Origin of the sequence: Aeromonas sp. s3, assembly GCF_040907805.1 — a bacterium.
In the GTDB taxonomy this organism is placed as follows: Bacteria; Pseudomonadota; Gammaproteobacteria; order Enterobacterales; family Aeromonadaceae; genus Aeromonas; species Aeromonas dhakensis.
Window position 1 is genome coordinate 1 of sequence record NZ_JBFOCQ010000017.1, and the last position, 57,671, is coordinate 57,671.

General features: G+C 62.7%; 46 protein-coding genes, 1 tRNA gene, 2 pseudogenes and 1 riboswitch (1 of these 50 running past the window's edge). Of the genes and pseudogenes, 30 read left to right on the forward strand and 19 right to left on the reverse strand.

All coding sequences use genetic code 11. The features are described from left to right. The first annotated feature begins 357 nt into the window (after positions 1-357). The 11 genes from AB5Y98_RS08800 to AB5Y98_RS08850 all read left to right on the forward strand — a co-directional run bounded on the left by AB5Y98_RS08800 (position 358) and on the right by AB5Y98_RS08850 (position 12,617). Positions 358-433, forward strand: a tRNA-Asn gene (locus AB5Y98_RS08800). A gap of 226 nt (positions 434-659) precedes the next feature. Continuing rightward, a complete protein-coding gene (locus tag AB5Y98_RS08805; RefSeq protein WP_368231756.1) occupies positions 660-1,766 on the forward strand; it encodes an HlyD family secretion protein in 1,107 nt (368 codons plus the stop codon). Beyond that, a complete protein-coding gene (locus AB5Y98_RS08810) occupies positions 1,766-2,758 on the forward strand; it encodes a DUF2955 domain-containing protein (RefSeq protein WP_017786809.1) in 993 nt (330 codons plus the stop codon). Before AB5Y98_RS08805 ends, AB5Y98_RS08810 begins: the two co-directional genes overlap by 1 nt. An 87-nt stretch (positions 2,759-2,845) precedes the next feature. Then, complete coding sequence (locus tag AB5Y98_RS08815) at positions 2,846-3,331, forward strand: YqhA family protein (RefSeq protein ID WP_005301997.1); 486 nt, start codon at positions 2,846-2,848, stop codon at positions 3,329-3,331. Positions 3,332-3,449: 118 nt separating this feature from the next. Then, positions 3,450-3,899 (forward strand): hypothetical protein, encoded by a 450-nt coding sequence (locus tag AB5Y98_RS08820; RefSeq protein WP_005302000.1) that lies wholly within the window; start codon positions 3,450-3,452, stop codon positions 3,897-3,899. A 4-nt stretch (positions 3,900-3,903) separates the two neighbouring features. Beyond that, positions 3,904-6,873 carry a YncE family protein gene (locus AB5Y98_RS08825; protein WP_368231757.1) on the forward strand — a complete coding sequence of 990 codons (2,970 nt, stop codon included), beginning with the start codon at positions 3,904-3,906 and terminating at the stop codon, positions 6,871-6,873. Continuing rightward, positions 6,873-7,691, forward strand: a complete 819-nt coding sequence (locus tag AB5Y98_RS08830; protein WP_005302005.1) for an FTR1 family protein — start codon at positions 6,873-6,875, stop codon at positions 7,689-7,691. The genes AB5Y98_RS08825 and AB5Y98_RS08830 overlap by 1 nt, the downstream gene beginning before the upstream one ends. 96 nt (positions 7,692-7,787) lie before the next feature. Beyond that, on the forward strand, positions 7,788-9,212 hold the full coding sequence (locus AB5Y98_RS08835; protein WP_368231758.1) for an FAD-dependent oxidoreductase: 1,425 nt from the start codon (positions 7,788-7,790) through the stop codon (positions 9,210-9,212). Between the two features lie 131 nt (positions 9,213-9,343). Further along, entirely contained in the window at positions 9,344-9,904 is a 561-nt protein-coding gene (locus AB5Y98_RS08840; RefSeq protein WP_368231759.1) for a hypothetical protein, read from the forward strand. 187 nt (positions 9,905-10,091) lie between these two features. Continuing rightward, positions 10,092-11,375 (forward strand): hypothetical protein, encoded by a 1,284-nt coding sequence (locus AB5Y98_RS08845; RefSeq protein WP_368231760.1) that lies wholly within the window; start codon positions 10,092-10,094, stop codon positions 11,373-11,375. A gap of 51 nt (positions 11,376-11,426) precedes the next feature. After that, on the forward strand, positions 11,427-12,617 hold the full coding sequence (locus AB5Y98_RS08850) for a Bcr/CflA family multidrug efflux MFS transporter (protein WP_005302014.1): 1,191 nt from the start codon (positions 11,427-11,429) through the stop codon (positions 12,615-12,617). A gap of 73 nt (positions 12,618-12,690) precedes the next feature. Here the strand turns inward: AB5Y98_RS08850 and AB5Y98_RS08855 are convergent, their stop codons facing one another. From AB5Y98_RS08855 to AB5Y98_RS08865, 3 genes are all read right to left on the reverse strand, one after another. Then, on the reverse strand, positions 12,691-13,257 hold the full coding sequence (locus AB5Y98_RS08855; protein ID WP_368231761.1) for a pyridoxamine 5'-phosphate oxidase family protein: 567 nt from the start codon (positions 13,255-13,257) through the stop codon (positions 12,691-12,693). 27 nt (positions 13,258-13,284) lie between these two features. After that, positions 13,285-14,712: a sodium:proton antiporter NhaD gene (gene nhaD / locus AB5Y98_RS08860; RefSeq protein WP_368231762.1), complete on the reverse strand. Its 1,428-nt coding sequence runs from the start codon at positions 14,710-14,712 to the stop codon at positions 13,285-13,287. A 154-nt stretch (positions 14,713-14,866) separates the two neighbouring features. Continuing rightward, the gene (locus tag AB5Y98_RS08865) at positions 14,867-15,334 is read right to left on the reverse strand and encodes a DUF4357 domain-containing protein (protein ID WP_005302024.1); all 468 of its coding nucleotides are present in this window, start codon (positions 15,332-15,334) and stop codon (positions 14,867-14,869) included. A 175-nt stretch (positions 15,335-15,509) separates the two neighbouring features. Here AB5Y98_RS08865 and AB5Y98_RS08870 point away from each other — a divergent pair, with 175 nt between their 5' ends. The 6 genes and pseudogenes from AB5Y98_RS08870 to AB5Y98_RS08895 all read left to right on the forward strand — a co-directional run. After that, the gene (locus AB5Y98_RS08870; RefSeq protein WP_368231763.1) at positions 15,510-16,190 is read left to right on the forward strand and encodes an ABC transporter ATP-binding protein; all 681 of its coding nucleotides are present in this window, start codon (positions 15,510-15,512) and stop codon (positions 16,188-16,190) included. Between the two features lie 21 nt (positions 16,191-16,211). Beyond that, positions 16,212-18,659, forward strand: a complete 2,448-nt coding sequence (locus AB5Y98_RS08875) for an ABC transporter permease (protein ID WP_368231818.1) — start codon at positions 16,212-16,214, stop codon at positions 18,657-18,659. Between the two features lie 185 nt (positions 18,660-18,844). Beyond that, positions 18,845-19,885 (forward strand): lipocalin-like domain-containing protein, encoded by a 1,041-nt coding sequence (locus AB5Y98_RS08880; RefSeq protein ID WP_368231764.1) that lies wholly within the window; start codon positions 18,845-18,847, stop codon positions 19,883-19,885. A gap of 145 nt (positions 19,886-20,030) precedes the next feature. Then, a pseudogene (locus tag AB5Y98_RS08885) lies at positions 20,031-20,214 on the forward strand (IS630 family transposase); the annotation flags it as partial. Positions 20,215-20,560: 346 nt separating this feature from the next. After that, a complete protein-coding gene (locus AB5Y98_RS08890) occupies positions 20,561-22,057 on the forward strand; it encodes a hypothetical protein (RefSeq protein WP_368231765.1) in 1,497 nt (498 codons plus the stop codon). Between the two features lie 158 nt (positions 22,058-22,215). Next, a pseudogene (locus AB5Y98_RS08895) lies at positions 22,216-22,895 on the forward strand (lipocalin family protein); the annotation flags it as partial. Positions 22,896-22,997: 102 nt separating this feature from the next. Here the strand turns inward: AB5Y98_RS08895 and AB5Y98_RS08900 are convergent. Then, on the reverse strand, positions 22,998-23,942 hold the full coding sequence (locus tag AB5Y98_RS08900) for a hypothetical protein (RefSeq protein WP_368231819.1): 945 nt from the start codon (positions 23,940-23,942) through the stop codon (positions 22,998-23,000). 469 nt (positions 23,943-24,411) lie between these two features. Between AB5Y98_RS08900 and kwaA the strand changes: the two genes are divergently transcribed. Both kwaA and kwaB read left to right on the forward strand, forming a co-directional pair. Then, on the forward strand, positions 24,412-24,999 hold the full coding sequence (kwaA, locus tag AB5Y98_RS08905) for an anti-phage protein KwaA (protein ID WP_368231766.1): 588 nt from the start codon (positions 24,412-24,414) through the stop codon (positions 24,997-24,999). Continuing rightward, positions 24,992-25,951: an anti-phage protein KwaB gene (kwaB, locus tag AB5Y98_RS08910; RefSeq protein WP_368231767.1), complete on the forward strand. Its 960-nt coding sequence runs from the start codon at positions 24,992-24,994 to the stop codon at positions 25,949-25,951. The genes kwaA and kwaB overlap by 8 nt, the downstream gene beginning before the upstream one ends. A gap of 112 nt (positions 25,952-26,063) precedes the next feature. On the opposite strand, the gene AB5Y98_RS08915 is transcribed toward kwaB, so the two are convergent. From AB5Y98_RS08915 to AB5Y98_RS08935, 5 genes are read right to left on the reverse strand one after another with little or no spacing between them, the layout of a single operon-like run. After that, on the reverse strand, positions 26,064-28,871 hold the full coding sequence (locus tag AB5Y98_RS08915) for an FAD-binding and (Fe-S)-binding domain-containing protein (RefSeq protein WP_368231768.1): 2,808 nt from the start codon (positions 28,869-28,871) through the stop codon (positions 26,064-26,066). After that, positions 28,871-29,515 carry a lactate utilization protein C gene (locus AB5Y98_RS08920; RefSeq protein WP_368231769.1) on the reverse strand — a complete coding sequence of 215 codons (645 nt, stop codon included), beginning with the start codon at positions 29,513-29,515 and terminating at the stop codon, positions 28,871-28,873. The genes AB5Y98_RS08915 and AB5Y98_RS08920 overlap by 1 nt, the downstream gene beginning before the upstream one ends. 1 nt (position 29,516) lies before the next feature. Further along, entirely contained in the window at positions 29,517-30,953 is a 1,437-nt protein-coding gene (locus AB5Y98_RS08925; protein WP_368231770.1) for a LutB/LldF family L-lactate oxidation iron-sulfur protein, read from the reverse strand. Continuing rightward, positions 30,946-31,737, reverse strand: coding sequence for a (Fe-S)-binding protein (locus tag AB5Y98_RS08930; RefSeq protein WP_368231820.1), 792 nt, complete (start codon positions 31,735-31,737; stop codon positions 30,946-30,948). Before AB5Y98_RS08930 ends, AB5Y98_RS08925 begins: the two co-directional genes overlap by 8 nt. A gap of 13 nt (positions 31,738-31,750) precedes the next feature. After that, a complete protein-coding gene (locus AB5Y98_RS08935; protein ID WP_368231821.1) occupies positions 31,751-33,448 on the reverse strand; it encodes an L-lactate permease in 1,698 nt (565 codons plus the stop codon). A 60-nt stretch (positions 33,449-33,508) separates the two neighbouring features. Here AB5Y98_RS08935 and AB5Y98_RS08940 point away from each other — a divergent pair, with 60 nt between their 5' ends. After that, positions 33,509-34,486, forward strand: a complete 978-nt coding sequence (locus AB5Y98_RS08940; protein ID WP_368231771.1) for a LysR family transcriptional regulator — start codon at positions 33,509-33,511, stop codon at positions 34,484-34,486. A 132-nt stretch (positions 34,487-34,618) separates the two neighbouring features. Here the strand turns inward: AB5Y98_RS08940 and AB5Y98_RS08945 are convergent, their stop codons facing one another. Beyond that, positions 34,619-35,401 carry an alpha/beta fold hydrolase gene (locus AB5Y98_RS08945; RefSeq protein WP_005302068.1) on the reverse strand — a complete coding sequence of 261 codons (783 nt, stop codon included), beginning with the start codon at positions 35,399-35,401 and terminating at the stop codon, positions 34,619-34,621. Between the two features lie 106 nt (positions 35,402-35,507). On the opposite strand from AB5Y98_RS08945, the gene AB5Y98_RS08950 reads away from it, so the two are divergent. The 3 genes from AB5Y98_RS08950 to AB5Y98_RS08960 are packed head-to-tail and all read left to right on the forward strand — an operon-like array spanning position 35,508 to position 36,740. Further along, positions 35,508-35,864 carry an MmcQ/YjbR family DNA-binding protein gene (locus AB5Y98_RS08950; RefSeq protein WP_005302071.1) on the forward strand — a complete coding sequence of 119 codons (357 nt, stop codon included), beginning with the start codon at positions 35,508-35,510 and terminating at the stop codon, positions 35,862-35,864. Continuing rightward, complete coding sequence (locus AB5Y98_RS08955; RefSeq protein WP_124251165.1) at positions 35,861-36,349, forward strand: GNAT family N-acetyltransferase; 489 nt, start codon at positions 35,861-35,863, stop codon at positions 36,347-36,349. The genes AB5Y98_RS08950 and AB5Y98_RS08955 overlap by 4 nt, the downstream gene beginning before the upstream one ends. A 55-nt stretch (positions 36,350-36,404) precedes the next feature. After that, positions 36,405-36,740 (forward strand): DUF3802 family protein, encoded by a 336-nt coding sequence (locus tag AB5Y98_RS08960; RefSeq protein WP_005302076.1) that lies wholly within the window; start codon positions 36,405-36,407, stop codon positions 36,738-36,740. Positions 36,741-37,077: 337 nt separating this feature from the next. On the opposite strand, the gene msrA is transcribed toward AB5Y98_RS08960, so the two are convergent. Further along, a complete protein-coding gene (msrA, locus tag AB5Y98_RS08965) occupies positions 37,078-37,710 on the reverse strand; it encodes a peptide-methionine (S)-S-oxide reductase MsrA (RefSeq protein ID WP_005302079.1) in 633 nt (210 codons plus the stop codon). Between the two features lie 259 nt (positions 37,711-37,969). On the opposite strand from msrA, the gene argA reads away from it, so the two are divergent. Beyond that, entirely contained in the window at positions 37,970-39,298 is a 1,329-nt protein-coding gene (argA, locus tag AB5Y98_RS08970; protein WP_011706389.1) for an amino-acid N-acetyltransferase, read from the forward strand. Positions 39,299-39,405: 107 nt separating this feature from the next. Continuing rightward, positions 39,406-39,630: riboswitch (Lysine riboswitch) on the forward strand. An 89-nt stretch (positions 39,631-39,719) separates the two neighbouring features. Then, on the forward strand, positions 39,720-41,072 hold the full coding sequence (lysC, locus tag AB5Y98_RS08975; RefSeq protein WP_017786787.1) for a lysine-sensitive aspartokinase 3: 1,353 nt from the start codon (positions 39,720-39,722) through the stop codon (positions 41,070-41,072). 89 nt (positions 41,073-41,161) lie between these two features. Here lysC and AB5Y98_RS08980 read toward each other — a convergent pair whose 3' ends face one another. Next, complete coding sequence (locus tag AB5Y98_RS08980; protein ID WP_017786786.1) at positions 41,162-42,250, reverse strand: hypothetical protein; 1,089 nt, start codon at positions 42,248-42,250, stop codon at positions 41,162-41,164. Between the two features lie 254 nt (positions 42,251-42,504). On the opposite strand from AB5Y98_RS08980, the gene AB5Y98_RS08985 reads away from it, so the two are divergent. Continuing rightward, entirely contained in the window at positions 42,505-44,766 is a 2,262-nt protein-coding gene (locus AB5Y98_RS08985; RefSeq protein WP_368231772.1) for an LTA synthase family protein, read from the forward strand. 53 nt (positions 44,767-44,819) lie between these two features. On the opposite strand, the gene AB5Y98_RS08990 is transcribed toward AB5Y98_RS08985, so the two are convergent. From AB5Y98_RS08990 to AB5Y98_RS09000, 3 genes are all read right to left on the reverse strand, one after another. Beyond that, positions 44,820-45,869 carry a S66 peptidase family protein gene (locus AB5Y98_RS08990; RefSeq protein WP_368231773.1) on the reverse strand — a complete coding sequence of 350 codons (1,050 nt, stop codon included), beginning with the start codon at positions 45,867-45,869 and terminating at the stop codon, positions 44,820-44,822. Positions 45,870-46,044: 175 nt separating this feature from the next. Further along, on the reverse strand, positions 46,045-46,806 hold the full coding sequence (locus AB5Y98_RS08995; RefSeq protein ID WP_368231774.1) for a substrate-binding periplasmic protein: 762 nt from the start codon (positions 46,804-46,806) through the stop codon (positions 46,045-46,047). Positions 46,807-46,973: 167 nt separating this feature from the next. Next, the gene (locus AB5Y98_RS09000) at positions 46,974-47,291 is read right to left on the reverse strand and encodes a heavy metal-binding domain-containing protein (RefSeq protein WP_005302101.1); all 318 of its coding nucleotides are present in this window, start codon (positions 47,289-47,291) and stop codon (positions 46,974-46,976) included. A gap of 436 nt (positions 47,292-47,727) precedes the next feature. On the opposite strand from AB5Y98_RS09000, the gene AB5Y98_RS09005 reads away from it, so the two are divergent. From AB5Y98_RS09005 to AB5Y98_RS09015, 3 genes are read left to right on the forward strand one after another with little or no spacing between them, the layout of a single operon-like run. Continuing rightward, positions 47,728-48,846 (forward strand): hypothetical protein, encoded by a 1,119-nt coding sequence (locus AB5Y98_RS09005; protein ID WP_368231775.1) that lies wholly within the window; start codon positions 47,728-47,730, stop codon positions 48,844-48,846. A 24-nt stretch (positions 48,847-48,870) separates the two neighbouring features. Beyond that, positions 48,871-49,950, forward strand: coding sequence for an HBL/NHE enterotoxin family protein (locus AB5Y98_RS09010; RefSeq protein ID WP_005302109.1), 1,080 nt, complete (start codon positions 48,871-48,873; stop codon positions 49,948-49,950). 45 nt (positions 49,951-49,995) lie between these two features. Beyond that, positions 49,996-50,796 (forward strand): hypothetical protein, encoded by an 801-nt coding sequence (locus tag AB5Y98_RS09015; protein WP_117403229.1) that lies wholly within the window; start codon positions 49,996-49,998, stop codon positions 50,794-50,796. Positions 50,797-50,887: 91 nt separating this feature from the next. Here AB5Y98_RS09015 and AB5Y98_RS09020 read toward each other — a convergent pair whose 3' ends face one another. Next, entirely contained in the window at positions 50,888-52,180 is a 1,293-nt protein-coding gene (locus AB5Y98_RS09020; RefSeq protein ID WP_252604520.1) for an NAD(P)/FAD-dependent oxidoreductase, read from the reverse strand. A 78-nt stretch (positions 52,181-52,258) separates the two neighbouring features. Next, positions 52,259-52,798 carry an alpha/beta hydrolase YcfP gene (gene ycfP, locus AB5Y98_RS09025; RefSeq protein ID WP_005302119.1) on the reverse strand — a complete coding sequence of 180 codons (540 nt, stop codon included), beginning with the start codon at positions 52,796-52,798 and terminating at the stop codon, positions 52,259-52,261. 469 nt (positions 52,799-53,267) lie between these two features. Between ycfP and AB5Y98_RS09030 the strand changes: the two genes are divergently transcribed. Next, the gene (locus tag AB5Y98_RS09030) at positions 53,268-54,683 is read left to right on the forward strand and encodes a nucleobase:cation symporter-2 family protein (RefSeq protein ID WP_025201534.1); all 1,416 of its coding nucleotides are present in this window, start codon (positions 53,268-53,270) and stop codon (positions 54,681-54,683) included. A gap of 52 nt (positions 54,684-54,735) precedes the next feature. On the opposite strand, the gene AB5Y98_RS09035 is transcribed toward AB5Y98_RS09030, so the two are convergent. Continuing rightward, the gene (locus AB5Y98_RS09035; RefSeq protein ID WP_017778850.1) at positions 54,736-56,544 is read right to left on the reverse strand and encodes a M3 family oligoendopeptidase; all 1,809 of its coding nucleotides are present in this window, start codon (positions 56,542-56,544) and stop codon (positions 54,736-54,738) included. Between the two features lie 92 nt (positions 56,545-56,636). Continuing rightward, on the reverse strand, positions 56,637-57,671 hold the 3' portion of the coding sequence (locus tag AB5Y98_RS09040) for a M3 family oligoendopeptidase (protein WP_368231776.1). It continues 744 nt past the right edge of the window; 1,035 of the gene's 1,779 nt are visible here — the last part of the coding sequence; its start codon lies off the right edge, out of view — the gene reads right to left on this strand; it ends in the stop codon at positions 56,637-56,639.

The window sequence follows — 57,671 nt, forward strand, 5'->3', positions numbered from 1 at the left end:
AAATGAGCGACGTAATCTTGTCATTGAACACCTCAGGTCTGGGTGGCGACTGTACCACCTAAAATGGTGTCCGGGATGATTAGACCACTACACAAGCCCCAGCCATCGGTTGGGACTTTTTACGTTATGGCATTCACGACATCCCGGCTCAGGTCCCTATCCGGATCACATAGCAGTTCTTGGCATGTTCCCTAAAGCCCATCTGTGCAACAATATCTATCTCTTCAAGCAACAACTCTCCGGGCAATACCCGGTCATGAGGGATGACAGATGGCTACAAAGTCTTGACGGACGCGACGGCTCGGCGGTTATCCCAATCCGTTGCTCAATGAATGAAGTCCAGTAGGAGGAGCCAATTCCCTCGTAGTTCAGTCGGTAGAACGGCGGACTGTTAATCCGTATGTCACAGGTTCAAGTCCTGTCGAGGGAGCCACATTCGAAAGCCCAGCCTTTGGCTGGGCTTTTTCGTATCCAACGTTCGAAGCTGCCATCCAGGCTACAGTGGCTTGTAATTTCACCGAACGGCCTCAGCTCGGGTGTCGGCATCCCCTTCTTCCGTGCCCTTTCATGACACCACCCTTGCTTTTTTGCTTGCCTCTGCCGGATATTCGTTATCACAATTACCGCCCCTGTTCACACCGTTAAAAGGACCCCTTGGCATGTCTGAGGATGCGATGCAAAAAGAAGCTGTGCCTGCTCAAGCCACCAAGCAGCCCAAAGATCCCGTCCGGCGTCTTACGCTGCAATTGGTCATGCTGGCCTTGATCGTCTTGGTCTATGTGCTGTTTGCTCAACGCCTGACCCCGATGGGCAGTCAGGGTACGGTGCAGGCCTTTTTGATTCGCCTGGCCCCCGAGGTGGCCGGACGGGTGACTGCGGTGGAAGTCAGTAACAATCAGCAGGTTTCCGCCGGCATGCCTCTGTTTCAAATCAACCAGGAGCCCTATCTGATTGCCGTCGCCCAGGCAGAAGCCCATGTGGCGGCAGTCGGGCAATCGATCGGGGCTGACACTGCCGCGGTGCAAACCGCACAGGCCAAGGTGGTACAGGCCAAATCGGCCAAGGATAACGCTGCCGACAATGCCGCCAGGGTGGTCGAGCTGGCCAAACGAGGGGTCATGTCGATCGCGCAGCGGGATCAGGCGACGGCAACCTTGCAACAAGCCAGGGCCTCCCTGGCGGCCGCACAGGCAGAGTTGCGCCGTGCAGAGCAGAGCCTGGGGCCCGCCGGCAATGAAAATCCCAAGCTGAAAGAAGCGATGGCCGCCCTGGCCAAAGCCAGACTCGATCTCATTCGCACCACGGTCAAAGCGCCCAACAAGGGGGCCATTACCAACATACAGCTGGCACCAGGCCAGTATGCCGCCGTGGGAAGTCCGGCAATGACCTTCATCGATACCTCGGCGGTCTGGATCAGCTGTATGCTGCCCGAGAACTCGTTGGAATACCTGCGACCGGGCATCAAGGCCGAAGTGGTCTTCGATGTGCTCCCCGGCCGTGTCTTCAAATCTCACCTCGATACCCTGGGGTGGGGCAGTGCTGGCAATACCACCACAGACCAGACCACCGGCCTGCTCACGGCACAACAAAACAGCACCAGTGCGCGCCAGTTTCCAGTGAGCCTGGTACTGGATGAGGCACTCCCCCGCGGGTTGCGCTATGGCTCCCAGGCCACCGTCATTTTCTATCCCAACAAGGTGGGCATGATGGATACGATTGCCGCCGGCTGGATCCGTGTTGTCAGCCTGCTGACCTATATTGCCTGATGATGAACAAAGCGTGGTGGCAATGCAGCCTGCGTCTTGGCGTCATTCCCATGGCGGCACTGGCGGTTACCCTGGCCACGGGTCAGGCCTTGCCCTTTCTGATCCCCATGTTCATCGTCATCATGCTGATGCTGAGTCCGACGCGCCTGCCGCTGATGATGGTAGTGAGAATGCTGACACTGATCGTCGGTTGTACCGCGCTCATCTGTTTTCTTGCACATGTGGTCGGCACCAATCCCGTCGCTTTCTGGCTCGCCATGGCTGCGGTTGTGGTTCTGGCCTTTGCCCGCCTTGGCAAGAACCCTGACGATCTGCCCGGATTGCTGGTGCTGATCGTGTCGTCGATGACGATGGTGCTGGTACAAAGCCAGCCATCGCTGGTCCTGGCACTCCCCGTGTTGATGGGAAAAGCCTTTCTGATCGCCTATTTATGGTGTCTGCTGGCCTTTGCCATCTGGCCCCGGTCTTCGCCTCCGCTAACGCCTCTGACCGCCATGCGCGGTGATGAAAGGGTGATGCTGATCCTGGGAAAGAGCGCCGCTCTGTTGCTGGCCATCGGCATCGCCATCTGGCTGCAAGACAGCAGTGCCATCTTGATTGGGGCCACGATTGCCAACCTGCTGCGCGCCAGCGACCCCCATCTGACACGAATGAACAGCAAACCACTGCTGCAGGCCAACTTGCTGGCGGCGGCCTTGGCCACCCCGGTGATCCTGCTGGCCTATATCAGCCAGTCTCCCCTGATCCTGTCACTGCTGGCGCTCGCCGGCAGCATCTGGCTGGCGGGACGGTTGGCGGCAGCCTGGCCCAAAGTGGTGGTACAAACCGCAATGACGGTTTACATCACTTTGCTGGGAACCGCCTTGCCCCAGTATCAGCAAGGGCTGCACCTGGTATGGGATCGACTCGCGACGCTGTTGCTGGTCGTCCTCTATTGCACCCTGGTTGTGCATCTCTTGACCACATCAACCGATAAGTCATGTCCTGCTTGAACGACATCATCTTGTCCAGACCGTTTATTGTCAGAGGGTAGAGACATGCTTTGCCCTTTGCGACCCCCACTCGATTCAGGAGTTTCTATGCGCCGTTTCAACTTAATGCTCAATGGCAGCCGGTTGATGATGTTTCCCTTCTATGTCTGCATCCTTGTCTGTGTCGCCCTCTTGATGGTGAAGTTCGCCATGCAGCTCTATGAGCTGTGTCGCGACATCATCGACATCCCCTATCTGGATCTCATCACAGGGGTGCTGACCCTGGTGGACTTCGTGCTGGTGGCCCAGATGCTGATCCTGGTGGCCATCTGCGGCTACGTGCAGTTCATCAAGACCCCGGAGCAGCGGGCAGCCCTTGGCGACAACTGGCTCAGCAAGATCAACTTCGCCTCCCTCAAACTCATCGTCATCAACTCCCTGGTCACCATCGCCGGGATCGAGGTGCTCAAGGCCTTCCTGACCGACGGTACCGGCAACGAGATCGAGATGAAGTGGTCGGTCATCGTCTTCCTCGCCTTCTCCACCGCAGCGCTCATCTATGCAGTCACCGAGCGGCTGGCGGACCACAAGTAGCGCCGGTTTTCATTCAGCCTTTATTCATCAAAGGCCGAATTGATAACTCTTTTCATTACCTTTACTGCATTGTAAACTTGCTCCCCCCGGGCTTTACTGCCCGGGCGTTGGAGCACCTATGACAAGCCTTTCCCTCTCACCACGACACTGCTGGCAGTGGCTGGCCTATCACCATCAGGCCGCCGAGGGCTCCCTCTATCTGATGTTCTTCTCCGGCCTGCTGCTGTGGGAACCGCTGACCCCGCTCTGGTCGCTGGCACGCTGGAACCTGTTCCTGCACGTCGCCCTCTCGCTCACCCTGTTTCCCCTGCTGTTTGGCGCGTTCTGGCTCTCCCATCGCAGCCTGCTGCGCAAAAGCCGCAAACCTTTCCTGCGCACCACGGGGCGCATCATCGAAGCCTTGCTGCTGGTCTGTCTGGCCAGCGGACTGCTGCTGGTACTGCACGGCACCCCGGGCGATAGCCTCGGCAACCTTGCCAGCTGGGCTCACTGGCTGAGCGCCCTCGCGTTGACTCCCCTGGTGCTGCGCCACGCCTGGCGCTGGACCATCTTGAAATGGCGCACCTGATCTTATGTTGAAGTTGTTGTTATCCCTGATGTTGGCCGCCCTGCTGCTGGGGACCGCCTCGGCCCAGGAGATGGGCACCGCCATGATTGCCTATGACGAGGGGAGTGCCCCGCGCCTCGTCACCGCCAACCAGAGTGCAGGCTCGGTCACCCTGCTTGAACGCGATAGCGGCAAGCGACTCAAAGAGGCACAACTGGGGGGCGATCTGCGCCAGTTGGCCCGCGCAGACGATGGCACCCTGCTGGTCACCGACTACAGTGGCGATCGGTTGCTGCTGCTGGATGATGATCTCGACCTGGAAAAGGCGATCCCCACCGGCCATCGTCCCTACGGGGTCATTTTCGATGCCAAGCGGCAATGGTTCTGGGTCACGCTGTTCGAAGCAGGCCGCCTGCAGGCCTATGACACCACGGGCAAGCTGCAGCTGGATGCAGAAACCGCCGAGACACCCCGCGGGATGGCCCTGACCGACGACGATCGCCTGCTGCTCACCCACGCCATGACCGGCCAGCTCGCCATCTATGATCTCGCCAAGCTTGAGAAGGACGCTAAGGGGGCTACCCTGCCCAAGCCCAAGCTCATCACCCTGACCGAGACCCACAGCGATACCCCAAGCGACTCGCAGGGCTTGCCGCGCCTGCTGGATGGCATCGCCCTCTCCCCCGATGGCAGCGAAGCCTGGCTGCCCCACGTGCTGTGGAGCTTCGATCACCCCTTCCAGTTTCAGAGCACCGTCTTCCCGGCAGTCTCCATCATCGATCTGGATGAAGAGAAAGAGCGGGTGGACGAGCGCAAGCAGCTCTTCTTGCAGATCAACCTGCCCAGCGTCGGCAACCGCAGCCAGATCGTCTCCAACCCGTTCGCGGCGCGCTTCGCCGCCGATGGCAAGCGGGTCTACCTGACCCTGGCGGGCTCGGAGGATCTGCTGGTGTTCGACCTGTCGCGCAGCGGCAAGCAGAACAGCAACCGCCACAGACGCAAGAAGTTTCAGGGGGGCGCCAAGGCGACCCAGCTCCTTCGCCACCTGCCGGGCCAGAATCCGCGCGACTTGTATGTAGACGGCGACCACATCCTGGTGCACAACGTCATGGGGCAGGATCTCACCCGCCTCAACACCGGCGGCAGCGGCCCGTTTGCCCGGGTCACCGTGGATGTGCCCCACTTCGCCAAACTGGTCGAGACGGATCCGCGCCCCGAACCGCTTCAGCGCGGCGAGCGGCTGTTCAATCTGGGCAACACCGCGGCCAACAGCCGCTTCCCCATGGCGGGGGACAACTGGATGAGCTGCAACTCCTGCCATCTGGACGGTTTCAACTTCACCAACCGCTATCTGATGGCGGCCCATCGCCAGCAGAGCGGCGACAACGCCATCAACGGCCACGCCAACCTCGTCAACATGGTGGCGGGTGACTTTATTGGCGAATACCTGCGCATGACCCAGCAGACCCAGGGCGGCATGGGCCATGACACCCGCGATGGCGCCGAGCCGGTCGACCCCGCCAGGCCTCAGCCCGAGGTGAAGGCGATGATGGAAGACCTGCATGCCTTCGTCACCGCCGATGGCAACCTCCCCTATCTGGCCAACTGGCTCAGGCTCGATGCCCCGCGCAGGGATCCTGCCAAGGCGCCGACCACCCATCCCAGGGAGTGGCTCAACTCCGCCTCCTGCCAGAACTGCCACCAACAGGCGTTCAAGGATTGGAGCGAGAGCAACCACCGGCTGATGGGCAACTCCCACCCCTACTACAAGGTGGTACAGGCGCTGGCCCGCGAAACCGAAGGGGAAGCCTTCGGTCAGTGGTGCCAGGGTTGCCACATGCCCCAGCAGGTGCTGAACGGCCAGACTGATCTGCCCAAGGGCTCCCACATGTTCGAGCAGGGCGGCGCTTCGCTCATTGCCGCCCACCAGAAAGGCGAGCCCGTGGTGGAGGAAGGGACCGGCTGCGTGCTCTGCCATCGCATCACCAAACTCGAGGATGCTGGCGGCAACAGCGCCTTTACCGTGAATCTGAAAGACCGCGAGAGCTATGTGTTCGAAGATGCCACCGGTGGCAGCCTCAAGCACTGGCTGGCGGAGCGGCAGATCAACGCCCGCCCCGCGATGCACAAGGCCTCTTACCAGAAGGATTTCTACCGGGACGCGGCCCTGTGCAAGTCCTGTCACAACGAGTTTGCCCCCGGTACCGGCGCCAATATCGTCAACACCTGGGATGAGTGGGAAAAATCCAGCTTCGCCAAGGCGGAGGATCCCGCCAAGCGGCGCACCTGCATCGACTGTCACATGAACCCAACACCGGGCAACGGCGGCGCGCCGGTGGCCGGCCAGTCCACCGAAAACGGCACAGTGAAAGAGCGGCTCTATCGCCACAACTTTACCGGCGCCCAGCACCAGCTGGTGGGGCTGAGGAGTGCAACGCTCGAGCAGGAGAGCCTGGCGCTCTTGCGCTCAAGCGCCACCCTCTCTGCCCGCATTGAAAACCAGAGCGGCCAGCCTGCGCTGGTGGTGCGGGTCGCCAATACCGGCGCCGGCCACGCCCTGCCCACCGGGGTCGCCGATTTCCGTGAACTCTGGCTGGAGCTGACCGTCACCGACGCCAGCGGCAAGCTAGTGCTTGCCAGCGGCCAGCCGGTGGATGGCGCCGTCCCTGAAGATGCGCGACTGTTCAGAAAAGTGTTCGGCGACGCCGAGGGCAAGCCGGTGGGGCTCAAGTTCTGGCGCTACGCCAAGCTCCTTGAAGATACCCGCATTCCGGCCGATGGCTGGCGCGATGAAGCCTGGCCGCTGCCGGCGGATGCCCAGGGGCCCTTCAAGGCCGATATCAAACTCAATTTCCGCACCTACCCCAAGTGGGTCAATGATGCGGTGCGCGCCGCCGAGCCGAGCTTGCCGGAGCCACCCATAGTGCTACTCAATCGGCTGCAACTCACCCTGCAGCCTCTCCCCGTCACGCCCGCTACGGAGCCTCACACCTGATGTTTGCAAGTTTTCTCATTACCCTGCGCGAGGGGCTGGAAGCCTTCCTGCTGGTTGGCATCTGCCTCTCCTACCTCGCCAAGCTGGGAGCGAGCCGCTACAACAAGTTCGTCTATCTGGGGGTGGGGCTCGGCCTGCTTGCCTCTCTCGTGGTCGCCTTCCTGTTCCAGGTGGTGGTGAGCCAGTTCGAGAGCGAGCGCTACAACCATTTGCTGATGGCGGGGATCCTGATTTTCGCCACCCTGGTGCTCACCTACATGGCGGTCTGGATGCAGAAGCAGGCCAAATCCCAGGTGGGGGCCATGACGGCGCGCATCGATGCCGCCATCGACGGCGGCAACCTGTTCGGTCTGGTGCTGCTCGCCTTCCTGGCGGTGATGCGTGAGGGCTTTGAAACCGTGCTCTTCTTCTCGGCCTTGGTTTACTCCGGGCAAGGGGTGGATCTGCACGAGGGGCTGATGGGGGCGCTGGGCGGCCTGCTGCTGTCGGTGGTGCTGGTGTGGGGGCTGCTGCGCTCCACCCGCAAGGTGGCGCTGGCCCCCTTCTTCCGCTGGACCGGCCTGCTCATCATCATCATCGCCGCCGGCCTGCTGTCGTCCGCCGTCAACATGCTGCAGGCAGCCGGGCTCATCACCTTCTGGACCGAGCCTGTCTTCAACATCAGTCACATTCTCGACGATCAGGGGGTATTTGGTACCTTCCTGCGCGCCCTGTTTGGCTACAATGCCTCACCAGCCGGCCTGCAGTTGCTGACCTGGGCCAGCTACCTGGTGATCTTCGTCACCGTCTGGCATCGCAACTATCGTCCCCAGCGCTGATCGCCCAGCGCGGCGCGGCAGCGGATGACAAGGCGGCTCAGCGGGGCCGCCTTTTCAACGTCTTCTCTTTTGGTCAGCTTTTCGGATAACAGAGTCATGAGCGACAACAACACACAACACATAGCGGTACTGGGCGCCGGCCCGGCCGGTCTGATGGCCGCCTGGCGCCTGCGCCAGGCCGGTTTTGCGGTCACCCTGTTCGAGCAGGAGAGCGTGGTGGGCGGCATGTGCGCCACCCAGACCTTCAAGGGGCGCGACGGTGAATACCGCTTCGACTACGGCGGCCACCGCTTCATCACCAAGAACCCCGAACTGCTCGCCTTTATCGACGAGCTGATGGGCGACGATCTGCTCCACGCCGAGCGCAAGAGCGTGATCCGCTTCGGCGGGCGCACCTATGACTACCCCTTGAACCTGCCCAACCTGCTCAAGACGGCGCCGCTGTCCCTGATGGCCGGGGCGGTGAAGGATCTGCTGCTGTTGCCCTTTGCCAGGAAGCCCACCGATTTTGCCAAGGCGAGCTTTGCCGAGTGGATCCAGAGCCACTTCGGTCGCACCCTCTACCGCCAGTTCTTCGAGGGCTACACCGGCAAACTGTGGGGCATCAACCCGGATAAGCTCTCCGCCGACTGGGCTGGCCAGCGCATCAGCCTCATCGATCTCAAAGACGTGGCGCGCCGCCTGCTGCCAAGACGCAACGGCAGCATCTCGGTGCGCACCTATGCCCGCAAGTACCGCTACCCCAAATACGGCTTCGGCCAGATCTTCACCACCCTGGGGGAGCGGCTGATTGCCGAAGGGGTTGAGCTGAAAACCGGCGCCACCATCACCCGCCTTGAGCAGGCTGATGGCCGCATTGAACGGGTTTATTGGTCACAAGATAACGTGGAGCAGAGCGCACGCTTTGATCAGGTGATCTCCACCCTGCCGCTGCCGCTCACCTGCCAACATCTGGGCTTGCCGTGCGATCTCCAATACCGGTCGCTGCGCTTCGTCAATATGCCGCTCAAACAGGAGAACCTGTCGGACAACACCTGGCAGTACCTCTCCGACCCCCATATCCTGGCCACCCGCTTGCAGGAGCCGCGCCGCCGCAGCCCCTTCATGGCGCCGATGGGGCAAACATCCGTGATGCTGGAGATCCCCTGTAATCCGGGGGACGCCACCTGGCAGGCGCCGCTCTCTGATCTGCGCGGTCGGGTTACCGATGATCTGGCGAGCCTCGGCGTCGATATCGCCAAGCTTGGCGATGAGACCTTCGAGGCGCGCAGCGAGTACGCCTATCCGCTGATGGACCTCGGTTATCAGGCCCGCCGCAACGAGGCCATCAAGGCGCTGATGCCCATCACCAACCTCATCATGACCGGCCGTCAGGGGACATTCCGCTACATCTTCACCGACACCGCCATGGAGATGGGGATGATGGCCGCCGACATGGTGATCGACGGAGTGGACAGACGCCACGCCATCTTCAATCATCGCAACGAAAACACCGTGATCGAGACCCAGAGCGTGGCCTGATGGCCCCTGAATGTGGTAATCGACGGGGTGGACAGACGCCACGCCATCTTCAACCATCGCAACGAAAATACCGTGATTGAGACCCAGAGCGTGGCCTGATGGCCGCGCCATAAACAAACAAGGAGAAGAGGATGACCATCCGCCCGGGTTTACTTGCCCTCACCCTGCTGCTGGCCCTGAGCGGGCAGGCGCAGGCTTACTCCTACGCCGCTGCCGGCAAGGAGCCGCTGATCGATGCTCGCGAGGCGCTGCTGGGCGCCGCCACTGACGGCAAGGATGCCAGCGCCACCTTGAGCGAGATTGCCGAGGAGCTGACCTATCTGGAGGAGCACCACAAGGTCGAGCTGCAAGCGCCGCTCGTGGCCGCCATCAAGGCCAAAGACGCCGCGGCTACCGCGGCCCTGCTCAACCGGGCCTACAAGGCGGAGATCGAGCGCCGCCTCGAGGGGGCCAGCCAGAACCTTGGCGACTACCAGACCGCCAAGGTGCTGGTGGTCAAGAGCAAGCGCTTCCTCGATTTGATCCTCCCCTCCCTGAGTGAAGGGGATCGCAAGGCCGCCGAGCAGGCGCTGGCCAAGGTGCTGGATGCCATCGGCAACCCTGGGGTGTTCGGGGTGGGCGCCAAGCCCGCCGATTCAGCCGCCTTTAGCGATGCCGAAAAAGCGCTGATGGCCGTGCTGGCACCGCTCTGATGGCAATCTGCCAATCATTGCGCCATCTCGCTGTGACAAACGGTGAGTTTCGCTGCGCGCTATCCACCCTACGCACTTTGATGACCTCTCATTGATGACGACGGCCCCCCTCATCCCCGACCCTTCTCCCACAAGGGGAGAAGGGGGGCGTCACCACAGCCGATTACGCTTCGCCAATCGACCCTACTTGCTGATCCTTCTACAACTGGTCTGGCTTGGCTGGCTGCTGGCCTTCCCGGTGGCCCTCGATTCCGACGATGCCCTCAACTTTGCCCACGGGGTGGTGCGTTTCAGCGTGCTGGAGTTCTCCCCCCACTTTCCGGGTTACCCCGCCTTTATCTGGCTGGCGAGGCTGATCAATCTGCTGGTGGACGACCCCGCCCGCGCGGTGCAGTGGGCAAGCCTGTTGGGGAGCAGTTTGCTGGCGCCGCTCGCCGCCTCGCTGGCGGTCAGATTGTGGCAACGGCCCAGCCTGCTGGCGCCGGTCTGGCTGCTGGTGCTGGCCCTGCCGCTCACCCCGACCCTGGCTCTCTCCGGCCTCTCGGACGGGCCTGCACTCGCCGCCTGGCTCGGGTCTCTCCTGGCCTTGCAACAGCGCAAAATCGCGCTGGCGGGTCTGCTGCTGGGTCTGATGCTGGCGCTGCGCCCCTCCTACTTCGTGCTGGCCCTGCTGCCCCTTTGGCTGGGGATGGCACAAAAAGGCCAGCGGCTTAACTTTCTGCTCCCCATCACGCTGGTGGGGCTAGCCTGCCTGCTCTTCGTCTGGCAGGCCGATGGCTGGGCCTATTTTGCCGAGGGGCGGCGCTTTACCGACGGTCACTTTACCCTGTGGGGCAACACGGCGGCGGCCCACGGCGATCGGCTGCTAAGCTGGGCGAATACCTTCAACGATCAGCTCACCCCTCTTTGGCCTTTGGCTGGCGGGGGACTGCTGGCGCAGCCGCTGTGGCAACGATGCAAGGGCCACGCTGCCGCCCTCTCCCCGACCTGGTCCCTCTACTGGCTTGCCCTGCTGCTATGGACCCTGTTTGGTCAGAACCCGGACAATCCCCGCCATCTGGCCCCCATCACCCTGCTCGGCCTGGTGCTGCTGGCAGGCTGGTTGCCGCGCCGGGGCGAGCTGGCGGCCATGCTGGGGGCCCTCGTGCTGCTGCTCTGCACCCTCACCCCGCCGGCGGCACCAGCCATGACCCGGGCTGCCAGACTGGCCGAGCAGGCGTGCCCCGCGCTGGTGACCCAGTGGGGTGTGCGGCTGCTGCGCGAGACCACGGCCCTGCCCGTCACCGACGGCTGGTATCAGGGGGATGCTCGCCTCGCATTGGTGCAAGGGGCCTGCCGGCTCAGCCGACGTCCCCTCGGCCCGGAGGATCTGCCCGCAGGTAGCCGGCGAGTCTGGTTTGCCCCCCGCTTTCACGCCGAGCCCGGCCTCTGGCTCGGCATACAGGATCACCCCCGTCACCAAAACTGGTAGACTGGATGTTTGTCACTCCCTGACTTCGCACTCATCAAGACTGGATAGCCTATGCCCCACGCCCCCCTCTCCCCCCGTTTCCTGTTCATCCTGCTCGGCGCCCTGGCAGGCCTCACGCCGCTCGCGGTCGACATGTACCTGCCCGCCATTCCGGCCATTGCCCGGGATCTGGCCACCAGCATCGACGGCGCCCAGCTCACCATCAGCGCCTTCCTCGGCGGCTTTGCCATCGGCCAGCTGTTCTATGGCCCGCTCGCCGACAGCTATGGCCGCAAGCCGGTGATCCTGGCGGGGCTGGTGATGTTTGCCATCGCCTCGGTGGGCTGCGCCATGGCGGACTCCCTGCCGGAGCTCTTGGCCTATCGGATGTTGCAGGCGGCCGGCGGGGCGGCCGGCTCTGTGGTGGTCAATGCGCTGCTGCGCGACCTGTTCGAGAAGGAGGCCTTCTCCCGCGCCATGTCGTTCGTGATCCTGGTGATGACACTCGCCCCGCTGGTGGCACCCGTGGTGGGCGGCTACATCAGCGCCCACAGCGACTGGCGGGTGATCTTCTGGCTGCTGATGGGCATCAGCCTGCTCATCTGCCTGGTGATGCAGTGGAAAATCCAGGAGACCCTCAAACCCGAGCACAAGCAGCCCCTCAACCTCGGCCAGGTGCTGCGCAACTACTGGGGCGTGCTCTCCCACCGTGGCGCCATGGGTTACGTGCTGTGCGGCGCCCTGTCGAGCTCGGGCATGTTCGCCTTTATCAGCGCCTCCCCCTATGTCTACATCGAGTACTTCAAGGTGCCGACCGAGCACTATGGCTGGCTGTTTGGCCTCAACATCCTGCTGATGATGGTGGTCACCTTCGTCAACAGCCGGCTGGTGAAGGGGGTGGGCGCCGAGCGCATGCTGCAGTACGGCCTGCTGGTGCTGCCGCTGGCCGGCGCCCTGCTCATCTACAACGCCTGGAGCCAGACCGGCGGCCTGTGGGGCATCGTCATTCCGGTGGTGCTGTTTGTCGGCCACATCAGCCTGGTGGGGGCCAACGCCATGACCGGCCTGATGGGCCACTTCCCGCAATCGGCGGGCACCGCCTCGGCGCTGGCGGGCACCTTGCGCTTTGGCATCGGCGCCCTGGTGGGGGTGCTGGTCAACCTCAATCCCCCCGAATCGCCGCTGCCCATGGCCATCGCCATCGCCGGCTGCGGATTCGGCTCGGCGCTCTGCTACTGGCTGCTGACCGGCAAGCGCGCCTGAGGGCCCCAAGAATGACCAAGCCCTGTCCATGGACAGGGCTTTTTTGTGTTCGCTTTCGTGTGCGCGGCGCCCCTCAGGGGGCCGGTGATAGTCCGCTTCGCACCAGGATCTCGCTCTCCAGCCCATCCAGGCTCAGCTGATTCTTCTTGCGCCAGTAGGCTTCAATCCCCTCCCGGCCCTGCCGCTCGGACCAGTTGGCGAGGTCTTCCCTGTCCCCCTGGTACTCATACAGCGGCACCGACATGCCGCAGGAGGCCTGGACGCGCGCTATGTCCAGCAGGAAGATCTGGCGGGCCGCGACGCTTTGGGGGAAGCGTGCCAGGAACGACGACCACTCAGGATCACTTCGGTGCAGCACCCTTGCCCGGCCATAGGCCCGCAGGATAAGCGGCGCCCCCTCGAAGGCGCAGAACATCACCGTCATGCGCGGATGTTGCAGCACATGGGCCGCCGACTCGTTGCCGCTGCCGGTCAGGTTGAGCCAGGCCAGGGTGTGGGGGTCAATGACCCTCAGCGAGTCCCCGCCCTTGGGGGAGAGATTGACCGTCCCCTCTGCGGCCGCCGTGCCGACGAAGAAGATCTTCTGTGCCTCGATGAAGGCCACATGGCGCGGCGAGAGCGCCTCGAACAGTTGTCCCATCTTGTCTGTCTCTCCATGATCACCCGCTCAGAACAGGGCGCTGTTGAGCCACAGGTGCGCCCCTATGCCGACCATATAGCCAAGCAGAATGGCGGGCAACCACTTGAGGTGGCCAACGAAGGTGTACATGCCCCTCGCCTGCCCCATCAGGGCCACCCCGGCCGCCGAGCCGATGGAGAGCAAACTGCCCCCCACGCCGGTGGTCAGGGTCACCAGCAGCCACTGCCCCGCGCTCATCTGCGGCTCCATGGAGAGGACCCCATACATCACGGGGATGTTGTCGATAAGGGCGGAGAGCAGGCCGATGGCCACATTGGCCAGGGTCGGATCCCCCTGGTAGAGCAGTTGGGAGGCGAGCGCCAGATAGCCCATGAAGCCGAGCCCGCCGACACACATCACCACTCCGTAGAAGAAGAGCAGGGTGTCCCACTCCGCCTTGGCTATCTTGTTGAACACATCGAACGGCACCATGGAGCCCAGGCGCAGCAACCGGGCCTCGTCGCCGGTGCGCACGTACAGCGCCCGCTCGCGGGCCAGGGTGACCGGCTGCGTCTTGCGCAGGTAGAAGCCGAAGAACTGCAAATAGCCGAGCCCCATCATCATGCCGAGCACGGGGGGCAGCGCCAGGAAGTGATGACAGGCGACCGCGGTCACTATGGTGAGCAGGAAGAGCAGCACTATGGTGAAGGCCCCGCGCCTGAGCACCACCCGCTCGTGGCTCATGGTAGGGGCATGGCGTGGCACCATCAGGCTCATCAGGGTAGCCGGCACCAGGAAGTTGAGCAGGGCCGGCACGAACAGCAGCAGAAACTGCTCGAAGGGTACCTGGCCTGCCTGCCACACCATCAGGGTGGTGATGTCGCCAAAGGGGCTGAAGGCGCCGCCCGCATTGGCCGCCACCACGATATTGATGCAGGCCAGGTTGATGAAGCGGCGCTCCCCGTTGGCCACATGGAGCACGACGGTGCACATCAAGAGCGCCGTGGTGAGGTTGTCCACCACCGGGGAGATGAAGAAGGCGAGGATCCCCGTCAGCCAGAACAGCGAGCGCAGGCTGAGCCTGGTGCGTACCAGGCGGGCGCGCAGGGCGTCGAACAGCAGCCGGTCCTCCATGGCGTTGACATAGGTCATGGCCACCAGCAAGAAGAGCATCAGCTCGGCGTACGCCAGCAGCGTTTGGCGAAATCCCGCCACCGCCAGCGGGCTCTGCCCCTGTCCGGCATAGACGATACCGATGACGATCCAGATGATGCCGGCCGCCACCAGCACGGGCTTGGACTTGCGCAGCTTCAGGTACTCCTCCGCCATCACCAGGGCATAGGCCAGGGCGAAGATGGCCAGAGCAAAGAGGCCGGCGCCGGTGTGCGTCATGGGCAGAGGGCCGCCGTCGGCGAGCGCGGGGGCGCAGAAGAGGCCGAGGATGACCGAAGAAAACAGACGTGCAGATCCAGACATGGGGCCCCTCTCTTGGAAACCGTCTGGTTTTGAGGCTGGCAGTGGACAGGGAGGTCACCCCCTGCCCTCTCCCTGCTCGCGCCAGGCCCGGGTGGGCGAACGTTTGCATCAGGGGCGCGAGATCAGGCGGCGCTCCTTGCCCCTGCCATCAGGGTTATTTCTTGCCAAACCCCGAGCGTTTGAGGGTGTAGCCGGCGCTGTTCTGCCAAGCATCCAGCCCGCTGCGGTTGTTGCCAGCCACCAGGCTCGCGGCCAGGCTCGGGCTGTTGAACAGCTGATCGGCGGTAAAGACGAAGCCCCCTTCGCTGCGCGGGGCCAGGATCCCCTTGCCCAGCAGCTCCTGGCGCAGTTCGATCACCGCCTCGCGCAGGGAAGCCGCATCCTCACCGTTGGCGGTGGAGCCCGCCAGCACCATGAAGCCGGGATTCTGCCGCTTGCCCACCGGATAACCGTGCGCCTCGGCCCCCTTGCCGTTGAAGTGGTAAAGCTCGCGCTCCCCCGGCTTGTTGTCGGAGAGCGCCTTTTGCAGGGTCATCAGCTCGTTGTAAATCTCGATGGGGACCACGGCAGCCTGCTTGGCGCCCTTGCTGTCGACGATAAAACTGACTTGCTTGTGTAACATCCTTGCGCATCCTGTGACCCATGGAGGCCCCTATTCTAACCACCACAGGCAAGCGGGATCCAGCCAGGATCCTCACCTCTTTTGCAGCCTTGATCACTAACTGGCATAGTGGCACTCATCCTGAGGCGAGCCGAGAGCACGTAATGAAAGCCATTGGCCATCAACCGGTTATCCCATGCTGAATCTGCGCAATCTCGGCAAGAGCTTCGATAACGGCAGCGAACGGCTGCCGCTGTTTCACCACCTTGATCTGACCCTGGCGGCCGGCGAGATCACCCTGCTGCTTGGGCAGAGCGGCTGCGGCAAGTCGACCCTGCTCAACCTCATCGCCGGCCTCCTCCCCCCGGATGAGGGGGAGATCTGGCTGGGGGAGACCCGCCTCGACAACCAGTCGGCGGACGAACGGGCCCGCCTGCGCGGCCGCCATTTCGGCATCGTCTATCAGGACTTCAACCTGCTGCCGACCCTGACCGTGGCCGAGAACCTCACCCTGCCCCTTGCCATCAACCAGCTTGCCCGCGATGAGACACGCATTGACGGCCTGCTGGCGCGCCTCGATCTTGCCCACAAGCGCCACGCCTGGCCGGAGCAGCTCTCCGGCGGCCAGCGTCAGCGAGTGGCGCTGGCCCGCGCCCTCATTCACCAACCCCAGTGGCTGCTCGCCGACGAGCCCACCGGCAGCCTCGATGAACACAACGCCGAGCAGGTGATGGCGCTGATGATGGCGGCGGTGCGGGGCAGCGGCGCCGGCCTCTTGCTGGTGAGCCACAACCCCGCCTATGGCGCCCTGGCGGATCGGGTGCTGCGCCTTGAAGGGGGCCAGCTGGTCGAGCTCAAGGGACGCCGCCATGACTGACGCCCACCACGGAGGGCCGTGATGTTGCCGCTGCCGCTCAAGGCGCTGCTGCGCCTCTATCGTGCCCACCCCTGGCTGCTGTTGATGAGCCTGGTCGGGCTCACCCTGGGGGTCTCTCTGGTGGTGGCCATCGAGCTCTTGAACCACAGCGCCCGCACCAACTTCGTCGCCGCCCGCAGCCAGCTGGCGGGGGAAGCGAACTACCGGCTGGCGCCGGACGGCGGGCTGGACGAGCAGCTCTATGTGACGCTGGTGCGCAGCCAGCCGAACCTTGACGCCATGCCCCAGCTGCACGGCTGGCTGCAGGATGAGCAGGGGCGCAGTTTTCAGCTGCTGGGGATGGATCTGTTCAACCCCGGCCCCCTGCGCCGGCTGTTTGGCGCTGCGCCGGACAATAAGCCCACCTTCTCCCTCACCCGCGCCGACAGCGTCTGGCTGGCCGCCCCCGAGGCCAAGCGCCTTGGCTGGCAAACGGGCCAGAGCCGCCGCTTCGTGCTGGGTGGCGGTGAAGGGGCGCCGCCCCGCCCGCTGACCCTCACCCTGGCCGGCACCTTCGAGCCCGGCGCCGTGCCCATGGAGCGGCTGCTGGTGACCGACATCGGCCTCGCCCAGCCGCTGCTAGGCAAGGAAGGACGGCTCGATCGCATCGTCTTCAAGCTCAGCGAGGGCGAGGCCAATACCTTGCAAAGAGCCTTGCAGGCGGCCCTGCAATCCTATGCCCCCCATCAGCCGCTCTGGCTTGAGCCCATCAGCCCGGCGCTCGATGCCAGCCAGCTCGGCGATGCACTGGCGCTGAACCTCACGGCGCTCTCCCTGCTCGCCATGGCGGTGGGATTGTTTTTGGTGTTCAACGCCCAGCGCTTCGTGCAGAGCGTGCGCCGCCCCCAGCTGGCCCAGCTCATCATCCTCGGCATGCCGCCGCGCCGGCTGCTGCGCTGGCTGACCCTGGAGATCCTGATCCTCGCCAGCATCGGCACCCTGCTCGGGCTGCTGCTGGGAAGCCTCCTGGCCCTCGCCTTGATGGGGCAGCTCACCCAGGCGCTGGCCGATCTCTATGGCCCCAACCCCATCGATCTGCTGCGCCTCTCCCCCGCCAGCCTTGGCAAGGCGCTGGTGATTGGCTTGGCTGGGACGCTCGCCGCCAACCTGCCCGGCTGGTGGCAGCTGCTGCGCCAATCCCCCCTTGAACTGCGAGAGGGCAACAGCCGCCCGCCGGCTCATCCCTGGCAACGTCGGGGGCTCGCCATCGCCATCTTGCTGCTCTGTGCGCTCTGTCTGTGGCGGCCAGAAACCGGGCTGGGCGGCGCCCTCTTCGTGGCCGGCGGCTGGCTGCTGGCCATGGCGCTCGCCCTGCCCGATGTGCTGCGCGCCGTGCTGGGCCGGCTGCGCCGACGCGAACGCGGCTCCCTCAGCGCCCGGCTCGGGGTGGCCGAAACCCTCTATCACCTGGATCGCACCGCCATCGCTGTGATGGCGCTGCAACTGGCCATCGCGGCGGCTATCGGCATCGGGGTCATGGTGTCGAGCTTTCGCTCGAGCGTGGAGATCTGGCTCGGCCAGCGCCTGGCCGCCGATCTCTACGTCACCGCTCCCAAGGGGGTGGCCGGCAACAAGGGCGCCCTGAGCGAGCAGACCCTCAACACCATACTCACCGCGCCGGACGTGCGCGCCGCCTCCCGCCGCTCGGTGCATCCGGCCCGCTGGCAGGGACAGCCCATCGAGTGGGCGCAGATGGACTTTATCCCCGAGCTCAAAGCCGCCTATCCGCTGCTGGCCGGACGCTGGCCCGCCACCCCCTACGAGGTGCTGGCGAGCGAACCGCTGACGGTGCGCCTCGGGGTCAAGGTGGGCCAGCGCCTCGAGGTGAGCGGCGAGCAGGGGCCACGCATCTTCACCGTCACCGGCGTCTATCAGGATTACGGCAGCGACAAGGGACAGATACTGCACGCCTTCGAGGGCGGGGCCGTGCAATCCCTCGCCCTCTTTAGCAACCAACCGGATCGCCTCGCCGACCGCCTGCGGGCGCAGTTTGGCGAGCGGGTGAACCTGTTGCCCGCCCCCGCCATCCACGCCGCCGCCCTCAGGGTGTTCGACCAGACCTTCGTGGTGACCGAGCTATTGAAGTTGCTCATTCTGGGGATCGCCTTCGTCGGCATCGGCTCGGCCTTTATGGTGCTGGGGCTGGCTCGGCGCGGCGAGTTGCAGACCCTGCAGAGTCTTGGCCTGAGCCCCCGCCACTGCCGCCGGCTGCTGGTGTGGCAGGGGGCGGGATTGGGGCTGCTCACCGCGCTGTTGGCCCTGCCGGTGGGCTATGGCCTTGCCTGGGTGCTGATCGAGGTGGTCAACCCCCGCGCCTTCGGCTGGCGGCTGGCCTTCGAGGCCGCCCCCCTGCACGCCGTCACGGCACTCCTGCTCGCCCCCGTCTGTGGCGCGCTCGCCTCCTGGTACGCCGCAAGGAGAGTGGTATGACATATCGGTTGGCGCTCTGGCTCAGCCATGGCTTGACGTTCCCATTGACCAGATCCCTGTCACCGCACTTGATTCAGCGCAGAGAAGCGCAGAGAGCTGCCGCGAACCATCCCCTCTCCCTTCGGGAGAGGGCCAGGGTGAGGGGAATCTTGTCCTCTTTACGGTCCCTGTGGCTTGCAGCCCTCTTGATCCCGCTTGTTGCCATAAGCGGCAACGCGCAGGCCAGCGATCTGGGGACCATCCTAGGTGGCGGCAACGATCACTTCAAAAAGGCCCTGCCGGGTCAGTCCATCAACCTGCCCGCGGATCACGGTGCCCACCCCGACTACCGCTCCGAGTGGTGGTATCTCACCGGCAACCTGAAAGACGATCAAGGGCGCGGCTACGGCATGCAGTGGACCCTGTTTCGCCAGGGTATCGAGCAAGCAATTAAGTCGGACAACCCCTGGCTCACTCCCCAGCTCTGGCTGGCCCAATTCGCCATCACGGATGTGAGCAAAGGCAGCCACCAGCAGGACGAGCGCACCAGCCGCCAGGGGCCGGGGCTCGCCGGTGCCAGCGACGGTCAGTATTGGCTCAAAGAGTGGGTGCTGGCCTCTCAAGGGGAAGCGCTCTTTCCCGCCACCCTCAAGGTGCAGAGCAAGGCGGGGGATCTTGATTTGCAGGTGAGTGCCGCCAAGCCGGCGGTGCTGCAGGGCAAACAGGGTTACAGCGAGAAGAGCCCGGGCAACGCCTCCTTCTACTACTCCTACCCGCGCCTGACCATCAGCGGCACCCTGACTCTGGATGGGGAGACCCGCAACGTCAGTGGTGAGGGCTGGTTTGATCACGAATGGAGCAGCTCGGTATTGGCCGAGTGGCAATCGGGCTGGGACTGGTTTTCGCTGCAATTTGAAGATGGCCGCGAGCTGATGCTGTTTCGCCTGCGCACCAAATCAGGACGCTCTGAGCCAGAAAACCGCTATGGCATCCTGATTGAACGGGACGGCAGCAGCCGGGTGCTGGATCCTGAGCATATCCACCTCACCCCCGGCAGGACCTGGCGCGGCCCCAAGGGGCAAGCCTACCCCATCGAATGGCAGCTTAAGGCCGGGGATCTCAACCTCCGTATTCAGGCTCGACAGCCTAATCAGGCCATGACGGGACGCTTTGACTACTGGGAGGGGGCGGTATCCGTCTCAGGAGACGCCAAGGGGGTCGGCTATCTGGAGATGACCGGCTACTGAGCGGGCGACGCTGCCGACCCTGCGCCAGGCTAAAAAACCGTTCCGAACTGTAGACCACTTGTCTGGGGAAGAAGGGTGCTCGGCGTCGTTTGTGCGATCAGATCAATTGCCAAACCAACCAAACGACAAACGAGCCGAACCCGACATGATGCTAACACTCCCCCAACCGAGCTGAGCGACGCCGGGTCATCTGTTTGATACACAGGGCCAAAGACAAGGAACACTGCCGGCGACTCAACGCTATCTTGCTACTAGCCGATGGGCACAGTATTTCGGCTGTTTCTCGACTCACCGCAGCAGCCCGTTCATCACTCTATCGCTTGGTGAACTGATACTCCCTATGCGGGCTGGAAGGCCTTGAAAATTAGGATCAGCTATTTAGTTTTCATTGGCGGTGAATTCGTGGAATTCGAATCACCCGTGCACCAAGGTTACGCAGTCACCCTTGATGAAATCCAAGGGGAACTCTATATTTCGCACATTGACTTACAAGGAAATCATTAACTTACGAGCACGGAGGGCTTTTTAGTAAGTCACAGAAAAGAAACTTGGATTGACTCATTTTTTGGCAAAAAAGACCATTTATGGAAATGAAATGGCCATATCAATCCTTCCTTGCCGATGCAATATCTCTACAACGCTCGGCAAAACATGGAAGAACGAGGAGGAAACCGAATGTCTTTTTCACCCGCTTTTTTAGGCCGGATCCATCGTCTGTACACAGGGTTGACGAATGTCGCCCATGCATCGAAACCGGCAGACGTGGCGTTCTTCATCACGCTGGCCTGCTTCATGGGCGTACTGCAGGGCTGTAATGGAAGCGACGGAAGTGACAACGCTCCGACTGCGCGACTGACGGCAATGGAATCGCCTAACGTGCCCGGCCGAATGGAACTCGATGGAACTCTTTCCGTTGCAAGCGGTGAGAGAAAACTGGTTTCTCACACCTACACGGTAAAAAACCTGGATACGGACGAAACCGTCTATGGGCCGGTTACCATTCAGGACGGGCTGGACCGGGGGCCGCTCAAAACCCATCCCTACGCCGATACCGCCTCAACCAACGGCGTCAAGGACGTTTCGGGAAACTACCAGGCGACGCTCACCGTCACGGATGATGCGGGCCAGACGCACACCGCAATGAAAAATTTCGCCCTGGGCGGAACGGTTGCGTACGCTATCGACACCTGTGATGCAACCTGTTCCATGGCATCCGGCAATTCAAACCAGGTGATGTGCACCCTGAACACCAGCTGCAATCAAGCGGTTTTCTGGACCAACATCGTCACCCAGGCGAGCGCCCTCAACAGCGCCGTAGACGAGAATACGACCCTGTGGATACAGGCTATCGGTGCCGCGGGAGGTAACGGCACGAACAATTCATTTGGCGGAGGGTCGGGAGCCGGCGGCAAAGGAGGCTTTGCCCAGATGGTCACCACCGGCACCGAGTATGCAAATATTTTCGGAAACGCCATTTTCTACTACTACTTGGGGCAAGCGGGAAGTCACGATAGCAGCGGAGGATCCGGAGGCGCTGCCACGATCGTGACGAGCGTTGAGCCGGACGGCTCCCTGCCACAAAGCGAGATTGTTCTGATCGCCGGCGGTGGCGGCGGTGGCGGCGAGGGTAGCTCTATCTTCAGCGGTTCCATGCAAGGCGGCGGTGGTGGCAACGGCGGCTTCGCGTATTCAAACCAGGTTGGCAAGTCGGCAACCGGCGTAGGCACAGACTCGTTTTTTGATGGTTTGAATAATTCAGTGAACGGTCTGGGCGGTGGCAGAACCGGTTGCACGGAAGGTGTGGCCTGTGGCGGCGGCGGTTATCACGCTGGATATCAGGGTTTCGGCGGCGCGTCGGGAGGGTCGGGCTCTGAAGGTTCAAAGGGCTGGATCAATGGTGGACCCGATCTGGCGGTCAATGCCGGGAAAGGTGGTGAGGGCGGTAACCCGGCCAGCTGCGGCGGTGGCGGCGGTGGCGGTGGCTACGGCGGCGGCGGCAGTGGAACCATAGATGGCATGTACTCTAAGGACGCTTACCGATGCTACGGGGGGGGTGGAGGCGGCAGTTATGCGATGCCTTCAACCACGGCGGACAGCAACGCCCCGACTTCCTATGCCGGAAATTCCGGAAACGGTGAAGTCCTTTTCATCTTCAACACCGATCCCTCATAGAACGAGCCTGATACGTGCGGGGAAGCTCCCTCTCGGATGAGAGGGAGCTTCCCCTACCCTTTCCCTTTGTCAAACGCGCGACAGTTCTTCCGGTTTCGAACGCATCACATCATGCCCGGCATTGCTCTCTTCCATTTCTCCACCCAGTTTTCCCACAAAGCGGCGGCCAGTATTGGCGCAAGGAGTGGGTGCTGGCCTCTCAAAGGGAGTCGCTTTTTCCTGCCACCCTCAAGGTGCAGAGCAAGGCAGGGGATCTTGATTTGCAGGTGAGCGCCGCCAAGCCGGTGGTGCTGCAGGGCAAACAGGGCTACAGCGAGAAGAGCCCGGGCAACGCCTCCTTCTACTACTCCTACCCGCGCCTGACCATCAGCGGCACCCTGACCCTGGATGGCGAGACCCGCCACGTCAGCGGTGAGGGCTGGTTTGATCACGAGTGGAGCAGCTCGGTATTGGCCCAGTGGCAATCGGGCTGGGACTGGTTTTCGCTCCAATTTGACGATGGCCGCGAGTTGATGCTGTTTCGCCTGCGCACCAAGGCAGGGCGCGCCATTCCGAAAACAAGCCGGAGAACCGCTACGGCATCCTGATTGAACGGGACGGCAGCAGCCGGGTGCTGGATCCTGAGCAGATCCGCCTCACCCCCGGCAAGACCTGGCGCGGCCCCAAGGGGCAAGCCTACCCCATCGAGTGGCAGCTGGCAGCCGCCGATTTGAATCTCGTCATTAAGGCGCGCCAGCCCAATCAGGCCATGACGGGGCGCTTTGACTACTGGGAGGGTGCGGTATCCGTCTCGGGAGATGCCAAGGGGGTCGGCTATCTGGAGATGACCGGCTACTGAGCCCTGCCCCCTGCTTACCCTCTGGCGGCAGCCCCCCACCATCAAAAACCCCGGCCAGGCCGGGGTAACAACGCAGTGCTGTGACGGGATATCAAGACGGGGTCAGGGCTGCTTGTCGCCCACCATCATCAGACCATGCTGTTCGGGGAAGCCCACCACCAGGGTCGTCTTGCGGGTATCCGGCATCTCGAATGCGGTGACGTAGGCAGTTGCCCCCTCTTTGGCCTTGGCCAGGCCCAGCATCCACTTGTTCTCAAGCGGGCTGAGATCGCTTGATGCCTTGAAGCTGCACTTGCCAAACCCGCTCAGGTTAAGCTTGCTGAGCCCCTTGCCAGGCTCTACATTGCCCTTGCCGGTCAGGGTACAGCCCGCCTTGGGAAATTCGATCTCCAGGGTCAGGGAGCCGCCGTTGTTGGTGCTGCGGATCAGCCCCACCATGGCATCGCCAAAACCCGCGTCCTCTGCCACCCGCCAGCTGTCGCTGGTGATCGTCCGGGTGGCGAGCTTGTTCACAGCCAGGTGGCCGCTCCAGTCGCGATAAAGGGCGGTGCTCTGATCCGGATCCCGGAACTGGGTACCGGTACGGCTGAAGTCAAAGGTCCAGCGCTTGACCTCCTTGCCAGCCAGATCGGTTACCGCTTTGTCTTGAAAACTGATGAGGTTGTGGTCGTTGCTCTGGGCATCGAGCCGTTTGCCCCGCACCGAGGTGCGCTCCAGCAGCACCGGGTAGATACCATCCTTGTTCTCTTTCTGGGCAGCCTGTCCCATCCACTGCGAAGAGGTAACCGACTTGCCGTCGTTCTCGACCCAGACGCCCCAGCGCTGCTCGCCATCCCCCTTGGGATAGACCAGCGCCAATCCCTCCACTCCCTTGATCATCTTGAGCGGCCCCTGATCGCCATCGCGGCTGAGCAGGTTCGCCTCATAGACGCCGGCATCGGGCAACGGCAGCGGCGCGCGCTTGGCGATGCTGTTGGCCGCCTTCTCGCTGTCGCAGGCGGACAGGGCGGCGGTGCAGGCGATGGCCAGCACGGCTTTGTGGTGCATTCTCATGACTCTTGTTCCTTGCAATTGCTTTGTTATGTGAGGTGCATTCAATCGCCGCTGAATTTACTGGAGGAAGGGTCCGCCGGTCGACGCAAGATCTGTAACCAGCTGTTACAAGGCATTGATGAACAAGAGATAACACATGACTTGGTTGACCGGGCAGTGCAGCAACACTCCCCCGTTTCTCTCGACCGTTCCACGTCAAAATCTGACCGCCATCAAGATTTCATTCAAATCCCACGGATCAGCTGTTTTTTTACTCAACAAGACTGGTCAGCGTTTGCTAGGCTACTCATCCGGCCCTTAGAGCCCCAAAGGCAGCCAAGATATAGCGGTGGTTTACATCTCTTCAATCCGCTTAGAAACAACTCGTTGTGAGCTGAAAATTGTACGGCAGCAATCCAATTTGATGGCAAATTTATTATTAAAGATAGTGGCATTATGTTAAGGAATAAGTTAGAGGCTGGATATGAATACTAAGGAGAAGATAAAGCTTTACATTCTTTCACTTATGTTCCTATTTGTTATGGTGATTTTTTTATCAATTGATATAAAGCCTCCATCTTCAGATAGTGAAGTTAGATATAACATTGCTATATATTATATATTGTCTAATTGGCTTCCTATATTGATGTTTTTCTCCATCATATATTGTGAATTTATAAGACGTGAATTTGACTTTGAACTTAATGGCAGTGCTAGTGACAGTTTATTGGTCATTGATTGCAAAAGTGAAAATTATGAGCATTTAAGCTTCTTGGCCACATATATTGTTCCATTTGCAGGGCTCAACTTTGATTCCCCACTTAAGCTGCTTGCTTATTTATTCTTGTTAGTTGTGATCGGTATAATCTTTGTTAGGACTGATAAGTATTATACAAACCCCACACTCTCTATTTATGGATACAAGTTATACAGGGCCACCTTGGCCGATCATGTAAGCCATTACCATTCTGTAATCGTAATAACAAAACATGATTTAAAAAAAGGGCAAAACATTGCCTATAAATTTATCTCAGAAGATGTATGCTTTGCTAGGAAAATAAATAATGACTAGAGACAGCATTAAAGTTGACATGAAGAAAATTCTGGACACATGTACAGGGATTAAAGTTTTCTTTATTGATGATGATAATAACGAACTATATGATTCAGATATTGAAAGTGAGGGATTGGATGAATTTATGATTGGCTTTGTCAATGATCTGAAAAACAGATTCACTGACAACGAGAAACTTTCAATTCCAAACCTATCTAATGCCGATGATCGAAAAAATGCGCTTTATTATTTTGATTTCGATCAGAGAATTCATGAGTTCAATTATTTAGACAAAGTTAACGACATGCAAGCCAATAAAATCATTGGCAAATATCAAGTTAAAAGCAAAGGTCTGTCAAGTATTAAAGCTGTCGTCATAAGACTGAAAGGTAATGATGGGGACGTAATCTCATTTTATCAGTACATACATAGAACAGCTCTATGGACTTCGGGGAAAGGTGTATTCTTTACAACCCATAAAACCCGAGTTGTAAAAATGACAGATGATGTTTTGAGACTAAACAACAATTTTATCTTTGCTAAAATAGGGCAAAGCTATTTAATAAACAACATTAATGCATTTGAGAAAGAGCTAGGGTTTGACAAAATAATACATGCTAAGGCAGAGCAATACTGTTCAAGCATTGAATCACGTGGCCTTGTCAATAATCTAGAAAAGTTTAATAAACGGCTAAGTAATGAGACTCACTTTGCAAGAAAGTTTGTCAAGGTTTTCAAAAACTCAGCTGTTATAGAGCAAGAGTTATCTAACGAAGAAATCATCTCATTCGCTATGAGTAAACCTTTCTATGAAAATAAGCTCAAGCTAACAGAAGATGGGAATCAGTTTGACTTAAATAGCATACAGCGCTGCTCTTATTTTCTGCAGTTATTAGATGATGAGTTTTTGAAGTCAGAATTAACAGGCATGAATTATATTGCCAGAGCAAAAGATAGAGCGGGCTCTTAGTTCTGATGAACTCAGCATTGATGTGCAACCTCCATATAAAAAGTTGCCTTTCACAACTTTTTTAGTCTTAAAGTAAGCCCCCTGGCAGAATATATTCTGCCGGGGGGATTATTTATCTCGCCGCCTGATCAACCAGATAGAGGATGCTGTGATAGGGAATGCCGGCATGCTGGCTGAGCCCCATCTCGCAGGTGCGGCTGTTGCTGAAACCCTGACGGCAATCTCTGGGTACCTGGGCGGGCAGGCTGGCAAGCGCGGCGGCGTTGAGCTCCGGGGTCATCAGCCCCTTGTCGCCGGCAAAGCCGCAGCACTGGATATGCTCTGGGATTATCACCTCCCGGGCGCAGGCGCGGGCCAGCGCCAGCATCTTCTCCCCCAACCCCATGCGCCGGCTGCTGCAGGTGATATGGAGCATCACAGTCTCATCGATGGGGGTCAGCTCAAGGTGGGGCAGCAGGTGTTCCAGCACAAAGGCGGAGGGCTCGAACACCCGCAGGCCCTTGCCGAGCGCCCCCGAGAGCAGTCGCTGTACGCAGGGGCTGGTGTCGAGCAGCACGGGCCAGCGCCCCTGCTCGCTTGCCTGCCACAGCGCCGCCGCCAGCTCAGTACGCTTGGCTTCCGCTACCTCACTCAACCCCTTGCTGTCATAGGGCATGCCGCAGCAGAGCCCCTCGATGCCTTGCGGCACTATGACCCGGCAGCCCGCCTTCTTGAGCAGGGATTGCACCACCTGTGGCAGTGATGGGGCATCCTCCTGCTGGCCGAATACCCGGCTGGCGCACGACGGCAGATAGACCACAGCGCGATCCCCTCTAATGTCCTCGCCTGATCCGCCATGGCTCCCCTCCCCTGGCGGCCAGTGATAGCGGCTTGGCCCCGGCAGGGTGGGCAGCCAGGCGGGTGTGCGCTGGCCGCTCAGATGGCGAACCCCGTTCACCAGACCTGCCAGCGCCTTGTCTCCCAGCAGCTTGCCAGCAATCCCTTTGAGGCCGAGGGCCCCACGGGCCGTGCGGGTGACCCCGGCGAAGTGATCGGCGCTCCAGCGGGCGATGGGCACGAAGCGCCGGTACTTGTCAGTGCGCAACTTCTTGATCAGGCTGCCGGTGTTGATACCGACCGGGCAGCGATCGGCACAGAGCCCGGTCGCTGCGCAGGTGTCGATGCCCTGATAGTCAAACAGCCGGGCCAGCTCGCGGGAGGGCTCATCGGCACGATTGCGGCGGGCCAGTTCGCGATAGAGCACGATGCGCTGGCGCGGCGAGAGCGACAGGGTGCGCGAGGGGCAGACCGCCTCGCAAAAGCCGCACTCGATGCACGGATCCACGATGGCATCGCTCGCCGGCATGGGCTTGAGATGGGCCAGGTGGGCGTTGGGGTCGTCGTTGATGATGACGCCGGGATTGAGCAGGCCATCGGGGTCCAGCAGCGCCTTGATGCGACGCATCAGCGCCATCCCCTCCGGCCCCCATTCCAGCTCCACATAGGGGGCCATGTTGCGGCCGGTACCGTGCTCGGCCTTGAGGGACCCGCCAAAGCGCACGGCGACGAGTTCCGCCACCGCATCCATAAAGGCGCCGTAGCGGGCCACCTGCGCCGGATCATCGAACCCCTGGGTAAAAACGAAGTGCAGGTTCCCCTCCAGGGCATGGCCAAAGATGATGGCCTCGTGATACTCAAACTCGTCGAACAGTTGCTGCAGCCCCGCCACCCCCTCCGCCAGACGCTCGATGGGAAAGGCGACATCCTCGATGATGACGGTGGTGCCTGTGGTGCGCACCGCCCCCACCGCCGGGAAGAGCCCCTTGCGAATGGCCCAGAGCCCGGCGCTGTCGCTGGTAAAGGGCACAGAGGCGACCTGGGCGAACTCGGCAGCCATGGCCGTCACCTGCTCGCAGCGATCCACCAGCTCCTCCTTCGATTCCCCATGCACCTCGATCAGCAGGGCGCAGGCGGTTAAGTCCAGCGTCTTGATAAAGTCCGGCAGACCGGGCTTGCCCGCCACCGAGCGAAGGGAGCGCCCATCCATCAGCTCCACCGCCGCCACTGGCGCGCTTTTCAGGCGCGAGGTGGCCAGACAGGCCTGCTCGGCGTCCCGGAACACCAGCAGGGCCGAGGCCTTGTGGGGGTATTCGGGCACGGTATCGAGCACCACCTCGGCGATAAAGCCGAGGGTCCCCTCCGAGCCGATCATCAGGTGGGTGAGGATATCGACGGGGTCCTCATGGTCGAGCAGGGCATTGATGGCGTAGCCGGTGGTGTTCTTGAGCCGGTACTTGTGGCGAATTTTGGCGGCAAGCTCGGCGTTCGCCAGCACCTCGGCGCGCAGGGCGGCGAGCCCCGTGAGCAGCTCCGGGCGCCTGGCCGCAAAGGCGGCGCGGCTGTGGGGATCGCTGCTGTCCAGCACGGTGCCATCGGCCAGCAGCAGGATCATGGCGTGCAAGGTGTGATAGCTGTTGTGGGCGGTGCCGCAGCACATGCCGCTCGCGTTGTTGGCGGCGATGCCGCCGAGCTTGCAGGCGTTGATGGAGGCGGGATCCGGCCCAATCTTGCGCCCCAGGGACGCCAGATAGCGGTTGGCATCGGCGCCGATCACCCCGGGTTGCAGGGCAATGCGGGCGCCATCGTCCAGAATGCGGTGGCCGCGCCAGCTGTCGGTCAGGATGATGAGTACCGAATCGCTCAGAGCCTGGCCCGAGAGGCTGGTGCCGGCGGCGCGAAAGGTGCACGGCAGGTTCAATTCGCGGCACACTCCGAGCACGAAGCGCACCTCCTCGAGGGAGTCGAGGCGCACGATGCGCTCGGGCACCAGCCGGTAGAAGCTCGCGTCCGTGCCGTGGGCCAGCCGAAGATCCGGATCGCTCACCAGCCGCTCCGGTGGAATACGCGCGAGCACGGCAGCGTCAAATTCATTCCAGCCCATCAGCAATCCTCCACCAGCACTACCAAGAGGCGACTCGGGCCGTGGGCACCGTAGGCCAGGGTCTGCTGGATGTCGGCGGTCTTGGAGGGGCCGGAGACCAGCAACAGATTGGTGGGCATGGCCTGCTGCCAGCGCCCGGCCGCCACCAGCCCCGCCAGGTTGTCGGCGATGGTGGAGGCCGCCAGCAGGGCGATATGGCAGGGGGGCACAAGCGAAATGGTGCGCGGCTCGCCGCCATCCGGCAGCAACACCAGCGTCCCGGTATCGGCGATGGCCCCCGCGCAGTGGGTGATGCCGGCCTGACAGACGTCGAACAGATCGTCCTTCCAGCCGGCGAACTCCCCCGTCGGGGCCAGCACAGAGCGCCCGGCGCAGGCGGCCGCGACGTCGGCCTGCCAGCGGCCGCCCTGACCACAGGCCAGATGCGTTATTGCTTCCCCATCCAGCCAGGCGCTCAGATCCCGGGCAAGGTTTGCCTCCTTGACGGTGAGGATCTCGGCGTGGCTGGCGGTGATCATGCCAAGAAAGCGCTCGCGCCGCGCGTTGTCATCTACCCCGCGCCAGGGCTGCCAGCCATGGGGGGCGTGGGCCATGGGGGTGGCGGCGCCGCGCAGGCGGCTTAATATGGCCTCTTTGCTCGACATCTCAGGACTCCTTTTTCTTCTGGCGCAGCAGGGCGTGCAGGCTCTGGGGGGCGGGTTTGGGGGCCTCGCGGCACTGGGTCCAGGGGCCCAGGTGTTTAGGCATCAAGCCCCGCAGACGACCGGCGACACCGGTTGCGGCGTGATAGAGGCGCGGATGGGTGGCGGCGAAGGCAAAGCCCTGCATGGCGAGGGTTTCGAGCCGGCTCCTGGCCGCCCCCTGCCCCGCCAGCGGCTCGTGGCCAGGCAGGGCGTCGTGCTTGGCCTCCCGGCGCAGGCGCTGCAACAGGTCAGGAATGGGAATGCGCACCGGGCACACCTCGCCACAGGCACCGCACAGGCTGGAGGCAGTCACCAGATCCTGGGTGCTGTCGAGCCCCAGCAGATGGGGGGAGATGATCTTGCCGATGGGGCCTGGGTAGATGGTGCCGTAGGCGTGGCCGCCGATGCGGGTGTAGACCGGACAGTGGTTCATGCAGGCGCCGCAGCGGATGCACTGCAGGGTCTTGCGCAGCTCTTCGTCCCGGTAAGCCTGGCTGCGGCCATTGTCGAGCAGCACCAGGTGCACCTCGTCCGGGCCATCCAGCTCCCCTGCCCGGCGCGGGCCGCTGATGACGTTGAAATAGGTGGTGATGGCCTGGCCGGTGGCCGAGCGGGTCAGGGCACTGTAAAGCGGCGGCACGTCGGAGAGGAACTCCACCACCTTCTCGATGCCGGTGATGGCCACGTGGACTTTCGGCATAGTGGTGCACATGCGCCCGTTGCCCTCGTTCTCGACGAGGCACAGGCTGCCGGTCTCCGCCACCGCGAAGTTGACGCCGGAGAGCCCCATGCCGGCGCGGCGAAACTCTTCGCGCAGGGCCCGCCGCCCGGTCTGGATCAGGGCGTCCACATCGGTGGTGGGGGTAAAGCCTTCGAGGTTATGGGCGAAGGTGTCACTCACCTCCTGCTTGTTCTTGTGGATGGCGGGCATGATGATGTGGGACGGGGTATCGCCGTCGAGCTGGACGATAAACTCCCCCATATCGCTCTCAAGGCAGCGGATGCCGTGGCGCGCCATCTCGTGATTGAAACCCACCTCCTCGCTCACCATGGACTTGCCCTTGACGATGCTGCTCACCCCGTGCTTTTGGGCGATGCGAAGGATGATGGCGTTGGCCTCATCCGGCGTCTGGGCCCAGTGCACCTTGATGCCGTTGCGCTCGCAGTTGGCCTCGAGCTGCACCAGGAGTTCCGGCAGGCGCGAGAGGCAGCGCTGGCGAATTTGCTCCGCCGCATCGCGCACCGCCGCTTCTTCCTGCGGATCGGCGAAGGCGTCCCGCCGCTTGCCGCGCAGGTAATCCATGGCGCCGCGAAAGTTCTGGCGCAGCACGGGGTCGGCCAGGGCCGCCTCGGCCTGGGGATGGAAGCGGCGCGGCGAATACTTGGCGTGCTCACTCATGATGGGCCCCCTGTTTTTGCGCTTGTAAGCCCTGAGCCACCGGCTCGCTATGGGCGAGCAGGAAGCTGGCCAGATGGGTGGCGGGGAGCGTCTTGCCCTGATAGGCCAGGGAGCCCTTGATGTTCAAGAGGCACCCCCAGTCGGCGCTCACCAGGGTGTCGGCGCCGGTGGCAAGCAGGTGGCGGGTCTTGTCTTCGACCATGGCCTGGCTGATGTGGGGATGGCGCACCGAGAAGGTGCCGCCAAAGCCGCAGCACTCGCTCTCGTAGGCCTGCTCGTGCAAAGTAACCCCATCGAGTTGCCCCAGCAGGCTGCGAGCCGTGGTGTGCACCAGCATCTCGCGCCGGGCCGAGCAGGAGGTGTGCATGACGATGCTCGCCTCCCCCACCCCGTGCCAGCGCACCCGGCAGACCCGGGCCAGAAACTCGGTGAGCTCGAACACCCGATCGCAAAAATCGGCCACCTCGGGGCTCTCGGGGAAGAGGCGGCGGTAGTGGTGGTGCATCATACCCCCGCAGGAGCCCGACAGCACCACCACCGGCCAGGGCTCGGGGAAGAGCGCCATCTGGCTTTGCGCCACCTTGCGCGCCTCCTCCTCATGACCCGAGGTGTAGGCCGGCTGCCCGCAGCAGGTCTGTTTCTCGACAAAGTGCACCCTTATCCCTTCCCGCTCGATCAGGGCGATGGCATCGAGCCCCGCCACCGGGTCGAACAGGTCCACCAGACAGGTGGCGTAGAGATAGACATCGGCCGGCTTGGCCGGGTAGACCCGCATTACCTTCATCACTTGCTCTCCTTTACTTCAACTGCAGCAGTGCATCCGAGACGTGGAAGCTGTACATGAGCGCCAACCCGATAAGGCCGGTGGCCAGCAGGTAGTAGAGGGTCGGCAGCGCCGTCTTGCGCAGCGTCGCCCCCTCGCGGCCCAAGAGCCCCACTGTGGCCGAGGCCGCCACCACGTTGTGGATGGCGATCATGTTGCCGGCCGCTGCGCCCACGGCCTGCAGCGCCAGCATGGCGGCGGTGGAGACCCCCAGGGTCTGGGCCACCTCGAACTGGAACTGGCTGAACATCATGTTCGACACCGTGTTGGAGCCGGCGATAAAGGCCCCCAGCGCGCCTATGGTGGCGCTCATGGCCGGGAAGAACTCCCCCACCAGCCCGGCGGCAAAATTGGCCGTGGTCACCGGCATGCTGGCGAGATCCGCCCCGTTGACGCCGGAGTTGATGAAGATGCGCACCATGGGCACGGTGAAGATCAGCACGAAGCCGGCGCCGATCAGGGTGCGGCTCGACTCGCTCACGGCGCGGCCGAGGGGCGCCAGGGCACGGGCCTGAATGAGGGTGGCGAGCAGGGCGCAGAACACCAGCAGGCCCCCCGGCAGGTAGAGCGGCTCAATGGAGGCGCTGACCCCCTTCTCACCCAGCAGATCGGTGAAGGCGAGGCTCACCGACAACAGGCTTGCCTTGAACTCCGGGCTCACCCGGCTCGCCACCAGCAAGAGGGCCAGCGCCACATAGGGGAGCCAGGCCAGCAACAGGGACATGGGGCGGCCGGCGGCCTCTTTGAGATCGAGCTTGAGGGATCCCAGCCACTCGGCGGGCCACTCGCTCTCGGGGGCGAAGTCCCAGCTGTTTTTTGGCACCAGGAAACCGCGGCGCGCCGCCGTTACCACCAGGGCCAGCCCCACCAGACCGCCGATAAGGGACGGGAACTCGGGGCCGAGCAGCATGCCGGTCAGGGCATAGGGCACGGTGAAGGCGAGCCCGGCGAATATCGCGAACGGCAGGATGGAGAGCCCCTCGGTCCAGCTGCGGTTGCGGCCGAAGAAGCGGGTCAGCATCATCACCATCAGCACCGGCATCAGGGTGCCGACGGTGGCGTGAATGAGGGCCACGTTGGTGGTCACCTGCTGCAGGTAGATGTCCCAGCTGCTGCCGCCGGCACTCAGGGTGTGGCCGATGGCCTGGTTATCCAGCCCCTTGTTGATGCCCACCAGGATGGGGGTGCCCACCGCGCCGAACGACACCGGGGTGGACTGGATCATCATGCCAAGCAGCACGGCGGCGAGCGCCGGAAAGCCGATGGCCACCAGCAGGGGGGCGGCGATGGCCGCCGGGGTGCCAAACCCTGAGGCTCCCTCGATAAAGGCACCGAAGCACCAGGCGATGATGATGGCCTGGATGCGCCGATCCGGCGAGATGTTGGTAAAGCCACCGCGAATGGCGCTGATGGCGCCGGTGTGCTTGAGGGTGTTGAGCATCAGGATGGCGCCGAACACGATCCAGAGCACGGTCACCGTGATGATGAGCCCCTGCAGGCTGGAGGCGAGCACCCGGGTCGGGCTCATCTGCCAGCCCCACAGGGCGATGAATACGGTCAGGATAAAGGCGATGGGCATGGCGCGCTTGGCGGGCCAGTTGAGGCCGACCAGCAGCACGGCGGCCACCACGATCGGCGAGAAGGCCACCAGGGCCAACAGGGTGTCTGTCATCATTGCGTCCTTGTCCGAGCGGTGCAGAGGCGCACCTTGTTGTTGTTTTGTTAAGCGGACGTGACCTTACCCTGTTCTTTTTTCGCGATATATGGAAATAATGAACAACATTCGTTCCAAAAATCGATAAATATGGCCAGTACCGACGACCTCATTCTCTTCGCCCAGGTGGTGGAGGCCGGCTCCTTCAGCAAGGTGGCCGAGCAAAATTCCCTGACAAATTCAGTGGTTAGCAAACGGATCGGGCGTCTGGAGGAGGAGCTCGGGGTGCAGCTGCTCTATCGCACCACCCGCCGGCTCACCCTGAGTGAGGCGGGCAAGGAGCTCTATCAGGGTGCCAAAAATGTGAAGGCCGCCGCACTGGACGCCTTCGATGCGGTGGCAGGATTCGGTGAAAAGGTGAGCGGCCATGTGCGGATGTCGGTGCCCACCATCTCCGGCGAGCTGCTGCTGGCCGACGCCGTGGCCGACTTTTGCCAGCAGCACCCCGGGCTCACGGTGGAGATGTCGCTGGACAACCGCTTCGTCAATCTGGTGGAAGAGGGGTTCGATCTGGTCATTCGTACCGGCTATCTGGATGACTCGAGCCTGATTGCCCGCCACATCCTCGACTCCCAGTGGGTGATCTGCGCCGCGCCCGCCTACGTGCGCCGCTTCGGGGCGCCGCGCGAGCCGTCGGACTTGCTCACCCACAACTGCCTGCGCTACGCCTATCAGAGCACGGGGGCCTCGGAGTGGGCCTTCAAGGGGGAAGAGGGCAACTATCTGCTGTCGGTGTCGGGGAGCTTTTCAACCGACAACGCCGGTGCCCTGCGCAAGGCGGCGCTGGGGGGGCGCGGCATCGTCTATGTGCCGCGCTGTCTGGTCTATCACGACCTGATGCAGGGGGATCTGGTGGACTTGTTTCCCGACCGGGTGGGCAAGAAGCTCGGCATCTACGCCGTCTACCCCTTCACCCGCCAGCCGCCGCGCAAGATCCGGCTGCTTATCGAGCACATCCGCCAGCGCTACCTCGATATCGCCCACTACTTCGGCTAGCGAGGATGGCGGTCATCCTATGTCAACGCGGGGTTTTTTGAGTCGGGCGGCAGCGTTGCCTACCATGCCCCTCCCCTTCAGCGTGCTGGCTCAAGCCACCAGGGCCGTATCAAATCGGCGGCTGGCGCCAATTCAGCCGGGCTGGGCGGTGAGAAAGGCCAGCGACTGGCGGTTGAAGTGCTCGGGCCGCTCCACGTTGCAGACGTGGCCGCAGCCGTCGATGATCTCGAGCCGGCTGTAGGGGTCGCGCGCCACCTGCTCGCGCACCGGCGCCAGGAACATGTGATCCTCCTCCCCCATCACATAGAGGGTGGGAATGGGCAGGGCCCGCTCCTTGAAGTAGCGCATCAGGGGGTTCACCTCGGTGGCGAGGCGAAACCAGCGCTTGAACTCTTTCTGGCACAATTTGCGCGCCTCGCGCACGAAGAGGTTGCGCGACTCCTGATGGTGCTGGCGCGGCATGATGATGAAGGCGAACAAGCGGTAGAGCCACATGTAGGGCAGGATGTGCTGGCCGAGGCGGCCGAGCTGCACCAGCACCCGCGAGCGGATGTCGAGCCGCAAAATGGCGCCGCCCAGCACCATGCTTTTGACCCGCTCGGGGCAGAGCTCCGCCAGATGGCGAATGAGGATGGTGCCAAGGGAGATGCCGACGAAGTGGGCGCGGCGAATGTTGAGGTGATCGAGCAGTTGCAGGATATCCTCGGTCACCGCCCGGAAGCTGTAGTGACCCTTGATCACCTGCTGCAGCTTGTGGGACTGGCCGTGGCCGCGCAAGTCCAGCAGCAGCACGTTGAAGTGTTCGCGATAGGCGCGCAGCTGCTTGAACCAGATGGAGGAGCTGCCGCCCGCCCCGTGCACGAAGACTACCCAATCCCGCTCGGGACCCAGCTCGAAGGTCTTGTGATACAGCATCTTGCGACTCCCTCATCGACGGCATTGGGGTATAGTAGGCGCGCATCTTAGCAGATTTTTTCACCCGACTAATACGTTTGCACCGCAAGCAGCCAGGAGCATGACCATGGAGTTGACCCGTTTGAGATCCTTTCTGCTGACCCTGCCGGGCGCCCAGGAGGATACCCCCTTCGGCCCTGAAATCCTGGTCTATCGCATCGCCGGCAAGATGTTTGCCCTGCTGGACTGGCAGGCCGAACCGCTGCGGCTGAACCTCAAGTGCGAGCCCGAGCTGGCCCTGCTGCTGCGCGAACTGCACCCCGAGGTCAAACCGGGCTGGCACATGAACAAGCAACACTGGAATACGGTCACCTTCAGCGATGACCTGGCCGACGATCTCTGGCAGGGCTGGGTGCATCACTCCTATGAGCGGGTGGTGGCCGGTCTGCCCAAGGCCAAGCGCCCGCAGGCACCCCAGCGATGAGCCCCGCCATGGCGGCAGAGCCCAGGCTTGTCCGGCTGAACGAGCAGCACATCCCCGCCCTTTGCACCCTGTTCGAGCAGTCGGTGCGAAGGATAGGCCCGCAGCACTACAGCCCGGAGCAGGTGGAGCAGTGGGCCCTCGGCGCCCGTCATCCCGGCTTTGTCGGCCAGCTGCGCGAGCACCACGGCTGGGTACTGGAGCAAAACGGCGAGCCGCTCGGTTTCGTCACCCTGAGCCAGGATGGTCACCTCAGCCTGCTCTATGTGAGCGCCGATCACCCGCGCCTTGGCTATGGCGGCCTGCTGCTGGCCGCGGCCCTCGCCGAGGCGCAACGACTCGGACTCAAACAGCTGACGACAGAGGCCAGCGCCTTCAGCTATGGGCTATTTTTACGGTATGGCTTTGAGCTGACCGGATTGGAGAGCGTGGAGCGCGGCGGCGTCGGTTTTATCCGTTATCGCCTGCACTGTCGCTTGCCAAGCTAGGTCCAGCCACTAAAATACGCACAGTTTTTCCGTATTGTTGAGGATTGAGGCCGCCATGGTTGTAGAAAGCGAAGGCTATATCGCCCTGATTGAGTATCTGGTGGAGAGTCTGGGACTGTTTGAAACCCAGCAACAGAGCAGTGGTGAACAGACCATCGAAGATCTGGTGAGCAGCCGGGTGGCCGGCAACCTGATGGCCATCTGCGAGCAGAATCCGCAGCTCGATCCCAAGTTGCGCTTCGTGATCATGCAGGAAGCCGATGCGGTGGTGGCCGATCTGGAAGAGGTGCTCTCCGCCGTCTGGCTGCGCGCCCCGACCCCGGAGCAGAAAGCCTTCCTCGAAGAGTTCATCGATCTCATCAAGAACCTGTTTGACGGCGCCATCAGCTGAGCGCCGTGGCGAACGTTCGCGTCGCCACTCCCCCACCATTTTTCGCACCGCAGATAATGAAAAGGGCCGCCTTCATTGGCAGCCCTGCTTGCTAGCATTTCAACTCATCAAGTTTTTCAATGACTTTTATGAATTTCGAGGCAAGAAATGTGTCTGGTCTTGGCCGCCGTCCATGGTGGCTACCAAGTTGGGCAAGCCTGGTTCGAATAAGTTCCTCTCCATGACACATTTTTTATGATTTTTTTCACGCTTCTGACAAAGCCCGATAAAAAGGCCGCAAAGGCGGCCTTTTTCTTTTCACAAACAATGACGAGTCACAGATACCCGTCATCTTGCCCTAGCGGTTGAGGCTCGGCGGCAGGCAGACGCCGATGCCGCCCAGGCCGCAATACCCGTCCGGATTCTTCTCCAGATATTGCTGATGGTAATCCTCGGCGTAATAGAAGGGGGCCAGCGGCAGAATGCGAGTGGTGATGGCGCGGCCGTCGCCGCTGGCCAGCATCGCCTGCTGATAGGCGGCCAGACTCTGCTGGGCGATGGCCTCCTGGGTGTCATCCCCGAAGAAGATGACGGAGCGGTACTGAGTGCCGATGTCGCCGCCCTGGCGCATCCCCTGGGCCGGATCGTGCTGCTCCCAGAACAGCTTGAGCAGATCGCCGTAACTGATCACCTTGGGATCAAACACCACCTGCACCGTCTCGGCATGGCCAGTCAATCCGCTGCACACCTCCTTGTAGGTGGGATTCTGGGTCACCCCGCCCTGATAGCCGGCGGCGGTGGAGTAGACCCCTGGCTGTTGCCAGAACAGGCGCTCCACCCCCCAGAAGCAGCCCATGCCAAACCAGGCCACCGCCATCCCTTCAGGCCAGGGGCCCTGAGTCGGGTGACCATTGACCGCATGCTGCTGGCCAATCACCATCGCCTCGCGGCGTCCCGGCAGCGCGTCTGCCGGCGAAATAATCTGTTCCATGCACCCTGTCCTTGTATAAAAACCTGTGCAACCGCACAGCTGACGAAAAGGAATATCGAAGATAACAGTTTATGGGCCGGGATCAACCTGAGGCGCACCGCCACACCGCTGACGCCCCTGCCCCGCCTGGTATCGCCACCGTTCGACCTGCCTGACCACCGCGATGACAAAATCGCGCCAAATCAATATTTAATCTTGATTTGTGCATTTATTTTCATATATTGAGCCCATTGCTGTTTTTTTATGGAAGAAGCCTCAAGTGCGTGAACGCGAACCCAGCCTGGTCTATGCCTTTCGGCAGTCTACCCCCTACGTCAATGTGCACAGAGGCGCCACCTTCGTGCTGATGATGGGGGGGGAAGCCCTCTGCCACCCCAATTTTGCCAACATCGTCAGCGACATCGCCCTGCTGCAGACCTTGGGCATTCGCCTGGTACTGGTGTTCGGCTCCCGCCCGCAAAACGACGAGGCGCTGGCCCGCGCCGGCATCGAGGCCCAGTACCACAAGCGCATCCGGGTCACCGATGACGAGAGCTTCGCCATCATCAAGCAGGTGTGCGGCGGCTTGCAGTACGACATCACAGCCCAGCTCTCCATGGGGCTCGCGAACACACCGATGCAGGGTGCCCGCATCAGCGTGGTGAGCGGCAACTTCGTCACCGCCCAGCCGCTCGGGGTGGATGACGGTATCGATTTTTGCCACAGCGGCCGGGTACGCCGCATCGACGTGGAGGGGATCACCCGCCAGCTCGATCAGAAGAGCCTGGTGCTCATCTCCCCCATCGGCTGCTCGGTCACCGGCGAGAGCTTCAACCTGAGCTCGGAAGAGGTGGCCCGCCGGGTGGCGGTGGATTTGAAAGCGGACAAACTCATCTGCTTCAGCAGCACCCAGGGGGTGATGGACCGCCACGGCGAAGCCATCTCCGAGCTCTTCCCCGAGCAGGCCGAAGAGCTGCTGGTGGAGCTGGAGCAGGCGGGGGAAGAGATGTCCGGCACCGCCCGCTATCTGCGCGCGGCCATCGCCTCCTGCCGCGGCGGCGTGCCCCGCTCCCACCTGGTGAGCTATCAGGATGACGGCGCCATGCTGCAGGAGCTGTTCAGCCGCGACGGCCTCGGCACCCAGATCGTGCGGGAAAGCGCCGAGCAGGCGCGCGCCGCCACCATCGAGGACATCGGCGGCATCCTGGATCTCATCCGCCCGCTGGAGGAGGAAGGGATCCTGGTGCGCCGCTCCCGCGAGCAGCTGGAGATGGAAATAGACAAATTCACCATCATAGAGCGCGACGGCCTCATCATCGGCTGCGCGGCGCTCTACTGCTTCATGGAAGAGGCGATGGCGGAGATGGCCTGCGTCGCCATCCACCCCGACTATCGCAACTCCAACCGGGGGGATCAGCTGGTGGCCAAGGTGGCCGAGCGGGCCAAGCGGCTCGGCATCCGCCGCCTGTTCGTGCTCACCACCCGCTCCATCCACTGGTTCCGGGAGCGGGGCTTCGATCCGCTGGAGGTGGAAGATCTGCCGGTGGCGCGCCAGCGCCTCTACAACTGGCAGCGTCGCTCCAAGGTTTTGTCCAAGACCATTGTGTAACTCATTGATTCTGTGTTGAGTTGGCTGACTTTTTGAACTTTTTCACAAACTCGATTGACAGTGCAATCCAACGCAAGGTATTTCTAAATGCACTCCACCGCCCTGGTGGAGCCAGAAGAGGAGCGCTGCCCAGGCAGCCCGAGGGAGGACACCAGTGTCCGGTGAACTTGGGTCAGGGGGAGCAGCGCCGAGACATCTGAGGTAACTGGATACCTCAGTGTCGGCTGCGGGGGCTGAATCCCCCGGGTTGTCATCGGTAGTGGTCATCCCCCACCGCGCCCCGTCAGGGGCGGGTACGGGATGGGCTCTGCGGGTGGAGTGCTTCTGGCCGGGATAGCTTCGATCATTCCTGCCATTTTCAGCCTCCTCCTCTCTTTTTGCCCGATGGAACCGGATTTTCATATTAAGACAGGAGTAAGCAATGAGCCCGATCAATGTCGCCAAGTTTGGCGGAACCAGCGTCGCCAACGCGGCAGCCATGAACAACTGTGCCGACGTGGTGCTGGCCAACCCGGCCACCCGGGTGGTGGTGCTGAGCGCCAGCGCCGGCGTCACCAACCTGCTGGTGGCACTGGCCCAGGGCGATCTGGACGAGGCGGGCCAGGAGGCGCAACTGACCAGACTGAGCGAGATCCAGCAGGCCATTCTGGCCGACCTTGGCCACCCGGGCGACGTGAGTGCCCAGATCCACGACCAGCTCGACGAGATCCGCACCATGGCGCGTCAGGCCCATCTGCGTACCGATGCCGAGCTGGCTGACAGGCTCATCGCCTGCGGCGAGCTGATGTCTACCCGCCTCTTTACCGAGCTGCTGCGCCAGCGCGGCGTCAAAGCCCGCTGGCAGGATGTGCGCCAGCTGCTGCGCACCGACAGCCGCTTTGGCAAGGCGAGCGTGGATCTGGCCGCCACCCGTGACCTCTGCCAGCAGACGCTGGGCCCCCTGCTTGGCGACAGCCTCATCATCACCCAGGGCTTCATCGGTGCCGACGGCGATGGCCGCACCACCACCCTGGGCCGCGGCGGCTCCGACTACAGCGCGGCCCTCCTGGCCGAGGCGCTCGATGCCGGCTCCATCGAGATCTGGACCGACGTGCCCGGCATCTACACCACGGATCCGCGCCTGGTTACCCGCGCCCGCCCCATCCCCGAAATCAGCTTCGTGGAGGCGGCCGAGATGGCCACCTTCGGCGCCAAGGTGCTGCACCCGGCCACCTTGCAGCCGGCGGTGCGCCGCGACATCCCGGTGTTTGTCGGCTCTGCCAAGGATCCGGCCGCCGGCGGCACCTGGATCCGCGCCAGCACCCGCACCAATCCGCTGTTTCGCGCCGTGGCCCTGCGCCGCAACCAGGTGCTGGTGACCCTGCACAGCCTCAACATGTTCCACGCCTACGGTTTCCTGGCCGAGGTGTTCGGCATCCTGGCCCGCCACCGCATCTCGGTGGATCTCATCACCACCTCCGAGGTGAGCGTGTCGCTGACCCTGGATCACACTGGCAGCCAAAGCAACGGCGAACCCATCCTCAATGACAAGGTGCTGGCGGAGCTCGGCCAGCTGTGCAAGGTGCAGGTGGAGACAGGGCTGGCGCTGGTGGCGCTTATCGGCAACCGGATGAGCGAGGCGGTCGGGGTGGGCAGTCAGGTCTTTGACGCCATTCGCGAGCACAACATTCGCATGATCTGTTACGGCGCCAGCGCCCACAACCTCTGCTTTTTGGTCAAGGAGGACGAGGCGGGCCACATCGTCAACCGCCTCCATCAGGAGCTGCTCGACTAAGGGGCAGACAGCTAGCCAGGATCAACAGAGGGGCCGCCAGGCCCCTCTTTCTATATAGGGTGATTTTGGGATGAGAGAGTTGAGCGCCCCTAGCCCGCCGTAGTCAGCGCCGGCAGCAGGTTGGCCCGGATCTCCTCGCGCAGCCCTTCCAGTCGGCGCAGCAGCGCCCCCTGATCCAGCCCCGCCTCGTCGGGACCCAGGTTGTCCGCCAGTTCGGCGTAGTGTTCGGTCACCGCCTGCTCCAGCCAGTCGAGTCGGCGCAGGGTGAGCGGGCCACAGCTCTTGCCGCTGAGATCGTCGGCAATGTCGAGCCGGTGGCTGCGATACATGTCGCGCCACCAGTTGGCGGCGAGCGCCTCTTCGCTGGCCAGCGCCGAGCGCCACTCGCCCAAGAGCCCTTGCAAGCGGGCCAGCACCGGCGCACTCGCCCCCTCCCGAGTCAGGTGCTGCAGCTCCCGCTGCGCCCAATTGACGCACAGGCCGCGCCAGTAGCGAAACTGTGGCAGCGGATCCGGCTCGTCTAGCCACAGGCCAGAGAGGGTGCGGGTCTCCAGCCGTTCCGGTACGTGAAAACCGGGATCGGTGAGGCCGTTGGAGTTGAATTCATGGCGGGGATCGAAGGGCCACATGTAGCCAAAGTCGAACACGCTGATCTGCTGACCGTCATCCAGCAGGTTGCCGGGGCTCGGATCCCAGTCGAACCAGCCCCAGTGGGCCAGCTCCGCCTGCACCGCCAGCATCTGCGCCAGGTTGCGCTCGTTGAGATCATGCACCGGCACGCCCCGCAGCCAGGGGGAGACCAGCACCCCAGCCCGGGCCGAGCCAAAGCTGGTGCAGACCACGTTGGCCAGGATGGTGGGGTGCAACTCCCGCAGGGCCTCTATCTCCCGGCGGCGCTCCAGCTCGGTCAGGAAGGCGGTTCTGCCGTCCACGTTGGCCACCAGGGAGTCGTGCCGGCGCCGCTTCAGGCACCAGTGATGTCCCTCCACCTTGAGGTGGAACACCTCGGCGGTGAGACCGTGACGATAGACCTTGAGCACGGCCGGATGATCCTCCTTGAGGCGCACCAGCTGGGCCACCGAGAGGGGACAGTCCTGCTCGCGCCCGATCCGGATCTCCTCCTTGCTCTCCAGCATGCGGAGCAACCTTGCCTGACGTGCCGCTACTTTGGGATTCATACATGTACCTCCATCCATATTGAGAGACTAAGCAGCAAGGCTGGAGCAGACCAGCGGCAAAGCGTCATGATGACGCTTTCATCACAGAATGAGTGTGCCCCCCGGATCGGGATCACAGTTTGCATGGATCCACTGTCACGCAACCTTCATTGTTTGGTCATTAAATTGACAACAAGGAACAAGCCCATCACCATCGGGTCAAATTAAATGCAGCAGCCATGCATCACCGTCACTCGCTCAAAGGATGAGCCCATATGAAAGCCCCCACTTCAGCGCGCTTGCCAGCCAGGGTCTCCGGTCTCCCCGCCCTGCTGCTGGGCATGCTGGCCGCGCTGCTGTTGCTCACCCTGTTGCTGCCGCAGATCAATCCCGCCAGCTGGCTCGGCCGGGTCCAGCCGCTGGTGCTGGGGCCGGCGGACAACCCCATCGCCACCCTCACCCGCCATGCCCTGCTCTACAAGAGCGACAGCCGCGGCCTCTATCTGGTGGTACGCAGCCAGTGGCAACTACGGGGGCCGCTGCAGGAGGGAGACAAGGTCAGGGTGGAGCTGCTCAACGACAGGGGCGAGCGCATCGATCAGCTGAGCCAGCCGGTGGACAAGCGCCAGCAGTGCCGCAAGGGGCGCTGCACCCTGGATCTCAACAGCACCCTGCGCGCCCCCGACGACGCCCTGGCCAGCCGCTATCAGCTGCGGATCGGCCTGCTGCTCAAGGAGAGGCCCGAGAGCGGCGAGTTCAGCCAGATCCTGCAGACCCTGCCGGAGCGGGGCTTCAACCTTACCTATCTCTGTACCAGCCTGCTGCTGGTGCTGGCCCTGAGCGCCGCCGTGCTGAAGGTGGTGCTGCCCACCCTCAGGCGCAATCTGCGCTGGCGCATCGCCGGCAGTCTGCTGCTCGGCAACCTCACCTTCGTGCTGCTGCACGGCTTCGTGGTGTTCAAGCTGGGGGAATTTCTGCTCTGGTCAGGCTTTCGTCCCGAGCACTACTACCTCGCCTGGGGCAGCATGGTGCTGGGCTGGAGCCTCTGTGCGCTGGCGGGGTTCAACCTCTATATGGGGCTGGTGTTTACCGCCCTCTCCGGCATCGGTCTGTTGGCGAATTTCATGAAGATCGCCATCTACGGGGTACCGCTCGGGGGGGACGATCTCGGCAACCTGATGGCGCTGCTGCGCATCCTGCTGGAGCAGCACCCTGTGCTGCCGCTGCTGGGCGGTGCACTCGCCCTCTTCTTGTGCTGGCGCTTCGCCCTGTCGCGCTGGGTGCTGCGTACCGCCGCCGCCACCGCCGCCTTCTTTGCGCTGTGCGTGTTTGCCACCCAGACCGGCAACAAGCTGCTGGGGCCCAACATTCGCTACGTGGACAGGGCGGTCAACTACCACAGGGACATCATCCGCTCGGGGCCCGGCCTCTATCTGTTCAACCTGGTGGACGAGATGCTGCAAAGCGGCAGCGTGTTTCGTTATCCCTTGCAGATCAACGAGTTCACCCCCCAGCTCAGCCACGTCAGCCTGAACCAGCCGCCCCGCTTCGATCTGGTGATCGTGCTGCAATATGAATCCCTCTGGCTCGGCTGGCAGGGCAAGATCTGCGCGCCCCCGCCCACCCTGAGCCTGCCGGCCAGCGTGCAGCAGTGGCACAAGACCATCCACTCCCCCACCACCGGCGGCATGACGGTGCTGGCGGAGTTCGAGATGAACACCGGCCTGCCAGTGGGCCTGCTCAAGCAGGGGGTGGTGCCCTACTACTACCTCTCGGAGCAGGTGCCGGGTCTGGCGCAGAGTGCCAAACAAAGTGGCTACCGGACCCTGTTTGCCCACCCCTATGTGGAGAAGTTCTGGGGCCGTGCCAAGGCGATCCCGGCCCTTGGCTACGAGGAGCGCTGGTTCGACAACCGTTTCACCACGCTCGAGCATAAGGGGCTCTATATCTCGGATGATGCGTTGATCGACCACCTGCTCAAGCGCAGCGAACAGGATGAGCAGCCGCTGTTCGCCTACGCGGTCACCATGCAGGGGCACGGCCCCTTCGACGGGGATCGCTACCAGGCCCAGCAGCTCGACAAGGCCTGCCCGGATCAGAGCGAGGCCGATCGCCAGCTGCTCAACACCTACTACACCGGCGTGGTGGATGCCATGGCATCGCTTGAGCACCTGCTGACCAGCCTGGATCGCTCAGGCAAACGCTACCTGGTGGTGGCTTTTGGCGATCACCAGCCGTTCCTGATGTCGGCCGGCAAGGGCATCCACGGTGACAAGCCGCCCCGCGATGCCAGCTACCAGATCCCCATGATGGCCTTTGCCCGCGCCGATGACGCCCTCAATCTGACGACCCAGTTCGACCCGGTGCGCCAGCTCTATCAGATGGGCCAGGCCACCCGTCAGCTGCTGACGGGCGACATGACCCCTCTCCCGGATCAGGCCCTGCTTCATCCGGTGCTGGGAGAGGAGAAGGGATTCGACGTCTCACCCCTGGTGCCGCAGATCCGCGCCAGCTTCCGGCCCGACGCCCTGCCTTGAGCCCCGTAGCGACGGAATAGATGACAAAGAGGTCGCCCAGGCGACCTCTTTGTCTATGTGCCGATGCGACTATGGCAGCCGGAGAGGGAGCACTCGCCGAGCCAGGGCTCGCACAGGGTGAGACGCTGGGCATCGAGATCCAGTTCGGCCTCGATGCCAAGGGGCAGGGTCAGCATGGGGTGGGTGTGGGCGCAGTCATACTCCGCCAGAATGGGGAAGGTCGGCTCCCCCACCACCTCCAGCAGGATGTCGAGCGGTCGCCGGCCGCTGCCCTGACTGTCGAACAGCTCGTGTTTGCCGAGCACCAGGGCACCGATGCGATCAAACACCCCGCACAGCTTGAGATGGGCAAACGAGCGCTCCACCGTCTCAGCCGACTTGAGGCTGTCTTCCAGCAGCAGAATGTCACCTCGCTCGATGGCCGGCATATAGGGGGAGCCCCAGATCCCCGCCAGGGTGTTGAGGTTGCCGCCAATGAGCCGGCCCCGCACCCGACCTGTGCCCACCGAGATCAGCCGGTTTGGCCGGCACTGCTTGGCCCGACTCTGCTGCTCCCAGTCAAGCCGCTCCTCGGTCCATTGCACCGGGGTCGGCACTGTGTGAGGCACGGCGGCGCCACCGGCCTGGCAGATCTGGCGAAAGCCCGTCAGGGTCTCGTCCACCAGCGGCGAGAGCTCGCCAAAAGAGGCCACCAGCGCCGGCCCGTAGAAGGTGACGAGGCCGGTACGGGCATGAATGCCGAGCAGCAGGGCCGTCACGTCAGAGTAGCCAATGATGATTTTGGGGTCGCGCATGAGCGCATCAAAATCGAGGTAGGGCAGCAGGGAGTTGGAGTTGCTGCCGCCAATCACCGACATGATGCAGCGCACCTCCGGATCGCGAATGAGGGCATTGAGCTCGGTAGCCCGGGCGGCGATGGAGCCGGAGCGCCAGTGATCGCGCTGGCCGGTGAGGCTGCCCGCCTTGAGTCTGAAGCCCTGCCCTTCCAGAAACGCCCCGGCACGGGCAAAACGGTTTGGTGCCCAGGCGGTGGCCGCACTGGAGGGGGAGAAAAAGCCGATGGTATCGCCGGGCTTGAGCCCCGGCGGCTTGAGTGTTGTCATCGCAAAGGGTCCTGTTCCATATCTGGCCATTCAGGGCGTGGCAGCCACAAGAAAGGACTCATAATAGCCATTAGATGGCCATCAAGGCACCAAGAAAAGATGGCAGATCAGGTAGTAACCGACGCCACCCGGCTGGTGATCACGAAGTCGAGACCCGCATGGAAGATAGCGCAGCTCACTTGCCCGCCGGCTGCCCCCAGAAGCGACGCCCCCATGCCTGGCTTATCTCGTCAAAGGAGCCATCGCGGTGCATCTGCTCTAGCGCCGCCTGCAACCCTTCGATAATGACGGCATCCGTGTTGCGGCTGAAGGCAAAATAGAACGACTTGGTCTCCTGAAACTCAAACATGGGGACAAACTCCGAGTAGTGGTGGCCCAAGGTCTCTATGTGGTAGGCAGCCCCCATCTGCATGGCTGGCGCGACGTCGGCCCTGCCGCGCAGCAGCATGCGAAACTTGTCGTCTTCGTCGTGCACCAGCACCAGATTGAGCCCTTTCTCCGCCAGCTCGATGGCCAGCGCCGAGTCGCGTACCACCGCGATCCGCCAGGGGGCCAGGTCAGCCAGCTGATGGCCCACCACATCGTCGCGTTTTGCCAGGCGATACACCCAGGTGACGCGAGGCCCGATAGGGCCAACCCAATGAAAGAGCGCCTCGCGCTCGGGCAGCCTTATCATGCTGAAGATGACGGTATTGGGGTCATACTGCGCCATCTGATAGGCCCGCGCCCAGGGCAGGAGCTGGATGCCCTTGCGGTCGAGCCCGATGCCGCTGACCTCCAGCATTCGCTTGAGCAGATCCACCGACAGCCCCGTCACCTGGCCGTCCTTGTCCCGATAGTTGTATGGGGGGAGCTCCTCCGTCACCGCCTGAATGGTGGCCCCCATGGCGCTCCCCAGCCAGCACCACAGCAATATCCAGCGCAGAATATGGAACATGATTGCATCCTCAACCCGATCCCTCTTGTCATGAGTATGGCGGATGCGAACAACACAATACAGGCAGGCGGACAGGTGCATGTCAGGGCGCTGGCATCTCCCATCCGCTGGGAAGGCCGCAATAAAAAACCGGCAACAGGTTGCCGGTTTTTTATTGCATCAAAGCGTCAGACCAACACGGCGGTCCCGCTGATGCTGACCATCAGCATGCTGCCGCTTTGCCCCACCACCTCGTAGTCGATGTCGATGCCGACCACCGCATTGGCACCCAGCGCCGCGGCGCGCTCCCTGAGCTCGTCGAAGGCGATTTCCCGGGCCCGGGCCAGCTCTTTCTCATAGGCGCCGGCGCGGCCGCCGATGATGTCGCGGATCCCGGCAAACAGATCCTTGAACACGTTGGCGCCAAGAATGGCTTCACCCACCACGATGCCGCGGTACTCGCGAATGGTCTTGCCTTCCAGGGTGGGGGTAGTTGAGAGGATCATCTGGGTTTCCTTGTGGATTGAACTGGGGGACAGCCTAAAGCAGCGAAGGGGGAGCAGGCAAGCAGGGAGACCCGGTTCGCCCCTGGCGGAGCATGGCGGCGCGAGCCTGCCAGCACGGATCCCGTGCGCGTCGACGACGTGGCACCTGTCCACATTCAACGACGGAAGGCGACATAGAACCACCGATATGGCCTGCTCCGACAACCCCTTTCATTAGCCGATCCGGCTCAAACATCAAGTGACAAAAGTATCAGTTGTGACCCATTTTGCCTTTCCCTAGGGTGAGTCTGTCCCGGCCATAGACCGGAGACAGACCCACTTCTCACGAGGAGAGCAGCATGATGCAGCAGGATACCCGACTACCTCACCCCACCCTCGCACCGGGGGTATGTTCCCCCGCCAGCCAGCTCGCCGACACCGCTATGGAGACCATGTCATGACCACGATCGCCACCCTGGATCTGGGGGATCAGGGTCTGCTGGCAGCCTACCTGTCAGCGACCTCGCCCGCCCTGCTCAACCAGACCTATGCGAACTTGTTGTTGATGCAGCAGGCATTGGCCAACAGCGAGATCGACTCCACCCTCGCGGTCAAAATCGAGGCCTACCAGGCCCAGATGATGAGTCAGGCACGCTACTACCAGCAGACCAACCTGTCCGGCCTCATCCACCTGCTGAGCAACGGCTCCAACTTCTACGCCCTGGTCGCCGCGTTCAATCGCCTGCTTGGCCAGGAAGAAAACGCCGCCGTGCTCGCGGGTCGCGCCCGGCTGGCCGAGCAGCTGACGTCCCTCGCCGATCAGGCCCTGAGCTACCGGCTCAATGCCCAGGCACTCAATACCCGCGTGCAGGTGGCCTGGGGATCCCTGCGCCCCCTGATGGAGCAGTTCAATGGCGTCATCACCCAGCTCGAGCAGGATCTGATGGCCGACGCCAAGCACCAGACCGAGATCATTGACGCCCTCAACCAGGCGATCGCCGCCAATATCCAGGCCATCGTCGATGAGGGTGGCAAGGCCGGTGAAGGGGTCAACCAGTTGGGGCGGGCCATCGTCACCTCGCTGACGCTGGAACAGAAACCTGCCGACAAGGGGGCCAAACCCGCCACCTCGCAGGAGATAGCCAAACAGACAGACCAGCAGACCCAGTACATGGTCTCCGGTCTCAAGGCGATCTCATCGGGCATTGCCGGCTCCAGCCTGGCGGCCCGCGAGCTCAAGACCAACACCGACAAACTGGCCGAGGCCTACCAGGCGCTGGCCGCCACCAACACCCTGCTGAGCGTGGCCAAGTCGGTACAGGCGCAAAACCAGCTGTTTGTCGACACCTACAGCCGGGTTGCCGATGCCGTCACCCAGCTGCCTGCTGGCTGGCAGAAGGTGGCCGATGCCTACCAAGGGGCGGTGCCCGTGGTAGCCGACCTCAACAGCCCCGACGACGTACGCCAGTTGCGACGCACCGTGGCGCTCAACACCCAGTCCTGGTTGCTGCTCGCGGGCCAGGTTGACGACATCAAGGCAGCCTACGCCGGCAACGGCATCCTGCCCGACGCTTAATCCCACCACGCAAGGACACGCCAAATGACCAACGCAACAACCATCACCATGGACCAGGGTATGGCCAACCAGGCTTCCCAGGCCCTGCAGATCCAGACCTACTGCAACAGCGTCAAGCAGCAGGTGCCGGTGGACTTCAGCCAGTTCCCGAACCTCAAGGACAACCAGACCCAGATCAACCAGGGGCTCGATCTGGCGAAGGGGCACGCCGACCTCTATCTCAATACCGTCCAGCCGCAGATCATCACCAACATCAGCAACATCTCCAACTACTTTGCCCTGCAAAACGCCATTCCGGCCGTGCTGCCGCCCGGCTCCACCAAGGCGCAATGGCTCAGGCAACTGAGCGTCATCAAGGAGCAGGCCACCGAGTATCAACGGCTCTCCGCCGACACCCGGCTGGTGATCGTCAATCTCAACAACAACCTCATCACCGACTCCAGCAACTTCCAGGGCATAGTGGTGAACCTCAACAGCAAGGTGCAGGGGGACAACGGGGTACTCGCCCAGCTCAACGGTGACATCGACAAGGTGAACGCGGCCATCGACGGCGCCATCGCCGGCATCGTCGCCGGGGGGCTGCTGGTGATTGGCGGCGCCTTCGTCACCGCCATCGGCGCCGTGGCGGACTTCGTCACCGCCGGCACCTCGACCCCGGTGGTCATCGGCGGGGTCGCCATGATGGTGGCCGGGGCCGGCGGCATCACGGCTGGCGCCATCGTGCTGCACAACTCCCTCGGTACCCGCCAGGATCTGTACCAGAAACGCAGCAACCTCAACAGCGAGGTGCTGATCGCCACCCAGATCGGCAACGGCTACAAGGGGTTGCAGGTGCAGGCGCAAAACGCCGTCACCGCGGCCACCCAGATGAGCAACGCCTGGGACGCCCTCACCTCCGATCTGGGCAGCCTGATCACCGACTTGGACAAGGGGATCACCAGCGGCGACGACATCCGCCAGCTCTGGCTGACCGCCGCCGACACCACGGTCAAGACGGTGCTCACCGACGTGACCACCATCAAGGCCCAGATGGCCGGCGTGAGCCCGCTGCAAGTGCCGCAAACCGACACCATCGCCAACTTCGTGGCGCGCCTGGCTGCCTAACCCCCGGGAGGGCGGCCTGGCCGCCCTCTTTTATAAGGAGACCCCATGAGCAACGGCATTCTTTCCCAATCCATTGCCAACATGCAGCAGGCCGAAGCGACCATTCAGTCCTTCACCGGTCTGCCGCAAAACGCCGTCAACATCCAGCAGAACGTCGGTGAGGTGGTCGCGGCCCTGCTGCCCCAGGTGCAAACCATGCAGCAGCAGGTGTTGGCATTTGCTGGCCGCCTGGAAACGCAACTGACCCAGCAGCTGGCCAATACCGGCCCCTTCAACCCCGACGCCCTCAAGGCGTTTGTCGATCAGGTCCAGCAGGAGATAGCCCCCATCCAGACCCTGACCGCCCAGACCCTGACTGCCAGCCAGGCGGCCAACGATCGCATCACGCAGGACAACATAGCGTTGCAGCGGATCGGCGTGGAGCTGCAGGCCACCATCGCCGGGCTGCAGTCCAACCTGGCCGGCGCCCGGCAGGAGCTGGACTCCCTCAACAAGAAAAAACTCTATCTGCTGGGGCTGGGACTGCTGGGGCTGCCTGGCCTCATCGCCCTGGCCGTCACCCTGACGCAGACCCAGAACAAGGTGAGCAGCCTGGAGGGACAGGTGAACCAGATTGAGGGGCAGATCCAGCGCCAGCAGGGCTTCCTCGGCCAGACGACGGCGTTTTCCCAGCAATTTGGCTCCCTCATCGATCGGGTGAGCAAAGTGGGCAACACCATCACCCTGCTCGGCGGCGACATTGCCAACGTCGCCCGCGATGCCGGGCAAGGGGATCCGGAACTGGCGCGGCTCTTCTTCACCGCCGCCCTCACCGAGGTGCGCACCCTGCAGGTGGACGCCTCTTGATACGACCGCAATAAAAAAGGAGAGGCCAAGGCCTCTCCTTTTTCATGGTGTGCGGGACCATTATCGCCCCGCCACGTTTGCCCCAGGCTGCTTAGTGCAGCTTCAGGGTCGGGCGCAGCACCCGGTTGATGCGGCCCACCAGCATGATGAGGCCGGTCTTGATGTAGCCGTGCAGGGCGATCTGGTGCATCCGGTAGAGCGAGATGTAGACCAGACGGGCGATGTAGCCTTCTACCATCATGGAACCGCGCATCAGGTTCCCCATCAGGCTGCCCACGGTAGAGAAGCGGCTCAGGGACACCAGCGAACCGTGGTCGTGGTAGAGGTAGGGCTTGAGCTCGCCGCCGTTCATCTTGGCCAGGATGTTCTTGAACGCCTGGGTCGCCATCTGGTGGGCGGACTGGGCGCGCGGCGGCACGAACTTGCCGTCCGGCTGCGGGCAGGCGGCGCAGTCACCGATGACGAAGATGTTCTCGTCGCGGGTGGTCTGCAGGGTATCTTTCACCACCAGCTGGTTGATGCGGTTGGTCTCAAGACCGGCGATATCCTTCATGAAGTCCGGCGCCTTGATACCGGCCGCCCACACCATCAGGTCCGCTTCAATCAGCTCGCCATCCTTGGTGTGCAGACCATCGGCGGTCGCTTCGGTGATCATGGTGGCGGTACGCACGTCCACGCCGAGCTTGACCAGCTCCTGATGGGCGGCGCCACTGATGCGCTCCGGCAGCGCCGGCAGGATGCGGGGGCCCGCCTCCACCAGGGTCACCTTGAGGCTGTCGGTGGTCAGGTTCTTGAAGCCGTAGGCGTAGAGCTGCTCCACCGCATTGTAGAGCTCGGCAGAGAGCTCGACGCCGGTGGCGCCGCCGCCGACGATGGCAATCTTCACCTTGTCGCCCGGCTGGTATTCGGTGGCGAACTGCAGGAAGCGGTTCATCATGCTGTTGTGGAAGCGGTGCGCCTGGGAGGGGCTGTCCAGGAAGATGCAGTGATCCTTGATGCCCTTGGTGTTGAAGTCGTTGGAGACGGAACCGATGGCCATCACCAGGTAGTCGTAGGGCAGCTCGCGCTCGTTGACCACGATGTCGCCGTTCTCGTCGACGATCTTCGCCAGCACGATGCGTTTCTCGTCGCGCTTGATGTCGGTGAGGGTACCCAGCTGGAAGTCGAAACCGTGGTTCTTGGCGTGGGACTGGTAGCTCAGGGCGTCGATGCCCGCGTCCATGGAGCCGGTGGCCACTTCGTGCAACAGGGGTTTCCACAGGTGGGTGCGGTTGCGATCAACCAGGGTGATCTTGGCCTTGTTCTTCTTGCCCAGCTTGCGGCCCAGGCTGGTAGCCAGCTCCAGACCGCCGGCACCGCCGCCGACGACAACAATATTGGTCATGGTTAATTACCTCGGTTCCATTAAAGCGAAGGGAGCCATCGGCTCCCTTGATAGTTGAATCCATGACGTGACGATCAATCAGGCTTCTTTGAAAGCCTTCATCTGCTGCAGGTGATGAGAGATGTTCTTGAACTTGTGCGTCTCTCGTTCATCCCACACGATGTTGTAATAATTCTTCAATTCACGCTCAGTTTCGCCATTATCGCGCACTTCATCCTGAACGGAAAGGATGCAGAGGCAATTTCCTGAATTTTTACTACGAAACTCAGACACACATTTGGTGCCGATATCTTCGTACTCTTCCGGCCGGTCGATCTTGCCCTGCATGTTGATCTCGGGGTGCAGGTTGGGGTTGAAGATCACCTGCTTGATGCCGCACAGAAAGCCGATGCGCTCGCTCCAGTAGCCACCCAGTCCCACCCCGCAGATGAGGGGCTTGGGATCGGTACTCATGTCGAGCTGCTTCTTCACTTCCTTGAGCAGGTGGCTCATGTCATGACGGGGGTGAACCGTGCTGTAGTGCACGAAACGTACATCATCATCGATAAACTGCAACTGCAGCACTTTCTCGTGATTGCCGGGGCTGGTGGCATCGAAGCCATGCAGATAGATGATCATGGATAAGACCTCAGGATCTGTGTCGGTTTTATCGAAACTACCCCAGCGGCAGGGCCCTGCGCCACCAAAACATCCAACTTTCTTGCTTTGGATCACGCCCTCTGTTGCTGATGAAACCAGAGCGGCGGGGCCGGCACAGCGCCGACTATCAATCTGAGAGCCAGACCGACCGAAATGATAACCGGGCTACCAATCTGACAGCCCTCCCCTGCCGGCAGGAAAACGATTGGCAGCCATCAGCGTGTGCAAGCGTGATCCCGCCTGCAAAAATACCCACAGACAGGGCCAACAGACCCACATTCATGCCAACCGAGCACGGATCCTGCACTCCTCCTGCGATGCAGCGCGAAGGCGACCTTCGTCTGCGTGGCCGGATCCAGGGCGACCCGGACCACATCCATGAACGGGACAGCCAGCCTGCCCCATCTTGCCCGGCCCTTGCCGCCGGGTCGCAAAGAGTGATCTGTTCATGCACCAGACCCAGCCCCCCGGGGCGGCCAAGGGCCGCGCCATCGACGAAGTGGAGCGCCTGCTTCCCCCCGGCCAGCTCTTTACCCTCGGCCTGCAGCATGTGCTGGTGATGTATGCCGGCGCCGTGGCGGTGCCGCTGGTCATCGGCGGCAGCCTCGGGCTACCCAAGGACCAAATATCGTATCTCATCAGTTCGGATCTCTTCTGCTGCGGCATCGTCACCCTGCTGCAGTGCCTCGGCATCGGCCGCTTCGCCGGGATCCGCCTGCCGGTCATCATGTCGGTCACCTTCGCCGCCGTCATGCCCATGCTGGCCATCGGCGCCAACCCGGCGTTGGGGCTCACCGGCATCTTCGGCGCCACCATCGCCGCCGGCATCCTCTCCACCCTGCTGGTGCCGCTCATCGGCCGCTTGATGCCGCTCTTCCCCACCGTGGTGACCGGGGTGGTCATCACCTCCATCGGCATCAGCATCATGCAGGTGGGCATCGACTGGATGGCGGGGGGCAAGGGCAACCCCGAGTACGGCAGCCTGCGCTACATCGGCACCAGCTTTCTGGTGCTGGCCTTCATCCTGCTGGTGACCCGCTTCACCAAGGGCTTTTTCAGCAACATCTCGGTGCTGCTCGGCATCCTGTTCGGCTTCGGGGTGGCCATCGCCATGGGGGAAGTGAGCCTGGACGGCCTGAGTGAAGCGGCCTGGTTCGCTCCCATAGTGCCGTTCGCCTTCGGCTGGCCCACCTTCGATCCCATCTCCATCGCCACCCTCACCGTCATCATGCTGATCACCTTCATCGAGTCGATGGGGATGTTTCTGGCGCTCGGCGACATCGTCGGCCACCCGGCCAGCCGGGGCGACATAGTGCGTGGCCTGCGGGTGGATGGCATCGGCACCATCATAGGCGGCATCTTCAACAGCTTCCCTCACACCTCCTTCTCCCAGAACATCGGGCTGGTGAGCGTGACCGGGGTGTCGAGCCGCTGGGTCTGCGTCATGTCGGGGGGGATCCTGCTCGCCTTCGGCCTGGTGCCCAAGATGTCGGTGCTGGTCGCCTCCATTCCCCCCTTCGTGCTCGGCGGCGCCGGCATAGTCATGTTCGGCATGGTGCTGGCCACCGGCATCCGCATCCTGGCCAGGGCCGACTACAACAGCAATCGCCACAACCTCTACATCGTCGCCATCAGCTTAGGGATAGGCATGATCCCCACCGTCTCCGGCGCCTTCTTCCAACACTTCCCCGCTGCCCTGCAGCCGTTGTTTCATAGCGGCATCCTCTTGGCCACCCTCAGCTCGGTGCTGCTCAACCTCTTTTTCAACGGCTACCAGCCGGACCTGCGCCACCAGCCGAGGCCCCTGCTGGTAGGGCCGGTGCGCCCGCCCGCTCAGCCGCAACCAGGCAAACCCGCCCCATAAAAAAACCGCCGGACAGCATGGCTGCCCGGCGGTTTCATTCAGCAAGCCAGTGTTAACCGCGGGTCTGGGCGAAGCGCTCCACCGCCGCTTCCACCAGCGCCAGGCTCCCCTGCCAGAAGGCGGGCTCGCGAATGTCCTCCCCCAGGTGCTTGGCCACCAGCTCTTCTGCGCTCATGCGGCCGGTATCGCGCAGCAGGTCGCGGTAGGCCTGGGCCACATTCTGTTCTCCCGCCTTCTGGCGATGCATCAGCTGCTGATAGACGCCGAGGCTGAACAGATAGCCGAACAGGTAGGGGTAGTTGTAAAAGCCAAACCCGGCGATGGAGAAGTGCGCCTTGGCCGCCCAGAACAGGGGGTGATAGCGGCACAGACTCTGCTCGTACCAGCGGCCCCAGGCCTCGTCGGTCAGCGCCTTGAGCCGGGCCGGCGAGACATAGCCAGACGCCCGCTCCGCCACCAGGGCGCGCTCGAAATCGAAGCGGGCCGGGATGTTGACCAGGAAGGTGGCGGCGCCATCGGCTTCGGCCCAGGCGATGGCCTGCTGCTCTTCCGAGCTTTGCGCCTGCTCGAACAGGGCGCTGCGCACCAAGGTTTCGGCGAAGATGGAGGCGGTCTCCGCCAGCGTCATGGGGTAACGACGCTGGCTCATGGGCAGATCGCGAATGAGCCAGTTGTGCCAGGCGTGGCCCAGCTCGTGGGCGAGCGTGATGACGTTGTCCATGGTGCCGGCATAGGTGATGAAGACCCGCGGCTCCACCGGCTCGGCAAACTTGGTGCAGTAGGCACCGGTGCGCCGGTTGGGGGTGGGCGCAGCATCGATCCACCCCTTTTCGGCCATCATTCGGGCAAATTCCCCCATCTCTGGATCAAAACAAGAGAACGCATCGGCGATGATCTCGATCGCCTCCTCGAACGGGATCTCGCGGCTCACCGCGGCCGGCGGCGGGGCAAACAAATCCTCCGGCCCCAGCTCCTCGATGCCGAGGCGCTCGGCCATCAGCCCCAGCGCCCGCTGACCCAGCCCGCGTGCGCGCCAGGTCTCCTGCATCAGGGTATCCAGGGTCGCCCGCTCGATGTGGCTCTGGTGACAGGAGAGGTCGAGCGCATCGAGCTGGCGGCTGCGGCCGCGCTGGCGCGAAAGCTCAAGCCGCCAGCCATTGAGGGCGTTCAAGATGGCGGCCACCGTCTCCTGCTCCCCCTCCCAGCCGGCACTGATGGCATCGAACGCTTCCCGGCGCAGGGCCCGCAGCGGGCTGGAGAGCAGGTTGCTCGCCTCGGCCAGCCCCATCTCGCGGCCATCGATCAGCAGCCGGATCTTGCCCACCAGATCGTTGTAGAGATTGCCCCAGGCGTGCAAGCCGTCGGTGCCAAGGCCGATCACCAGCTGCTCCGCCTCCACCGGCAGGCGCTGATCCTGCAAGAGGCGCTCGTGGCGCAGCCGGTACGCCTCCTCCCCCAGCAGGGAGTCAGCCATCAGCTGTTCAAATTCGGGTTCCGGCAGGGCCAGCATCAGATCCTCGACCGGCGCCAGGGTCTTGAACAGATCGGCATTGAGGGCGCGGGCACGGGAGGCCAGCTGCTTGGCCAGCTCGTCGCGGGCATCCTGACTGCCACGGCAGGCCGCCAGCACGGCCAGGTTCCAGCCAATGTTGTGAATGTCCCGAGTCCGCAGCCGCACCTCGCGCAGGAAATCCTGCAGCGCCTGCGCATTGGCCCGGGCGGCGCCAAGCCCCTCGATAAACTGGCCGAGCTCGTCCAGACTGGCGCGCGCCAGGGCGAGATCCGCGCTCACCTGCGGGCAGTCGAGGGCGGGATAGATATGCTGGTTTTGCCACTGTTGTGGGTAGATTCGTTGCTGCATCAAACGCTCGTCATCAGGTTGCGGGGCCGGGCCCCGTTGAATGCGCGTGGCGAGCCACAGGCCCGCCACCAGGATAAAAACGGCCGGGCTACCTACACCAGCCGCTCGAGGCGGGCGACCGCCTCTTCCACATAATCGAGGCTCTCCTGCCAGAAGGCGGGCTCACGAATGTCGACCCCCAGGTGCTTCTCCACCAGCTCTTCTGCACTCATACGGCCGGTGTCGCGCAGCAGCTCCCGATAGGCGTGGACGAACTCGCGCCCCGCCCGCGCCTGCTGGGCATAGAGCCCCAGGCTGAACAGGTAGCCAAACAGATAGGGGTAGTTGTAGAACCCGAGCTCGGCGATGGAGAAGTGGCCCTTGCTGGCCCAGAACAGCTCGTCATATTGACTCAGGGTGTCACCATACCACTGCTGCTGCGCCGATTTCATCATCTGCCGCAGCTGGCCGGCCCCCACGTAGCCCTCCTCCCGCGCCGCCACCAGGGTCCGCTCGAAGGTAAAGCGGGCCGGCACGTCGAGCAGCAGGCTGGCGGCCCGCTCCCCGTCCAGCCAGGCGATGGCCCGGCGCTGCTCCATGTTGTCGGTGGCCGCCAGCAGGGCATCGCGCACCAGCGCCTCGGCAAACAGGGAAGCTGTCTCCGCCAGCGTCTTGGGGTAGTCACGCTGCTCCAACGGCAACTCCCGCATCAGCCAGCTGTGCCAGGCGTGCCCCAACTCATGAGCGAGCGTGATGACGTTGTCCAGGGTCCCCTCGAAGGTGAGAAACACCCGCGGCTCGGGCGGCTCGGCATACTCGGTGCTGTAGGCGCCGCTGCGCCTCTGTTCGCTCGGGGCGGCGTCAATCCAGCCATTGGCCGCCATCATGCGGGCAAACGCCCCCATCTCGGGATCAAACCCGGCGAAGGCATCGGCCACCAGGGTCAGCGCCTGCTCGAAGCTGATGGGGCTGCTCGCCCCGACAGGCGCCGGGGCATAGAGATCCCAGGGGGCGAAGTCGTTGATCTGCTGGGCGCAGGCCATGGCACGCAGGGCGCGCCGCCCCAGCTCCTTGTACTCGCCGGCCGCCGTCATCAGGGTCGCCAGGGTGGCCCGCTCCAGGTGCCCCTGATGGCAGGAGAGATCGAG

Coding starts and splice junctions, on each gene's coding strand:
- AB5Y98_RS08805 (WP_368231756.1), top strand. CDS start 660: ATGTCTGAGGATGCGATGCAAAAAGAAGCTGTGCCTGCTCAAGCCACC.
- AB5Y98_RS08810 (WP_017786809.1), top strand. CDS start 1,766: ATGATGAACAAAGCGTGGTGGCAATGCAGCCTGCGTCTTGGCGTCATT.
- AB5Y98_RS08815 (WP_005301997.1), top strand. CDS start 2,846: ATGCGCCGTTTCAACTTAATGCTCAATGGCAGCCGGTTGATGATGTTT.
- AB5Y98_RS08820 (WP_005302000.1), top strand. CDS start 3,450: ATGACAAGCCTTTCCCTCTCACCACGACACTGCTGGCAGTGGCTGGCC.
- AB5Y98_RS08825 (WP_368231757.1), top strand. CDS start 3,904: ATGTTGAAGTTGTTGTTATCCCTGATGTTGGCCGCCCTGCTGCTGGGG.
- AB5Y98_RS08830 (WP_005302005.1), top strand. CDS start 6,873: ATGTTTGCAAGTTTTCTCATTACCCTGCGCGAGGGGCTGGAAGCCTTC.
- AB5Y98_RS08835 (WP_368231758.1), top strand. CDS start 7,788: ATGAGCGACAACAACACACAACACATAGCGGTACTGGGCGCCGGCCCG.
- AB5Y98_RS08840 (WP_368231759.1), top strand. CDS start 9,344: ATGACCATCCGCCCGGGTTTACTTGCCCTCACCCTGCTGCTGGCCCTG.
- AB5Y98_RS08850 (WP_005302014.1), top strand. CDS start 11,427: ATGCCCCACGCCCCCCTCTCCCCCCGTTTCCTGTTCATCCTGCTCGGC.
- AB5Y98_RS08855 (WP_368231761.1), bottom strand. CDS start 13,257: ATGGGACAACTGTTCGAGGCGCTCTCGCCGCGCCATGTGGCCTTCATC.
- nhaD (WP_368231762.1), bottom strand. CDS start 14,712: ATGTCTGGATCTGCACGTCTGTTTTCTTCGGTCATCCTCGGCCTCTTC.
- AB5Y98_RS08865 (WP_005302024.1), bottom strand. CDS start 15,334: ATGTTACACAAGCAAGTCAGTTTTATCGTCGACAGCAAGGGCGCCAAG.
- AB5Y98_RS08870 (WP_368231763.1), top strand. CDS start 15,510: ATGCTGAATCTGCGCAATCTCGGCAAGAGCTTCGATAACGGCAGCGAA.
- AB5Y98_RS08875 (WP_368231818.1), top strand. CDS start 16,212: ATGTTGCCGCTGCCGCTCAAGGCGCTGCTGCGCCTCTATCGTGCCCAC.
- AB5Y98_RS08890 (WP_368231765.1), top strand. CDS start 20,561: ATGTCTTTTTCACCCGCTTTTTTAGGCCGGATCCATCGTCTGTACACA.
- AB5Y98_RS08900 (WP_368231819.1), bottom strand. CDS start 23,942: ATGCACCACAAAGCCGTGCTGGCCATCGCCTGCACCGCCGCCCTGTCC.
- kwaA (WP_368231766.1), top strand. CDS start 24,412: ATGAATACTAAGGAGAAGATAAAGCTTTACATTCTTTCACTTATGTTC.
- kwaB (WP_368231767.1), top strand. CDS start 24,992: ATGACTAGAGACAGCATTAAAGTTGACATGAAGAAAATTCTGGACACA.
- AB5Y98_RS08915 (WP_368231768.1), bottom strand. CDS start 28,871: ATGGGCTGGAATGAATTTGACGCTGCCGTGCTCGCGCGTATTCCACCG.
- AB5Y98_RS08920 (WP_368231769.1), bottom strand. CDS start 29,515: ATGTCGAGCAAAGAGGCCATATTAAGCCGCCTGCGCGGCGCCGCCACC.
- AB5Y98_RS08925 (WP_368231770.1), bottom strand. CDS start 30,953: ATGAGTGAGCACGCCAAGTATTCGCCGCGCCGCTTCCATCCCCAGGCC.
- AB5Y98_RS08930 (WP_368231820.1), bottom strand. CDS start 31,737: ATGAAGGTAATGCGGGTCTACCCGGCCAAGCCGGCCGATGTCTATCTC.
- AB5Y98_RS08935 (WP_368231821.1), bottom strand. CDS start 33,448: ATGACAGACACCCTGTTGGCCCTGGTGGCCTTCTCGCCGATCGTGGTG.
- AB5Y98_RS08945 (WP_005302068.1), bottom strand. CDS start 35,401: ATGCTGTATCACAAGACCTTCGAGCTGGGTCCCGAGCGGGATTGGGTA.
- AB5Y98_RS08950 (WP_005302071.1), top strand. CDS start 35,508: ATGGAGTTGACCCGTTTGAGATCCTTTCTGCTGACCCTGCCGGGCGCC.
- AB5Y98_RS08955 (WP_124251165.1), top strand. CDS start 35,861: ATGAGCCCCGCCATGGCGGCAGAGCCCAGGCTTGTCCGGCTGAACGAG.
- AB5Y98_RS08960 (WP_005302076.1), top strand. CDS start 36,405: ATGGTTGTAGAAAGCGAAGGCTATATCGCCCTGATTGAGTATCTGGTG.
- msrA (WP_005302079.1), bottom strand. CDS start 37,710: ATGGAACAGATTATTTCGCCGGCAGACGCGCTGCCGGGACGCCGCGAG.
- lysC (WP_017786787.1), top strand. CDS start 39,720: ATGAGCCCGATCAATGTCGCCAAGTTTGGCGGAACCAGCGTCGCCAAC.
- AB5Y98_RS08980 (WP_017786786.1), bottom strand. CDS start 42,250: ATGAATCCCAAAGTAGCGGCACGTCAGGCAAGGTTGCTCCGCATGCTG.
- AB5Y98_RS08985 (WP_368231772.1), top strand. CDS start 42,505: ATGAAAGCCCCCACTTCAGCGCGCTTGCCAGCCAGGGTCTCCGGTCTC.
- AB5Y98_RS08990 (WP_368231773.1), bottom strand. CDS start 45,869: ATGACAACACTCAAGCCGCCGGGGCTCAAGCCCGGCGATACCATCGGC.
- AB5Y98_RS08995 (WP_368231774.1), bottom strand. CDS start 46,806: ATGTTCCATATTCTGCGCTGGATATTGCTGTGGTGCTGGCTGGGGAGC.
- AB5Y98_RS09000 (WP_005302101.1), bottom strand. CDS start 47,291: ATGATCCTCTCAACTACCCCCACCCTGGAAGGCAAGACCATTCGCGAG.
- AB5Y98_RS09005 (WP_368231775.1), top strand. CDS start 47,728: ATGACCACGATCGCCACCCTGGATCTGGGGGATCAGGGTCTGCTGGCA.
- AB5Y98_RS09010 (WP_005302109.1), top strand. CDS start 48,871: ATGACCAACGCAACAACCATCACCATGGACCAGGGTATGGCCAACCAG.
- AB5Y98_RS09015 (WP_117403229.1), top strand. CDS start 49,996: ATGAGCAACGGCATTCTTTCCCAATCCATTGCCAACATGCAGCAGGCC.
- AB5Y98_RS09020 (WP_252604520.1), bottom strand. CDS start 52,180: ATGACCAATATTGTTGTCGTCGGCGGCGGTGCCGGCGGTCTGGAGCTG.
- ycfP (WP_005302119.1), bottom strand. CDS start 52,798: ATGATCATCTATCTGCATGGCTTCGATGCCACCAGCCCCGGCAATCAC.
- AB5Y98_RS09030 (WP_025201534.1), top strand. CDS start 53,268: ATGCACCAGACCCAGCCCCCCGGGGCGGCCAAGGGCCGCGCCATCGAC.
- AB5Y98_RS09035 (WP_017778850.1), bottom strand. CDS start 56,544: ATGCAGCAACGAATCTACCCACAACAGTGGCAAAACCAGCATATCTAT.